The organism is Streptomyces sp. NPDC093586, assembly GCF_044764905.1.
Taxonomy (GTDB): domain Bacteria; phylum Actinomycetota; class Actinomycetes; order Streptomycetales; family Streptomycetaceae; genus Streptomyces.
The window spans coordinates 256,440-314,110 of the sequence record NZ_JBIWJA010000003.1 but is presented as its reverse complement, the minus strand read 5'-3'; the positions used below and the strand labels follow the sequence as shown (position 1 = coordinate 314,110).

Below are 57,671 nucleotides of genomic sequence, written 5' to 3'. Positions count from 1 at the left end.
CATCGGGTGCGGTCCCGTCGGCCTGCCCCTTCGGGCCGGTGGCAGTCGCCGACGCGCGTGATTCGATGCCGTGTCCGCTGGTTAGAAGACTGGGAGTGCTGTCACGGTCCGGACCGAAATGCATCGGGACCGTGCTGTGATCGTGAACACCGTGTTGTGCGGCGCCGTAGTGCTGGATACTGCGGGCAGCCGCCCCCGGTGACCGGTGCCGGACGCGGTGAGCTGGAGGGGACGGTTCGCGTGAGCGAGATACCAGCGAGGGCCACGGAGTCCGAGGGGTCGTCGGACGCTGTCCGGGCCGGCGCCGCGGGCGCGGCCGGGAGCGCGACGGGCGCCGGACCCGGCGGGGGCCCGCCCGGTGACGTGCCGTCCGGTGACGCCGTGTGGCAGAGCAGCCCGCCCGGCTCCATGTACGACTACATCAAGGTCGCGTCCTTCTCCATCGGCCCCGACGGTCTCGTCGACCAGTGGAGCCTGCGCGCCGAGCAACTGCTCGGCATCCCCGCCGAACACGCCGTCGGCACCGACCCCATCGAGACGTTCATCGACCCCGACCTGCGGGAACGGGGCCAGCGCAAGATGGCCGAGATCCTCGACGGACGCGAGTGGACCGGCGTGGTCCCCTTCCGGGCACCGGCCGCCCGCACCGGGGGCGGGGAGCGTGAGCGGCGCGGACCGCGCGGGCTCGCCGAGGTGTACGTCATGCCGACGCGGACGGAGGACGGCGAGAAGGCCGCCGTCTGCATCGTCGTCGACGTCCGCACCCTGCGCAGCATCGAGACGGACCTCGCCGCCTCCCAGGCCATTTTCGGCCAGTCTCCGTTCGGCTTCCTGCTGATCGACCCCGATCTGCGGGTGCGCCGCGCCAACCAGCGGTTCGCCTCCGTCTTCGGCGGCACGCCCGACGCCCACCGGGGCAAGGGCGTCCACGACTACCTGCCGCGCGCCGAGGCCGACCGCGTGTCCGCCACCCTGCGCCGGGTCCTGGAGACCGGCGAGTCCATCACCGACATGCACGTCACGGGCTTCGTGCCCGGCTCCGACGAGCGCCGCCACTGGTCCGTCAACCTCTACCGGGTCCACAGCGGTTCGGGCCGGCCCATCGGCATCGCCTGGCTCGGCACCGACATCACCGCCCGCCGCGCCGCCGCCCGCGAGGCCGCCGCCGCCCGGCGCAACCTCGCCCTCCTCAACGATGCGGGCGCCCGCATCGGCAACTCGCTCGACCTGGAGACCACCGCCCGCGAACTCCTCGACGTCGTCGTCCCCGGCTTCTGCGACCTGGCCACCGTCGACCTCTACCAGGGCCTGCTGGTCGGCGACGAGACCCCGCCCGGCCTCGCCGACGGCAGCGCCGAACTGCGCCGCGTCGCCTTCTCCAGCGCCGTCTCCGAGGCGCCCTTCCACGGCGCCGGGCAGCGGGTCAAGCTCGGTGCCGTCCACCACTACCCGTTCAACTCGCCCTGCGCGGACGCCCTGCGCACGGCCCGTCCGCGCTCCGTGCCCGCCGAGGACGGCGGCCTCGTGCAGTCCACGCTCGCCGTCCCGATGGTCGCCCACGACACGGTCGTGGGACTCGCGCAGTTCGCCCGGACCAAGGGCAGCGAGCCGTTCGGGGACCGCGACCGCGACCTCGCCGTGGAACTGGCGGCGCGGGCCGCCGTCTGCATCGACAACGCCCGCCTCTACCGGCGCGAGCACGAACGCGCGCTGATCCTCCAGCGCTCCCTGCTCCCGCCCGGCGACCCGGAGGCCTCCGGACTCGACATCGCCTGCCGCTACCTGCCCGGCAACGCGGCCACCGGCCGGTCCAGCGAGGTCGGCGGCGACTGGTTCGACGTCATCGAACTCCCCGGTCACCGCACCGCCCTGGTCGTCGGCGACGTCATGGGACGCGGACTGCGCGCCGCCGTCGCGATGGGCGAACTGCGCACCGCCGTACGGACACTGGCGCAGCTCGACCTCGAACCGGCCGAAGTGCTCTCCCACCTGGACGAGATCGCCCGCGGCCTCGGCGCCCCCGGGGGGCCCTCCCAGGCCTTCGGCACCGGGGGAGGCGTCCAGCAGGCGACGCGCGCGGCCCGCCGCCCCCGCGAGAAGGACCTCTCGGAGGTGTACCTGGCGACCTGTGTCTACGCCGTCTACGACTCGGTGACCCGGCGCTGCACCTTCGCCAACGCCGGCCACCTGCCGCCCGTCCTGGTCGAGCCCGGCGAGGCCGCGCTGATGCTGGACGTCCCGCCGGGCCTGCCGCTCGGCGTCGGCGGGGAGCCGTTCGAGGAGGTCGAGGTCGAACTGCCCGAGGGCTCCCTGCTCGCGCTCTACACGGACGGCCTGGTCGAGAGCCGCGACCACCCCCTCGACGAGGGTCTCCAGGCGTTCGTCGGCGCGCTGACCGATCCGACGCGCCCCCTGGAGGACGTCTGCGACCAGGTCCTCCACACCCTCGGCTCCCATCACGGCGAGGACGACATCGCCCTGCTGATGGCCCGCGTCCAGGGCCTGCCCGCCGAGTCCGTCGGCGACTGGACCCTGCCGCGCGAACCACGCAGCGTGGGCCGGGCCCGCGAGTACGCGCGCGCCCAGCTGCTCAGCTGGGACCTGGAACCCCTGGTCGACACCACCGAGCTGCTGGTCAGCGAGCTGGTCACCAACGCGCTCCGGTACGGCGAGGGCGAGATCAGACTCCGCCTCCTGCTCGACCGCACCCTGGTCTGCGAGGTCTGGGACTCCGGCCTGGTCCAGCCCCGTCGACGCCGCGCCCGCGACACCGACGAGGGCGGCCGCGGCCTGCAGCTGGTCGGCCTGCTCAGCGCGGCCTGGGGCTCGCGCCGGACGCCGCGCGGGAAGACGGTGTGGTTCGAACTGCCCCTGCCGGGCGGCGACACCCCGCTGACCGACCCGGCGGAGGCCCTGCTCAGCCTCTTCTGACGCGTCCCGGTGTCGTACGGGTCCGGGTGCGCCGGATGCGGCGTGCCCGGGCGCAGCCGGCCAGCAGCAGCGCCGCCCCGGCCGTGACCAGGGGCGGCACCAGGTCGGTGGAGATCATCGCGCCGCACCCCGGACCGCAACCGGAACACCGGTTCGAGTCGTCCCCGCTGGCAACACGCTCGGAGCGTATGCGCCGGATCGGGTCACCGCGACCGGGGACGGTCACAGGGAGGGGAACACCGTGGAGCACACGGAGCCGAAGACCACCGAACCGGTGGCCGCCGACGGCGACCAGGCCCCGCAGGAGCCACCCGCACCCGACACCGGAAGCGGCACGGGTGACGCGGGTGGGAGGGCGAGAAGAGGAAAACGCCTCCGCCGCGTCCGCCGCACCGCCCTCGTCGTCCTCCTGGTCCTGCTCGTCCCCCTCCTCGCCGCCGAGACGGCCCTGCGCGTCAACTACGCCGGTGACCCCGCCGACGGCACGTACACCCGCGACCGCGACGCGATCTGGCTCGGTCACGCCTGGGTCGACGGCCGCAAGGACGACGCGGACCTCACCGCCCTCGCCCGCGACCTGAGGACGACCGGCATCCGCGACCTGTACGTCCACACCGGCCCGATGGAGCACGACGGCACCCTGCCGGCGTCGCTGTACCCACGGGCGCGCTGGCTGACGGAGGCCGTGCACCGGGAGATGCCCGGCGTCCGCGTCCAGGCCTTCCTCGGCGACGTCCTCGCCACCGAGAGCCCCGACGGCATGCGGCTGGAGGAGGCCGCCACCCGGGCCGCCGTCGTCGACTCGGCCCGCCAGGTCCTGGACGTCGGCTACGACGGCGTCCACCTCGACCTGGAGCCGCTCCACTCCGGCGACCGGAACTACCTCTCCCTCCTGGACGACGTACGCGCCGTCACCCGGGCCCGGGACGCGCAGCTCTCCGTCGCCGCCCACCAGATCGACCCGCTCCCCGGCTTCCACTCCTTCTGGGGCACGGTCGCCGGGCACCCCAAGTGGTGGTCGCAGGAGTTCTTCGGCCAGGTCGCGCGCCGCGTCGACCAGATCGCCGTCATGTCGTACGACACCATGCAGCCGCTGGAGAGCCTGTACGGCGGCTACGTCGCCCAGCAGACCTCCCTCGCCCTGGAGGTCACGCCGCCCACCACCCACCTGCTGATGGGCCTGCCCTTCTACCACGAGAACCGCTTCGGCCACTGGAGTCACGCCGAGACCGTCGCCGCCGCCGTCCGCGGCGTCCGCCTGGGCCTGTCCCGCACGGACGCCGGCCGGGAGCGGTTCGGCGTCGCCGCGTACATCGACTTCGCGGCGACGGAGGAGGACTGGGCGGCGTACCGGGACGGCTGGGTGCGCTGAGCGGACCCGCGGGGCCCGCGAGCGGCGCCTGATCTTCTCCCCGGGCCGCACCAGCGGGTCGTACGCGCGGTCCAGGCCGGTCTCCGCGCCGCGTCCAGCAGGTGCGCGTCCGGTTCGGCGACCCGCATGAGGAAACTCGCCCGAGCCCGTCCACGGGGAGCCGTCGTACGGCGTGTCGGGGAGCGGGACGAGACCGGGCCGCCCGGCCGCACCGGAGGAGGCGGCCGCCGCCCGCGGCGGCGCGACGCTCTCCCGCGGGTGGCCGGCGACGGTGCGGACCCGGTGCGTCTCCGGGCCGTAGCCGCCGAGCCGCTGTGCCAGGCGGTCCGCCGGCCGGGACAGGTCGGCGAGGCGGCGCCGCGGGGACGACCGGTCGTGCACGGGCCCGAGGCGACCCCGCCCCCGCAGGGCCCGGCACGCGGCCGGACCCGGGCGGCGCCGTTCCCGCGCCTGTGGGTGCCGCACGTCGCACCTGCCGCGGGGAGGGCGTGCACCGATCACCCGGGACGTACCGGTGCGCGGGGCGGTGCGCTGAGCGGGGCGGCGCGTTGCGCCGCACGGGTGGCCTTGCGCACCGCCGCCGCCGTGTCTCCCCGCGTCGCCGAACCGTTTCCTCTTCAGTGGCCGCATATCGCACGGATACAAATGATCAACTCCAAATACCGCAAAAGCGATCATCGTGGAACCGATCACCACGGACGTGATCACCACCCCGCGGCCTTCCGGAGGTAGCAGAGATGTCCCACGTCGGCGTCGGACCCCGCGCGGTCACGCGCTCGGTCGCCTTCCTCACCGCGGGTGTGCTCGCGCTCCCCGTGCTGGCCGGCTGCAGTTCCGAGGACCCCGCCGGGAAGCCGCTCGCCGGGCAGGACATCGCCCTCGCGGCCCGCGCCCGGATCGCCGACGGCGGCACCCTGCACTGGGCGGTGGACTCCGTGCCGGAGACCCTGAACACCTTCCAGTCGGACGCCGACGCCACCACGGCCCGCGTCGCGCAGGCCGTGCTGCCCTCGATGTACCGGACGGACGCGACCGGCCGCCCGGTGCGCAACCCCGACTACCTGGAGTCCGCGAAGGTCGTCGGCACCGAGCCCAAGCAGGTCGTCCTGTACAAGCTCAACCAGCAGGCCGTCTGGAGCGACGGCCGGGAGATCGGCGCCGCCGACTTCGCCGCCCAGTGGCGCGCCCTGTCCGGCCGGGACAGCGCCTACTGGACCGCGCGCAACGCCGGCTACGACCGCATCGAGAAGATCGAGCGCGGCGACAACGACCTGGAGGTCAAGGTCACCTTCAGCCGTCCCTACGCCGACTGGAAGTCGCTGTTCACACCGCTGTACCCGAAGGACGTCATGGGCACCCCGGACTCCTTCAACGACGGGGCCCGCCGCAGGCTCAAGGTCACCGCCGGGCCCTTCTCCCTCAAGAAGGTCGACACCAAGGCCGACGAGATCGTCCTCACCCGCAGCCCCCGCTGGTGGGGCGACCAGCCCAAGCTCTCCGAGATCGTGCTGCGCTCCGTACCGCGCGACAAGCGGGTCTCCGCGCTGGCCGCCGGCGAGGTGGACCTGGCCGAGCTCGACCCGGACACCGCCGAGCAGGTCTCGCTGGCCGCGGGCCCCCGGGACGCGGGCACCGGCACCCCGGTCATGGGCGCGAGCGGCAGCCCGGCCCCGGGCGGTACGCCGCAGCCCGGCTCCGACGGCAAGCGGTCCGCCGCGGACGACCTGCGTTCCTGGGCCGTCGCCAACGGCTCCGACGAGGAGGACGCCGACGAGGAGACCCTGGCCCGCGAGAAGCGCCGCGAGGCGGCGGAGAAGGAGCGGCGCCGGCAGCAGGCCCTGCGCGGATTCGAGCTGCGCAAGTCGCTGGAGCCCGCCTACACCCAGCTCGCCCTCAACGGCGCCGACGGCCCCCTCGCCGACGAACGCGTCCGCCGTGCCGTCGCCCGCGCCCTGGACCGCAGGGCACTGGCCAAGGCGGTCCTGGGCCCGCTGGGCCTGCCCGCCGAGCCCGTCGGCAGCCACCTCGCCCTGGCCGGCCAGCCCGTGTACGCCGACAACAGCGGGGCGCTCGGCGACCAGGACGTCAAGGAGGCCCGCGCCCTCCTCGCGGACGCCGGGTGGGTGTCCGGCGGGCCCGTGGACCAGCGGAAGAAGGGGGAGAAGGCGGCCGGCGCCGAGGGCGAGAAGTCCGAGGACGGCCGGAAGGGCGAGAACTCCGAGGACGCCGAGGACGACGGCACCTACATCGTCGGCGAGGACAACAAGAACGAGGAGTCCGACCGGGAGAGCGGCGAGAAGCACCGGAGCGGGAAGAACACCGCCCGGGGCGGCGCCCCCGGCGCCTACGCCCCCAAGGGCACCGCCGCCCCGGCGGGATCGGGCTCGGCGGTGAAGCCGCTGGCCAAGGACGGCAAGGCCCTCACCCTGCGCTTCGTGCTCCCCACCGGCCCCGGCTCCGAGACGCTGCGCACCGTGGCCGACCGCGTCTCCGGCATGCTGAAGAAGATCGGCATCGGCACCGACATCACCAAGGTGTCCGACGAGAGCTACTTCAAGGACCACATCGCCTCCGGCGAGTACGACCTGGCGCTCTACTCCTGGCCGGCCACCGCCTTCCCCGCCACCGACGCCCGCCCCATCTACGCCAAGCCCGTCCCGGCCGCCGACGGCTCCCTGAACGTCGCGCAGAACTACACCCGGGTCGGCACCGACCAGATCGACCAGCTCTTCGACCAGGCCCTGGCCACGCTGGACGAGAAGGAGGCCCGCGACCTGCTGCGCAAGGCCGACTCGCGGATCTGGGCGTCGGCGGGCTCCCTCCCCCTCTACCAGCGCCCGCAGCTGACCGCCGCCCGCAAGAACCTCGCCAACGCGGGCGCCTTCGGCTTCGGGACCCCGGTCTACGAGGACATGGGCTTCCTGAAGAAGGGCGCCGAGGGCGCGCCGCGGTCGGCGGGCCCGACGTCCTGAGAGGGCGCTCCCGGCCCCCGGACACGGCCCGGCAAGCCCCCGCCCTCGCGGCCCCGTACCATTGGGTGAGGCCGTGGCATGCATCGCCCGGCAGGCCCGCGTGACACGGACGTCCGCGAGGGCCGTCCTCACACCCTCCGGGAGTACGCCACACATGGCTGTGTCTGTTACGCGTCACAACATCCGCAACGTCGCCATCGTCGCCCACGTCGACCACGGCAAGACCACCATCGTCGACGGGATGCTCAAGCAGGCCGGTGCCTTCGCCGCGCACCAGCTCGACTCCGTCGACGACCGCATGATGGACTCGAACGACCTGGAGCGTGAGAAGGGCATCACGATCCTGGCCAAGAACACGGCGGTGAAGTACCACCCGAAGGATGGCGGCGACGTCATCACGATCAACATCATCGACACCCCCGGCCACGCCGACTTCGGCGGTGAGGTCGAGCGCGGTCTGTCGATGGTCGACGGCGTCGTCCTGCTCGTGGACGCCTCCGAGGGCCCGCTGCCGCAGACCCGCTTCGTGCTCCGCAAGGCGCTCCAGCAGCGGCTGCCGATCATCCTGTGCATCAACAAGACGGACCGGCCGGACGCCCGGATCGACGAGGTCGTCAACGAGACGTACGACCTCTTCCTCGACCTGGACGCCGACGAGGAGCAGATCGAGTTCCCGATCGTCTACGCCTGCGGCCGTGACGGCGTCGCCTCGCTCACCAAGCCGGAGGACGGCACGGTCCCGTCCGACTCGGACAGCCTGGAGCCGTTCTTCTCGACGATCCTGGAGCACATCCCGGCCCCCACCTACGAGGAGGGCGCCCCGCTCCAGGCCCACGTCACCAACCTGGACGCCGACAACTTCCTCGGCCGTATCGCGCTGCTGCGCGTGCACCAGGGCGAGCTGAAGAAGGGCCAGACCGTCGCCTGGATGAAGCGCGACGGGTCCGTGCAGAACGTGCGGATCTCCGAGCTGATGATGACCGAGGCGCTCACCCGCAAGCCCGCCGAGAAGGCCGGCCCCGGTGACATCTGCGCGGTCGCCGGCATCCCGGACATCATGATCGGCGAGACCCTGGCCGACCCGGAGAACCCGGTCCCGCTGCCGCTGATCACGGTGGACGAGCCCGCGATCTCCATGACCATCGGCACCAACACCTCCCCGCTGGTCGGCCGCGGCGCCACCGGCAAGGGCGCCGACAACAAGGCGGCCGTCAAGGACCGCAAGGTCACCGCCCGCCAGGTCAAGGACCGTCTGGACCGCGAGCTGATCGGCAACGTCTCGCTCCGCGTCCTGGACACCGACCGCCCGGACGCCTGGGAGGTGCAGGGCCGCGGTGAGCTGGCGCTGGCCATCCTGGTCGAGCAGATGCGCCGCGAGGGCTACGAGCTGACCGTCGGCAAGCCGCAGGTCGTCACCAAGGAGGTCGACGGCAAGACGCACGAGCCCGTCGAGCGCATGACGATCGACGTGCCCGAGGAGCACATGGGCGCCGTCACGCAGCTCATGGGCGTGCGCAAGGGCCGGATGGACAACATGTCCAACCACGGCTCGGGCTGGGTCCGCATGGAGTTCGTGGTCCCCTCCCGCGGCCTCATCGGCTTCCGCACGGAGTTCCTGACCCAGACCCGCGGCACCGGCATCGCCCACTCCATCCACGAGGGTCACGAGCCGTGGTTCGGCACCCTGACGACCCGTAACAACGGTTCGCTGGTCGCCGACCGCTCCGGCGCCGTCACCGCGTTCGCGATGACGAACCTGCAGGAGCGCGGCGTCCTCTTCGTGGAGCCCGGCACCGAGGTGTACGAGGGCATGATCGTCGGCGAGAACTCCCGCGCCGACGACATGGACGTGAACATCACCAAGGAGAAGAAGCTCACCAACATGCGGTCGTCCTCGGCCGACTCGTTCGAGGCGATCGTCCCGCCGCGCAAGCTCTCGCTGGAGCAGTCGCTGGAGTTCTGCCGCGACGACGAGTGCGTCGAGGTGACCCCCGAGGCCGTTCGCATCCGCAAGGTGAACCTGGACGCCCGCGAGCGCGCCCGCGCCGCGAGCCGCGCCAAGCACGGCTGATCCACCGGGCGCCGGCGGACAGTCGGCGCACAGCGAGGCCCGGGTGCCCCCGTCACGGGGCACCCGGGCTTTTTTCAACCGCTTTTCCGGGACCGGGACGTCCTCCCGGGACCCTCCGCGAGCCCTCCGGTGCCCGAAACGCGGTGATCGACGCCCGATAGGCAGGTAACACGTCCGTTTCGCGGCCTTCTCGTCCCGAACAGTTTGTCCAGATTTTGGAAGATCGACCTGGCAGCTGTGACTGAATTGAGATTTAAAGACGGTGGTCGGCCCTTCTGGTCATGGCAGATAGTTAGCCGCGTAGCGCTCGGGTCAATGGGTCTCGCGCTGTGGGGACAGCGCTCGACTCACGAGCACCAGGGGGTGTCCGGTCTTCCGTCAGGGGTGTCGGAAGCAGGACGTGTACCCCCTCCCGTCGGTGAACACGTGAAGTCATGAGGAGGAGTCCCATGCGCGGTGTCACACACGCCAGGTGGGTCACACGGTCACAGTTCCTTGCTGCCGTCCGGCCACCGTCCCGCGGCGATCGGCCCTGAGGATCCGGCCGGCCACGGGCGTCCGCCCTCTCGGCTACGCGCGTCCGGCTGCGGGTTTCCCGTCTTCTTCGGGGCTCCCTGACGCATCTTCATGATCCGTACCGCGATCGCGCACACCCTGCGCCGGTCGCCGGTCGGGCACACCCACACCTGTGAAATGGGCGAACTGTGACAAGTCCTATCGGCATCGAGGGCGGCGGGACGTCGGTCGTGGCCGACGGCGCACCGAAGCCGGATGCGAAGCCCGCGGCCGAGAAGCTCGAAGGCCGCTCCCCCGGCCAGTTGATGTGGATCCGCTTCAAGCGTGACCGCACCGGTGTGCTCTCGGCCTGCATCGTCATCTTCTTCTTCGTCATCGGACTGGCCGCACCGCTGATCTCCAAGGCGTACGGCAAGGGCCCGTACACCGTGTACGCCGACGAGCGGCCCGAGCTGTTCGACAGCGCCGGCGTACCGGTCCAGCCCAACGGCGGCATCAGCGGCGAGTTCTGGTTCGGCCTGGAGCCCGGCAACGGCTACGACGTCTTCACCAAGCTGCTCTACGGCATCCGCACCTCGCTGATGATCTCCGTGGCGGTCACCCTGGCCACCGTGCTCACCGGCATCGTCCTCGGCGTGGTGGCCGGCTACCTCGGCAACAAGACGGACTACCTCATCAGCCGCGTCATCGACTTCCTCCTCGCCTTCCCGGCCCAGTTGTTCTTCATCGCGAGCATGCCGGTCGTGGTCTCCCTGTTCGTCGACCCGCGCGACGAGACACCGGTCTACGTCCGGGTGGTGGCGCTGATCGCGGTGCAGTGGTTCCTCGGCTGGATGAGCCTCGCGCGCATCCTGCGCGGCACCACACTGGCCCTGCGGGAACGGGAGTTCATCGAGGCGGCCAAGGTGAGCGGGGCCTCGCCCTGGCGGATCATCCGCAAGGAGATCCTGCCGAACGTGGTCACACCGATCCTGGTGCAGTCGACCTACATGCTCCCCAACTTCGTGACCGCCGAGGCCGGTCTGTCCTTCCTCGGCGTGGGCATCGTCGAACCGACGCCGGACTGGGGACAGATGTTCTCCAAGGCCGCCACCGAACTCGTGATGCAGAACGACATCACGTACATGTTCTTCCCGGGCATCTCGATGATCATCTTCATCGTGGCGTTCAACCTGCTCGGGGACTCGGTCAGGGACGCCTTCGATCCCAAGTCGGCCCGCTGACCAGAAGGTTGTGGGCGTCCTCGCCCGGATACCGGATGGCACTTCTCGTTGCACTGGTGACAGACAGATGGGTGGGAACAGAAACATGAGCAGGGGCGGACGCCACATACACGCCACACTCGCACTGCTAGCGGCCGGGGCCCTCGTGCTCACCGGCTGCAGCGAGGGCGGCAGCAAAGACGGCGGTAAGGACAAGAACCAGGAGAAGAACGCCCAACGGCAGCAGTCCACCATTGAGTTCGGCAAGGCCGCCGACTCCCAGGGCCCCGCGGCCGAGGTGCCCGGCGCCAAGCCCGGCGGCACCATCTCGGTGCTGGCCCGCGACACGTACGCCCACCTCGACCCGGCGCAGATCTACGTGCAGGACGAGATGTCCGTCGCCCAGCTGCTGCACCGGGGACTGACCGGCTACAAGGCGACCAGCGACGACGGCTCCAAGCACCTGCTGGTCGGCGACCTCGCCACCGACTCGGGCACCACGACCGACGGCGGCAAGACCTGGAAGTACACGCTCAAGGACGGCATCAAGTTCGCGGACGGCTCCCCGATCACCGCGAAGGACGTCCGCCACACCTTCGAGCGGATGTTCGCGCCGTTCATCAACCAGGGCCCGAGCTACATCCAGCAGTGGCTGGCCGACGCCTCCGGCGCCGACTACCGCAAGCTGCTCCCGGACGGCCCCTACAAGGGCAAGCACCTCCCCGACACCGTCCTGGAGACGCCGGACGACAAGACGGTCGTCTTCCACTTCAAGAAGGCGCGCCCCGACCTGCCGTACGCGCTGGCCATGGCCGGCTACTCCATGGTGTCCGAGAAGGCCGACACCAAGCAGAAGTACGACAAGGCGCCGATGACCTCCGGCCCGTACAAGATCCAGTCGTTCAAGTCCGGCAAGTCGATGGTGCTGGTCAAGAACACCAACTGGGACCCGAAGACGGACCCGCTGCGCCACCAGTACGTGGACGGCTTCAACATCGCCTTCAACTACCAGTACGAGCAGTCCACCAAGGCGATGCTCGCCGACAACGGCGCCGACCAGACGGCCGTCAGCTTCAGCAACGCCGTCGACGCGGGCAACCTCTCCAAGGTCCTCGGCGACCCGAAGATGAAGGACCGCACGGTCAAGGGCTACCAGCCCTACGTCGGCCAGGTGAACATCAACATGAGCCACGCGCAGATGAAGGACAAGAAGATCCGCGAGGCCATCGCCTACGCCCTTCCGGTCACTCCGTTCGTCCGCGCCTACGGCGGCGCCGAGGCCATGGAGGTCGCCGGCGGTCTGATCAGCCCCACCGTCAGCGGCCACGACCCCGCCTTCGACCCGTTCGGCAAGAAGAAGAAGCCCGCGGGTGACCCGGTCAAGGCCAAGAAGCTGCTGGAGGAGGCCGGCAAGGTCGGCATGAAGCTGACCTTCGGCTACATCAACACCACCGAGGGCCAGCAGTACTCCACCGCCATGGCGGCGGGCCTGGAGAAGGCCGGCTTCAACGTCCAGCGCCAGGAGATCCCGGCCGAGACGTTCTACGACCAGGTCAGCAAGCTCGACAACAACTACGACATCTTCCACACCGCGTGGGGTGCCGACTGGCCGTCCGCCTCGACCGTGCTCCCGCCGCTGTACGACGGCCGGCAGATCGCCGAGGGCGCGCAGAACTACTCGCAGATCAACGACCCCCACGTCAACCAGGAGATCGACCGCATCAACACCATCACCGACCCGGTGAAGGCCGCGGCCGAGTGGGAGAAGCTCGACAAGTACCTCCTGACGGAGGTCGTCAACGTCGTCCCGACCGCGTACTACAAGCAGGTCCAGATCGCCGGCTCCAAGATCGGCGGCCTGGTCTACGACGACGTGATCAGCGGCGTCGACGCGCGCCGTCTGTACGTCAAGTAACCCCCGCCCGCCCGGCCTCCGGGGCGGCCCCGTCACACGGGGCCGCCCCGGATGTCCCCGGCCCGCCGACGCCAGAGAGCTGACCAAGCCATGCTGCGCTTCCTCGTACGCCGGATCATCGGCGCCGTCGTCATCCTCTTCCTGCTGAGCGTCGTCGCCTTCCTGCTGTTCTTCGGCATGCCGCGCGACCCGGCCCTGCTGATGTGCGGCAAGACGTGCAACCCGGCGCAGATCGAGAACATCCACCACGTGCTCGGCCTCGACAAGCCGGTCGCGGAGCAGTTCTGGATCTTCCTCCAGGGGCTCGTGATGGGACGCGACGACTTCGACCAGGGCCCCTGCCCGGCGCCCTGCTTCGGCTACTCGTACCACACCAACGAACAGGTCTGGGGCACGCTCCTGGACCGGCTGCCCACCACCCTCTCGCTCACCCTGGGCGGCGCCGTCTGCTTCCTGCTCATCGGCCTCGGCTCCGGACTGCTCGCCGCCTGGAAGCGCGGCACCCTGGTCGACAAGACCGCCACCGCCGGCGCGATGGTGATCAGCTCGATGCAGATCTACTTCCTCGGCCCGCTGGCCCTGGCGATCCTCGTCTACCAGACCCAGATGTTCGACCGGCCCGCGTACCACCCGGTGACCGACGATCCCGTCGCCTGGTTCTCGGGACTGATCATCCCCTGGGTGATCCTGTCGACGATCTTCGCCGCCCAGTACACGCGTATGGCCCGCTCGGCCATGGTCGAGCAACTGCAGGAGGAACACGTGCGCACCGCCCGCGCCAAGGGCATGTCCCGGCGGTACGTCTTCTTCCGCTACGCCTGGCGCGGCTCGCTGATACCCATCGTCACCATCTTCGGCATCGACCTCGGCTCCCTGCTCGGCGGCGCCATCATCACCGAGTACACCTTCGGACTGCCCGGTCTCGGCCGCGTGGCCGTGGACGCCGTCTCCTTCAACGACCTGCCGCTGCTGCTCGGCGTGATGATGTTCGGCGGCGCCATGATCCTGCTGTTCAACATCCTCGTCGATGCCGCCTACGCCTTCATCGACCCGCGCGTTCGGCTGTCCTAGGAGCACTGTCGTGACCACTTTGACCAAGGAGGCCGGCGCTCCCCGTCCGGCCGGCCCGGGCGCGTTCCTGTCGGTACGGGACCTGCACGTCAGCTTCAGGACGGAGGACGGCGTCGTGCGCGCCGTCGACGGGCTCTCCTTCGACCTGGACAAGGGCCGCACCCTCGGCATCGTCGGCGAGTCGGGCTCCGGCAAGTCCGTCACCAACCTGACGATCCTCGGGCTGCACAACCCCATGTTCACCGAGATCGAGGGCGAGATCCTGCTGGACGGGCAGGAGCTGACGACGGCCCCGGAGAAGGAACTGGAGAAGCTCCGCGGCAACAAGGTCGCGATGATCTTCCAGGACCCGCTGACCGCGCTGTCCCCGTACTACACGGTGGGCCGGCAGATCGCCGAGCCCTTCATGAAGCACACCGGCGCCTCCAAGAAGGATGCCTGGGCGCGGGCGGTGGAGATGCTCGGCAAGGTCGGCATCCCCAACCCCGCGCAGCGTGCCAAGGACTACCCGCACCAGTTCTCCGGCGGCATGCGCCAGCGCGCCATGATCGCCATGGCCCTGGTCTGCGACCCCGACCTGCTGATCGCCGACGAGCCGACCACCGCCCTCGACGTCACCGTCCAGGCGCAGATCCTGGACCTGCTCAAGGACCTCCAGCAGGAGTTCGGCTCCGCGATCGTCTTCATCACCCACGACCTCGGCGTCATCGCCGACATGGCCGACGACATCATGGTGATGTACGCGGGCAGCGCGGTGGAGCGCGGCACCACCGAGGAAGTACTGCGCGCACCCCGGCACCCGTACACCTGGGGCCTGTTGAACTCCATGCCCCGGCTGGACTCCGACCTCAGCGCACCGCTCACGCCGATCCCGGGGACCCCGCCGTCGCTGCTCAACCCGCCCGCGGGCTGCCGCTTCCACCCGCGCTGCACCTTCCAGGACCGGGTCGGCGGCAACCGCTGCGTCACCGAACGCCCGCTGCTCGGCCCGGACCGGGCCTCGGCGTGCCACCTCACGGTGGAGCAGAAGCGGACCATCTTCGCCGAAGAGATCAAGCCCCGGCTGGGCTGAAAGAGGAGACATGAAGGAAGACCTGGTCCTCCCCGCCCCGCGCGGGACCACCGCAGGGCAGGAGAGGGAACCGCTGCTGGACGTCAGCGGTCTGACCAAGCACTTCCCGGTCAAGGGCGGCTTCCCGGTCAAACGGACCATCGGCCAGGTCCAGGCCGTCGACGGCATCGACCTGACCGTCGGGGTGGGGGAGAGCTTCGGCCTGGTGGGGGAGTCGGGCTGCGGCAAGTCGACGACCGGGCGGCTGATCACCCGGCTCATGGAGCCGACCGCCGGGACGATCACCTACCGGGGACAGGACATCACGCACGCCTCGCGCAAGCAGCTGGCGCCGGTCCGGTCCGAGATCCAGATGATCTTCCAGGACCCGTACTCCTCGCTGAACCCGCGCCAGACGGTCGGCAAGATCATCTCCGGTCCGATGGAGATCAACGGGATCGACCCGGCCGGCGGCCGGGAGAAGCGCGTGCGCGAGCTGCTGGAGATCGTGGGTCTCAACCCCGAGCACTACAACCGCTTCCCGCACGAGTTCTCCGGCGGCCAGCGCCAGCGCATCGGCGTCGCCCGCGCCCTGGCCCTCGAACCCAAGCTGATCGTGGCCGACGAGCCGGTCTCCGCGCTGGACGTCTCCATCCAGGCCCAGGTCGTGAACCTGCTGCAGAAGGTGCAGCAGGAACTGGGCATCGCCTTCGTCTTCATCGCCCACGACCTGGCCATCGTCCGGCACTTCTCCCAGCGCGTCGCCGTCATGTACCTCGGCAAGGTGATCGAGGTCGGCGACCGGGACTCCATCTACGCCCACCCCCGCCACCCCTACACCCACGCCCTGCTGTCCGCCGTGCCCGAGGCCACGGTGGAGGACACGCCCCGCGAGCGCATCCGCCTGGCCGGCGACGTGCCCTCGCCCATCAACCCGCCCTCCGGCTGCCGCTTCCGCACCCGCTGCTGGAAGGCGCAGGACAAGTGCGCGAGCGAGGTGCCCCCGCTGGTCCGGATCGACGGCAACCACGACGGGCACCTGACCGCCTGCCACTTCCCGGAGGAGCCGACGATCGCGGCCCGCGGACACGACGTCGTCATGGACCCGGCGCTGGCCGCGCTGGAGAAGTCGGACGAGGACTGAGCCGCCCGACGGCAAGACCGAGGGCCCGCGCCTGGGGAGGCGCGGGCCCTCGGTTTCCCTGGAGCGGACGTTCACGGGCTCGGGTCAATGGGCCTGGAAGGTCCGTTCCGCAGGCGGTGCCGACAGAAAAGGGGTGTTGTCAGGCGGCCGCCTGGGGGCTTTCGACGACACGGGACGAGCGTACGTCATCCGTCTCGGGGTAATGGCAGGCGGTCAGGTGACCAGGCTTGTTGCCCTCCACCTGCACCAGCGGCGGCGCCTCGGAGGCGCACTTCTCCGTCGCCTTCCAGCAGCGGGTGCGGAAGCGGCAGCCGGAGGGCGGGTTGATCGGCGAGGGCACGTCGCCGACGAGCCGGATGCGCTCGCGGGGCGTGTCCTCCACCGTGGCCTCGGGCACGGCGGACAGCAGGGCCCGCGTGTAGGGGTGGCGCGGGTTGCCGTACAGGTCGTCGCGGTCGGCGATCTCCACGATCTTGCCGAGGTACATGACGGCGACGCGCTGGGAGAAGTGCCGGACGATGGCCAGGTCGTGGGCGATGAAGACGAAGGCGATGCCCAGTTCCTGCTGCACCTTCTGCAGCAGGTTCACGACCTGGGCCTGGATGGAGACGTCCAGCGCGGAGACCGGCTCGTCGGCCACGATCAGCTTGGGTTCGAGGGCCAGGGCGCGGGCGACGCCGATGCGCTGGCGCTGGCCGCCGGAGAACTCGTGCGGGAAGCGGTTGTAGTGCTCGGGGTTGAGACCCACGATCTCCAGCAGCTCGCGCACGCGCTTCTCCCGGCCGCCGGCCGGGTCGATCCCGTTGATCTCCATCGGACCGGAGATGATCTTGCCGACCGTCTGGCGCGGGTTGAGGGACGCGTACGGGTCCTGGAAGATCATCTGGATCTCGGACCGGATCGGCGCCAGCTGCTTGCGGTTGGCGTGCGTGATGTCCTGGCCCTTGTAGAGGACCTTCCCGCCCGTGGGCTCCAGCAGCCGGGTGATCAGCCGTCCGGTCGTCGACTTGCCGCACCCGGACTCGCCGACCAGGCCCAGGCTCTCGCCCTCGCCGACCTGGAAGTCGAGGCCGTCGACGGCGTGGACGGCACCGACCGTGCGAGAGATCGGGAAACCGCCCTTGATCGGGAAGTGCTTGGTCAGACCGCTGACGTCCAGGAGCGGTGTCGCGTTGCTCATGATGGTGAAGTCCCGTCTCTTGTACGTCAGTTGTGCCGGTGTCCGGCGTAGTCGGCGAAGAGTTCCTTGCGCTGCGCCGGCGTGAGGTGACAGGCGGAACCCCGGCCGTCCACCACCTCCAGCAGCGGCCGCTCGCCGGCGCACAGCCCGCCCGGCACCTTCTCGACGAAGGAGCACCGCGGGTGGAAACGGCAGCCGGAGGGCGGGTTGAGCAGCGAGGGCGGCGAACCGGGGATCGGCGACAGCGGCACGTCGACCGGGCCGTCCAGGCTCGGCATGGAGTTCATCAGGCCCAGCGTGTACGGGTGCTGCGGGTCGCGCAGCACCTCCTCCTTGGTGCCGCGCTCCACACACCGGCCGCCGTACATCACCAGCACGTCGTCGGCGATGTCGGCGATGACACCGAGGTCGTGGGTGATGAAGATGATCGCCGTGCCGAACTCCTGCTGGAGGTCCTTCAGCAGGTCCATGATCTGCGCCTGGACGGTGACGTCGAGGGCGGTGGTCGGCTCGTCGGCGATCAGCAGCTCCGGGTCGCAGACCAGCGCCATCGCGATCATCGCGCGCTGGCGCATGCCGCCGGAGAACTGGTGCGGATAGTCGTCCACCCGCACGTCCGGCTGCGGGATCCCCACCCGCCGCAGCATTTCCACCGCCCGTTCCCGGGCCTCCTTCTTCGACGCCCCGGTGTGCTTCCGGTACGTCTCCCCGATCTGCCGGCCGACGGTGTGGTACGGCGACAGCGAGGCGAGCGCGTCCTGGAAGATCATGGACATCTTGTTGCCGCGGAGGCGTTCCAGCTCCCGCTCGGTGGCGGTGAGCAGGTCCTTGCCGTCGAGGACGATCCCCCCCTCGATCGTGGTGCTGCGCCGGTCGTGCAGGCCGAGGATCGTCAGGTTGGTGACGGACTTGCCCGAACCCGACTCGCCCACGATGCCGAGCGTCTTGCCCTTGGCGAGGTCGAAGGAGAGCCCGTCGACGGCCTTGACGATGCCGTCCTCGGTGGAGAAGTGGACCTTCAGGTCCCGGACGGAGAGGAAGGGCTGCTGGTCGGTGCTCGTCACGGGGACGCTCCAGATGATGCGGGGGGTAGCCGGGTGGGGCGGTGGGAAGGGCGACTACGGGCGGAGGTCAGGCGAGCCGGATCCGCGGGTCGATGAGGGCGTAGACGGCGTCGACGACGATGTTGAAGAACACGATCGCCCCGGCCGAGAGCACGGTCACGCCGAGCAGCATGGGCAGGTCGCTCTGGTCGACCGACTGCACGGCGAGCCTACCGATGCCCTGCAGCGAGAAGACCGACTCGGTGATGATGGCGCCACCGATCAGGGTGCCGAGGTCGATGCCGAAGATGGTGACGATCGGACCCATCGCCCCGCGCCAGGCGAACCGGAAGAAGACGTTCGGGCCGGACAGACCCTTGGCCCGTGCGGTCCGGACGTAGTCCTCACTGAGCTGCTCCACCAGTTGCGAGCGCGTCATACGGGTGTAGTTGGCGGTGAAGATGACCGAGAGCACCAACCACGGCAGCAGCAGTCCGGAGAACCAGGCGGCCGGGTTCTCGGTGAGCGGCGTGTACGACGGCTGGCTCAGGATGCCGAGCTGCGAGACCAGGAAGAACATCGCGATGTAGCCGACGAAGTAGACCTGCAGCGAGGAAGCGAGCAGCGAGACGGAGCTGGCGAACTTGTCCAGGAACTTGCCCTGCTTGACCGCCGCGAGCATGCCCGCGCCGATGCCGACGAGCAGGAAGACGATGGCCGCGCCGAAGGCGAGCGACAGGGTCAGCGGCAGTCGATCCATGATCGTGCCGAAGACGGGCTCGCGGTTGGCGAAGGAGTAGCCGAGGCAGGGCGCGTCGCAGTAGCCGTAGCCACCGTAGTCCCGGCCGGCGAAGACGCCTACGAGCCAGTGCCAGTACTGCATGATGATCGACTCGTCGATGCCCAGGTTCTTCCGGATCTGCTCCAGGTTCTCCGGGGTGCAGTTCTTGCCGCAGGACATCATGGCAGGGTCACGCGGAATGGCATAGAAGAGCCAGAAGGTCACGGCGCTGATGATCAGGAGGATGACCAGCGCGCCGGTGACTCGGCGGACAAGGAAGCGGAACATGGGGCGTGACTTTCCGGACGGGGCGCCGTCGCCGGGGTGTTGGAGGGGGGTGGGCCACCGGGGCGGCCGTGCAGGACGGCCGCCCCATGGGGTGCGCGCTTACTTCTTGGCGTAGAGCTTGCAGAGCGCGACGCAGGTGTTGCCGGCGTCGTACACGACGTTGCCGACCTTGGATCCGTACATCCAGTTGCGGATGGGGTGGTAGTCGGGCACGAGGGCGGCCAGTTCCATGATCTGCCGGTCGATGGCGGCCCAGGCCTTGTTGGCCTTGTCCGAGTCGGTGATCTTGGAGGCGGCGTCGATCGCCTTGTTCACACTGGGATCGTTGAGCTGGGCGTAGTTGTTGCGGCCGTCGCCGATGTTCTTGCCGCTCCAGCAGGGGTAGAAGACCGAGTAGCCGTTCGGCCAGTCCGGGCTCCAGCCGGCGGCGAACAGGTCGAAGCCGTTGTCGAGCTTGCCGATCTGGGAGTAGAAGGTCGACTTGTCGACCTGCTTGTTGACGACCTTGAAGCCGGCCTCCTCCAGCGCGTTCTTGATCGCGACGGCCTGCTTCACCGAGTTGTCCGACTGCTGGTAGGCGATGACCAGCTTCTGGCCGACCTTGCCGGCCTCCTCCAGCAGCGCCTTGGCCTTGGCCGGGTCACCGCCGGGCTTCTTGTCCGTGCCGTACAGGTCGAACTTCTCGTAACCCGGGGTGACCGGGCTGAAGATCGTGGTGGCGGTCTCGGTGAGGGAGGCGCCGCCGCGGATGGTCTGAAGCTGCTGGTGCGGCCAGGCCCAGTTGATGGCCTGTCGGACCTTGACGTCCTTGATGCGGGTGGTGTTGATCGGCCAGTAGTAGGTGGCCGTGTCGATCGCGGTGAGGACGCGCTTCTTCAGGTCGGCATTCCTGAGCACCTGGGCGACGCGCTCGGGTGCGACCTCGTTGAGGATCGGCACCGCGTACTGGTCGTTGCCCTTGTCCGCGATGTAACGGTCGGTGGACGCCAGCGGCTGGAAGCCGAAGGAGAACTCGAACTTGTCCGGGTAGGCGTTGCGGATCGGGTCCGTCTTCGGGTCCCAGTGCTCATTGCGCACGTACGTCATCGACTTGCCGATGCTGCGGCTCTCGATGCGGTACGGACCGCAGGAGAACGGCTGCTTGTCGTACTTCTCCTTGGTGTCCTTCTCCTTGGACACCAGGGCGTAACCGCGCATCGCGAGGGTGTAGTTGAAGTCACCGCGGGCCTCGTTGAGGCGGAAGGTGACGGTCTTGCCGTTGATCTCGATGGAATCGAGGTGCTTGCCCTCGAAGGGGCCCTTGTACTTCTCGCCGCCCTCGAGCCACTGCTGGACGAAGCGCGGACCCTCGGTGATGAACGAGGCGAAGAGGCGCTCGAAGGTGTGACGGACGTCGTCCATGGTGACGTCCGAACCGTCCTCCCACTTCAGGCCGTCCTTCAGCGTGAAGGACCAGGTCTTGCCGCCGTCCTTGACGGTGCCGGCGTCGGTGGCGAGGTCGCCGACCAGGGTGGCGCCGCCCTTTTCGTCGATCTTGTAGCCGGTCAGGCCGCGCAGGATCGGAACGGTGATGGCGCTCTCGGTGCTCGTGTAGATCTGCGCCGGGTCGAGGTGGTCCATGTCGATCTGATCGATCGAGTAGATCGTCCCGCCCTTGACCGCGTCCTTGACCTCGGGGGCCGGACCGGTGGAGTCGGCCTTGGTGCCGACCGGGATCTCCATGGTCTTGGAACCGGACACCTTGGGGGCGCCGTTCGACGCGGAGCCGCCGCCACCACCGCTGCCGCACGCGGTCAGGACCGAGGACGAGGCCGCGACCACACCGGTGGCGATGAGGAAGTTTCTACGGGAGAAAGACATAGGGCACCTGCCAGAAGAGGGCAAACGGGATGGCCGGCCGGACGGCGTTGAACGAGCCGGGTGGAACGGAAAGCTCAGCGCTTGGACTTCGGGTCGAGTGCGTCACGCACCGAGTCGCCGAGGAGGTTGAAGGCGAGGACGAAGGTCACCATCGACAGGCCCGGGAAGAGCATGAAGGTGATGTCCTCGGTGTAGAACTGGGCGCCACGCTGGATCATGACACCCCAGTCCGGGGTCGGGTCGATGATGCCGACGCCCAGGAAGGCCAGGCCCGCCTCGGCGGTCACGAACGCCGGGAGCATGAGCGTGGACTGGATGATGATCGGCGTCCACAGGTTGGGCAGCAGCTCCTTGAAGACGATCCGCCATGGGGAGGCGCCGGTCACCTTGGCAGCCTCGACGAACTCCCGCTCGCGCAGGCCGAGGACCTGGCCGCGCAGGAGTCGGGCGAGGGAGGCCCAGCCGAAGACCGCGAGGACGAGGATGAGCGAGACCGCCCGCAGCGAGGTCGGGATGTTCTCGTCGTCCGCGACGAAGAGGCCGTAGACGACCGGCATGAAGGCGATGAAGAACAGGGTCGACGGGAACGACAGGAGGATGTCGATGACCCGGCCGACGACGTAGTCCGTCTTGCCGCCGAGGTAGCCCGCCGTGACGCCGATGACGACGCCCACGAAGCAGGTGAGCAGGGTGGCCGCCAGCGCGATGCCCAGCGAGGTGCGGATGCCGTAGATCAGGAAGGTGAAGACGTCCCGGCCGAGCTGGGGCTCGATGCCGAACCAGAACTCCGAGCTCATACCGCCGTTGGGGCCGGCCGGGTACGAGAAGGCGTCGAGCAGCTCCGGGCGCTGACTGGCGTACGTGGTGTACGGGTCCTTGCCGTAGAGCTTGGCGATCAGGGGAGCCGCGAGCGCGATCACGAAGAAGAAGATCACGATGCACGCGGAGACGACGCCCGTCTTGTCACGCTTGAAGCGGGTCCAGGCCAGGCGCCCGGGAGAGCGACTCTCGTTGCCCTGGGAGGTGGCGGGCGCGGGCGACGCGAGGACGCTCTCGTCGGTCACCTCGAGCGGGGCAGCCGCTGATGGAGTTGGGGGGGTCATGGTGCTCCTGGCCCAAGGGAGGGTCTGATGAGCGGACTTTTTCAACGCAATTCGTTCAAGGTCAATAAAAACTAGGGCGCCTTGAGTTTCTCTTTACCTTCTTTACTCTTGCTTGGTGTTTTCGTAGCTACGCGTGTAGCGCGCCGTGATCCTCCTGTGCCTTATATCGGGCTAATCGGGCTATTCGGGCAAGATGTTCGTTATGCGGATGCCAAGGTGTCGAAATCCGTACATCGAAGGTTCGCAATCCAACGGTTCGGCATCGGATGGTGAAGATTCGTTGCATCGATGTCCGAGATCCTCTGCGGCGGGTCGGGGAGGCCCGCTCCGAACGTCCCGCCTGACGCCGAAGGCGAGTGTCGAGTTCCTCCAAAGGGAGATGTGTGAGTGCGATATGCACCTTTTTTTGATGCTGTCCGATAAGGGGGCAGCGGAGGAACCGACCCGCTCCGCGCGGTCCCGGGTCCAGGGATCCGTGAGGCCCGGACCGACCGGGACCGCCGCCGACGCCGTCGTCACCACCACCACCGCCGACGGGCCCACCGAAGCCGGGCCGGAGAAGACCCGCGGCCTGCGGGGCGACGCCCGGCGGGGCCCGCGCGGCAACCGGATCTCCGTGTGTGCCGTTCCCGCTGCTCGTCGTCGTGACGGCCTCACCGGTTCCGGGCGGCGCAGTGCACAGGGGCCCACCCGCCGATCACGCCCGGCATCACGGTGCCGGCGCCCGGCGGGTCCGGTTCCGGCAGGGCCGTCACCGTGCGGACGGTCATGGGCGTCCTCGGCATGCCTCCGGCGGAGACCCCGCGGTACGGGTGATCCTTGTGGGCTCCGTCCAGGGCGACGAGTCCGTTCAGTGGCTGCTCAGCCGCTCGCCGGCCGCTCGCCCGACGCGCCGTACCCGTTCACCGTGGCGCTTCCACCACAGGCGTGCCCACAGACCCTGCAGGCCGACCAGGACGAGGGCGGTGGCGAGCGCGTCCAGCCGGACGTACCAGTCCGAGCCGTTCACCAGGTGGTGGAGGGAGCGGCGCAGCAGCGGCCAGGTGACCTCGGTCAGGATCTGGAGGCCGATGACCAGGCAGGCCCCGCTTCCCACGGTCATCGCGACGGCGTACGCCGTGACGAAGCGCCGTTCGGCCGGCGGCAGCGACCGCAGCGGGTGCGGAGTCCTGCGGCCGCACGCCCGCGCGGCGACGTGGCGCAGCCAGCGGGCCGTGTCGCCGAACAGGTTCCGGCAGCCCGTCAGGTCCTGGACGACGAAGTACAGGTCCGTGCGCATGAACACGAGACACTGGTTCGCCAACGCGAGCAGCAGGGTCGTCACGATGACCGGGAGCAGGACCCAGTCCGCGCCCCAGCCGCGGGCCAGCAGGCAGCCGCCCCAGATCACGCCGTCGAGGACGATGCCCGACAGATAGACCGTGAGCCGTTCCCGCCGGCCCCTGAGCCAGATGCCCGACACCTCCGTCTGCGCCACCAGGAACTGCAGACGGGTACCGAGCCGGACCCGCCCGGGGACACCCGCCGCACGGGCCGTCAGCAGGTGCGCGGCCTCGTGCAGGGCGATGAGGCACCAGACGACCGCGCACTGCACCAGCACCATGAAGGTGCCGTACTCCGTCCACAGGAGATCGTCCCAGGAGGGGAGGATGCCGGGACGCACCGCTGCGGCCGCGAGAGCCGCGACGGGCACCGACAGGGCGGCCCCGTGCAGCACCGGGTTCATGAGCCAGCGCACGTGACGCGTCCGCAGCCGCGGGAACGTGACCTCGGGCGGTGCGGCGGGAAACCGGCGCTCGCCGATGGACGCCACCAGCCCGGCCGACGCGAGCTGCTCCACGAAGGACCGGACGTCCATGTCCCGGCCGGTGGTCGCGCGCAGGCTGCTCCTGGCCTCCTCGACCGTGCTGCCCGCGGCCAGCAGACGCACCGCTGACATACCGGTACCGGGCAGGGCGACGACCTGGTCGGCACCCTGCCGTCTGACGATCCACTCACCCCGGTCCGGACGGATCTCCAGGGCGTGGAAGGAGACCCGGGTCCCCTGCTGCCCCGTCAAGGGTTGCACAACGTGCATTCCGGCCGTGCCGGATGCCGCACATGGACGAGCTGGTCGGGGGCGATCAGGTTGAGACCGCGCACATAGCCAGGAGCCGTTCTGCCCGTGCCGGTGACCAGCGAGACCACCTCGTTGGCGATCAACTGCCCGGAGATCCCCGCAGTGGGGGCCAGCGCTCCCGCGCCTCCCATGTCGGGGTGCCAGCCGGGTTTCAGCTTCGCCTCCTCACCGGCTCCGACGCACTCGAAACAGGGGCCTTCGGGGCCGTAGACGCCGACCGTCACCAGAGGGCCGTTGTAGCCGGCGGTCACCCAGGGAACGCGCAGCGCGGCACACGCCCTGCTGGTCATCTTCGCGATGGCGTCGTTGCGCGGCTCGTCCGCGCACAGGACGAAGACGTCGGACCCGGCGACGAGTTCCCGCAGCGCGTCCTCGGTGTCCACGCGCCGCACGTCGTACGTGAACGTCCCGGAGGAATTGAGCGCGCCGAGCCGTTCGGCGGCGACCTGCGCCTTGGGCCTGCCCAGATCGGCCTCGGTGTACAGCGCCTGCCGGGTCAAGTTGGACAGCTCGACGCGGTCGGGATCCACGAGATGAAGGGTGCCGACCCCGACCGCGGCCAGTGCCCAGGCGGCGTGGCTGCCGGTGCCGCCGACACCCAGAACCGTCACCCGGGAGCGTGTGACGCGCCGCTGGGTCTCCCAGGGGTCGCTGCCCGGGCGTAGATCGATGCGCCGGAAGTAGGCGTGGTTGCGGCTGTACCGCTCGATCTCGTCGTCCGTGAACCCTTCGGGACGACCGGTGTCCGCGTCTTCCACGTAACCGGTGTCGATCAGCTCCTTTACCAACCGATGGGCGCCGTCAGGACCGAGTCGCGGGTGCCGCCCGGCCAACTCCGTCTCGATGTCCTGGAGCGAAGTGGCGCCGTCCATCGACGTCAGGGCGTCCCAGACCCAGCCATGGGGATCGGTGACCTCCGCCGCGATTCCGTAGACCTCGCCGCCGAGGCGGATCGTTCCGTCGTCGAACCGGTGAGGGGTGTGTTCCCGTTTCACTCGTGGACGTCTCACAACTGGCCCTCCCCGACAGCATCTTCGACGAACCGATCCACCGGCGAACCGTCGGCTACCTGGAGATCGCCTTGCTCTGAATGGTCTCGATCTTGTCGAGCAGGCGGATCTCGATGAGTTCGGGCTGCTCCTTCGCTTCCGTCGCGAGGAGCGGGGCCTTCTCGTCGTGCTGCGTGACGTGCGTGTCGTCCTGCATGTTCGCGTCCCTCTCTTCCGGTGTGAACTTCTCTTCCGTGCCGAGTTCCCTCCGCACCACAGGAGGCTCATGGGTGGTCGCGAAACCCTGGATCCCGCGGTCGCCGCCACACCGTACCCAGAGCCCTTTCCACGGGGAAGAGGTCCAACCGGCACGAGCCGGAACTGGACGACGACGGCGTTCGCGTCGCGTACCCGCCCCGGGCCGCCACCGCGGGTGCGTGCCCGGTCGGGCGGCGGACTCCGTGTGCGGTGTCCCGGCGACCGGAGACCGCCGCCGGCCGGTGACGGGCGGTGCGGCGGTGCCGCCGCTCGGCTCCGCGGACCGGGCCGCTGGTCCCGGCCCGACGGCCCCGGCGTCGTCGTGCCCCGTCCGGAGGACCCCCGAACCCATACGGACCGGACGAATGTGCGCCGCGGGACCCGCCCCCCGATGCTTGCCGGGAACGGACCAGCGGACGAGTCGGGCACGAGGAGGCACTCCATGCGCGGAGCCACGCACGCCACATGGGCCGCATGCGCGGCGGTGGCAGTCCTCGCCGTGACGGCCTGCGGCGGCGGGGGCGGTGACGGCGGCTCGGGCGGCGGTGCCGTGCTCAGCTCCTCCTGGGGCGACCCGCAGAACCCGCTGGAACCGGCCAACACCAACGAGGTGCAGGGCGGCAAGGTCCTCGACATGATCTTCCGGGGGCTGAAGAAGTACGACCCCGGGACCGGCGAGGCGAAGGACATGCTCGCCGAGCGGATCGAGACGTCGGACTCGCAGAACTACACCATCACCGTCAAGGACGGCTGGACCTTCAGCAACGGCGAGAAGGTGACCGCCCGGTCCTTCGTGGACGCCTGGAACTACGGCGCGAGCCTGAAGAACAACCAGCGCAACGCGTACTTCTTCGCCTACATCGACGGCTACGACAAGGTGCACCCCGAGGACGGCGGCAAGCAGAGCGCCGACGCGCTCTCCGGACTGAAGGTCACCGGCCCCCGCACCTTCACGGTCAGGCTCAGCCAGAAGTTCTCGACCTTCCCCGACACCCTCGGCTACCCGGCCTTCGCCCCGCTGCCCAGGGCCTTCTTCGACGACCACGCCGCCTGGCTGAAGAAACCGGTCGGCAACGGGCCGTACCGGGTCGACAACTACACCCGCGGCTCCCAGATGTCCCTGCGCACCTGGGACAAGTACCCCGGCCCGGACAAGGCCGTCAACGGCGGCGTCGACCTGAAGGTCTACACCGACAACAACACCGCCTACACCGACCTGTTGGCCGGCAACCTCGACCTCGCCGACGACATCCCCGCCGCCCAGCTCAAGAACGTCGGGAAGGACCTCGGCGACCGGTACATCAACACCCCCGCCGGCATCCTCCAGACCCTCGCCTTCCCGTACTACGACAAGAACTGGAACAAGCCAGGCTCCGAGAAGGTCCGCACGGGCCTGTCCATGGCGATCGACCGCAAGCAGATCACCGACACGATCTTCCGGAAGACCCGCACCCCGGCCACCGACTGGACCTCGCCGGTCCTCGGCGCGGACGGCGGCTACAAGGCCGGTCTGTGCGGGAAGGCCTGCGCGTACGACCCCGGGCAGGCCAAGAAGCTGATCAAGGAGGGCGGCGGCCTGCCCGGCGGCCAGGTCAAGATCACCTACAACGCCGACACCGGCTCCCACGGACAGTGGGTCGACGCCGTCTGCAACTCCATCAACAACGCCCTGGGCAACGACCGCGCCTGCGTCGGCAACCCGGTCGGCACCTTCGCCGACTTCCGCAACCAGATCACCGGCAAGAAGATGAGCGGCCCCTTCCGCGCCGGCTGGCAGATGGACTACCCGCTCATCCAGAACTTCCTCCAGCCGCTCTACTACACCAACGCCTCCTCCAACGACGGCAAGTGGTCGAACGAGGAGTTCGACGGCCTCGTCGACCGGGCGAACGGCGAGTCCGACACCGCCAAGGCCGTCCAGTCCTTCCAGCGGGCCGAGGAGGTCGTGCGGGACAACATGGCCGCCATCCCGCTCTGGTACCAGAACGGCAGCGCCGGCTACTCGCAGCGGCTGTCCGACGTCCGGCTCAACCCCTTCAGCGTCCCCGTCTACAACGAGATCAAGGTCAGCTGAGGAGGCGTCATGGGACGGTACGTCGTCCGGCGGCTGCTCCAGATGATCCCGGTCTTCATCGGGGCCACGCTGCTGATCTTCCTGATGGTCAACGTGATGGGCGACCCCATCGCGGGCCTGTGCGGCGACCGGGAGTGCGACCCGGCGACCGCGGCCCAGCTGAGAAGGGAGTTCGGCCTCGACAAGCCCGTGTGGCGGCAATACCTCACCTACATGGGCAACGTCTTCACCGGTGACTTCGGCACCGCCTTCAACGGTCAGCCGGTCACCGAGCTGATGGGGACGGCGTTCCCGGTCACCATCCGGCTGACCGTCGTGGCGATCGTCTTCGAGATCGTCGTCGGCATCACGCTCGGCGTCGTCACCGGCCTGCGCCGCGGACGCCCCGTCGACACCGGGGTGCTGCTGCTCACCCTCGTCGTCATCTCGGTCCCCACCTTCGTCACCGGCCTGCTGCTCCAGCTCCTGCTCGGCGTGAAATGGGGCTGGATCGACCCGGCGGTCTCCACGGCGGCCCCCTTCGACGAACTGATCCTCCCCGGCCTGGTCCTCGCCTCGGTGTCCCTGGCGTACGTCACCCGGCTCACCCGCACCTCCATCGCCGAGAACCGGCGCTCCGACTACGTCCGCACGGCCATCGCCAAGGGCCTGCCCCGGCGCCGGGTCATCGTCCGGCACCTGCTGCGCAACTCCCTCATCCCGGTCGTCACCTTCATCGGCACCGACATCGGCGCCCTGATGGGCGGCGCCATCGTCACCGAGCGGATCTTCAACATCCACGGTGTCGGCTACCAGCTCTACCAGGGCATCCTGCGCCAGAACACGCAGACCGTCGTCGGCTTCGTCACCGTCCTGGTCCTGGTCTTCCTGGTCGCCAACCTCGTCGTCGACCTCCTGTACGCCGTACTCGACCCGAGGATCCGCTATGTCTGACGACCCCTACGAGCCCGAGCGCGCCATCGCCGCCACCGGCACGGGCGCGACGATGGACCTCGGCACCGGCGAGGCCGTCACCCTGGAGAAGCCCCCGGAGAGCCCCGGCGGCCCCCGCCCCCAGGAGCCGGACCCGTCGGCCGCCGCCGGCACACGGGCCCGCAGCCTGTGGTCCGACGCCTGGCACGACCTGCGCCGCAACCCCGTCTTCATCATCTCCGCCCTGGTCATCCTCTTCCTGATCGTGATCTCCATCCGGCCGTCCCTGATCGCCTCCGGCAACCCCCTCGCGTGCGACCTGGCCAAGGCCCAGGAGGGCTCCCAGCCCGGCCATCCCTTCGGCTTCAACGGCCAGGGCTGCGACGTCTACACCCGCACCGTTTATGGCGCCCGCACATCGGTGGAGGTCGGCGTCCTCGCCACCCTCGGGGTCGCCGTCCTCGGCAGCGTCCTCGGCGGACTCGCCGGGTACTTCGGCGGGGTGGGGGACGCGGTCCTGTCCCGGATCACCGACGTCTTCTTCGCGATCCCCGTCGTCCTCGGCGGCCTGGTGCTGCTCTCCGTCATCACCAGCAACACCGTCTGGCCGGTCATCGGCTTCATCGTGCTGCTCGGCTGGCCGCAGATCTCCCGCATCGCCCGCGGCTCCGTCATCACCGCCAAACAGAACGACTACGTCCAGGCCGCCCGCGCCCTCGGCGCCTCCCACTCCCGCCTCCTGCTGCGGCACATCGCGCCCAACGCCGTCGCCCCCGTCATCGTCGTGGCCACCATCGCGCTCGGCACCTACATCTCCCTGGAGGCGACCCTGTCCTTCCTCGGCGTCGGCCTGAAGCCGCCCAGCGTCTCCTGGGGCATCGACATCTCCGCCGCCGCCCCCTACGTCCGCAACGCCCCGCACGCGCTGCTCTGGCCCTCCGGCGCCCTGGCCGTCACCGTCCTCGCGTTCATCATGCTCGGCGACGCGGTGCGCGACGCCCTCGACCCGAAGCTGAGGTGAGCCGCCGCCATGCTGCTCGAAGTACGCGACCTGCACGTGGAGTTCCACACCCGGGACGGCGTCGCCAAGGCCGTCAACGGCGTCGGCTACGCCGTGGACGCCGGCGAGACCCTGGCCGTCCTCGGCGAGTCCGGCTCCGGCAAGTCCGTCACCGCCCAGGCGGTCATGGGCATCCTCGACGTCCCGCCCGGCCGGATCACCGCGGGTGAGGTCCTCTTCGAGGGCCGGGACCTGCTGAAGCTGAAGGAGCCGGAACGCCGCAGGGTCCGCGGCGCCGAGATGGCGATGATCTTCCAGGACGCGCTGTCGTCGCTGAACCCCGTCCTCACCGTCGGCGACCAGCTCGCGGAGATGTTCACCGTGCACCGGGGCATGTCCCGCAAGGACGCCCGCGCCAAGGCCGTCGAGCTGATGGACCGGGTCCGCATCCCCGCCGCCGGGGAGCGGGTGAGGCAGTACCCGCACCAGTTCTCCGGCGGCATGCGCCAGCGCATCATGATCGCGATGGCGATGGCCCTCGAACCCAAGCTGATCATCGCCGACGAGCCGACCACCGCCCTCGACGTCACCGTCCAGGCCCAGGTCATGGACCTCCTCGCGGAACTCCAGCGCGAGTACCGCATGGGGTTGATCCTCATCACCCACGACCTGGGCGTGGTCGCCGACGTCGCCGACAAGATCGCCGTGATGTACGCGGGCCGGATCGTGGAGACCGCGTCCGTCCACGACGTCTACAAGGCCCCCGCGCACCCGTACACCCGCGGCCTGCTGGAGTCGATCCCGCGCCTGGACCAGAAGGGCCGGGAGCTCTACGCCATCAAGGGCCTGCCGCCCAGCCTCACGCACATCCCGCCCGGCTGCGCCTTCCACCCCCGCTGCCCGATGGCCCAGGACGTCTGCCGCACCGACGTACCGCCGCTGTACGACGTGACGCAGCCGGAGTGGAACGGCGCGGAACGCGGGAGCGCCTGCCACTTCTGGAGGGAGTGCCTGCATGGCTGAGGCCACCGAACCGCTCCTCGAGGTCCGCGGCCTCGTCAAGCACTACCCGCTGACCTCCGGCATCCTCTTCAAGAAGCACGTCGGCGCGGTCAAGGCGGTCGACGGCGTGGACTTCGACCTCGCCCGCGGCGAGACCCTGGGCATCGTCGGCGAGTCCGGCTGCGGCAAGTCCACGGTCGCCAAGATGCTGGTCAACCTGGAGAGGCCGACGGCGGGGGAGATCCGCTACAAGGGCGAGGACATCACCCGCCTCACGGGCAGGGCCCTCAAGGCCGTGCGCCGCAACATCCAAATGGTCTTCCAGGACCCGTACACCTCCCTCAACCCCCGGATGACGGTGGGCGACATCATCGGGGAGGCCTACGACATCCACCCGGAGGTGGCCCCGAAGGGGGACCGGCGCAGGCGGGTCCAGCACCTGCTGGACGTGGTCGGCCTCAACCCGGAGTACATCAACCGCTACCCCCACCAGTTCTCCGGGGGACAGCGCCAGCGCATCGGCATCGCCCGCGGACTCGCCCTGCGCCCGGAGATCATCGTCGCGGACGAACCGGTCTCCGCCCTCGACGTCTCGGTCCAGGCGCAGGTCGTCAACCTGATGGGCCGGCTCCAGGACGAGTTCGACCTCTCGTACGTCTTCATCGCCCACGACCTGTCCATCGTCCGGCACATCTCGGACCGGGTGGGCGTGATGTACCTGGGCCGCATCGTGGAGACCGGCCGCGACGCCGAGATCTACGACCACCCCACGCACCCCTACACCCAGGCACTGCTGTCCGCCGTGCCCGTGCCCGACCCGGAGGCCCGGGAACACCGCGAGCGGATCATCCTGTCCGGTGACGTGCCCTCCCCGACGAACATCCCCTCCGGCTGCCGCTTCCGCACCCGTTGCTGGAAGGCCCGGGAGCGGTGTGCCCTGGAGGTGCCGGCGCTGGCGGTGCCCGCCGGGTTCCGGGACGCCCCGGGCCCCGCCGCGCACGACTCGGCCTGTCACTTCGCCGAGGAGAAGCGAGTGGTGCCGACCGGGGCGGGCGGCGGGGGAGACGGCAGCGGGCCGGGGTGACATGGCGCTCCCCGGCCCGCTCACGGCACCCGCACGGCCGTACGACACTCAGTCTCGCGCGTCCGTATATCGGTGCCGCTTCGGTGAAGTTGCCCGCGTGTTACGGCGGTTTGCCCCCTACGGGTGGCGCTGCGGCAGCGACCTCTTCAGGAAGTCCACCTGGAGCAGCAGCAGGTTCTCGGCGACCGACTCCTGCGGGGTCATGTGCGTGACGCCGGACAGCGGCAGCACCTCGTGCGGGCGTCCGGCCGCCAGCAGGGCCGAGGACAGGCGCAGGGAGTGCGCGACCACCACGTTGTCGTCCGCCAGTCCGTGGATGATCATCATCGGGCGGTGCGGCTCGGCGGCGTCGACCAGGCCCGCGTCGTCGATCACCGAGTTGCGGCGGTAGACCTCCGGCTGCTCGTCCGGGTGACCGACGTAGCGCTCCTGGTAGTGGGTGTCGTACAGCCGCAGGTCCGTCACCGGGGCGCCCACGATCGCCGCGTGGAAGACGTCCGGCCGGCGCAGTGCCGCCAGTGCCGCCAGATAGCCGCCGAAGGACCAGCCGCGGACGGCGACCCGGTCCAGGTCGAGCGGGAAGTCGGCGGCGAGGGCCTGGAGCGCGTCGACCTGGTCCTGGACGACGACCGCGGCCACGTCGTCCTTGATGGCCTTCTCCCAGGCGGGCGAGCGCCCCGGCGTGCCCCGCCCGTCGGCGACGACCACCGCGAAGCCCTGGTCGGCGAACCACTGGGAGGTGAGGTGCGCGTTGTGCGCGGCCACCACGCGCTGGCCGTGCGGACCGCCGTAGGGGTCCAGGAGCACCGGGAGGGGGGTGTCACCGTGGTAGTCCGTCGGCATAAGCACGGCGCACGGGACACGGCGTGCGCCCCCCTGGGTGAGCGTCACGCGCGGGGACAGACCGGGGTGTTCGGCGTACGAGGCGACGGTCGCCACCGCCTTCCCGTCCCGCAGGACCTGAGCCCGGGCCCCCGGCCGGTCGAGCGTCGCGGAGACGAGAACGGTCACGCCCCCGGCGCGCACCGCCGCGTGCACGCCGGGCTCCTGCGAGACGCGCTCCACACCGAGCTCGTTCACCCGGTACACGTGGACCTCGCCGGTCTCCGCGTCCGCCGCGGCCTCGCCCGCCGACGCGGAGACCAGCACGTCGTCCTCCGACACGTCCAGCACCGCCCGCAGGTGCAACTGCGCCCCGGTGAGCGGCCGGTCGCCGACCGCCAGCACCCGCGCCCCGCCCTCGTCTGCGATCCGCACCAGCTGCCCGGACGGGCTCCAGCAGGGCACACCGGGGAAGAGTTCCAGCCAAATCGGATCTTCGTCGGCGTGCACCATCCGGGTCGCCCCGGACGCGGTGTCCACGGCCAGGAACAGCTGGCTGCGCTGGTCGCGCGCCTGTACGAGGAGCAGTGGCGCACCCGCCGCCGACCAGTGCACCCGTGCCAGGTACGGGTACCGCGCCCGGTCCCAGAGGACCTCCGTGCGCTCCCCGTCCAGGCCGACCGCGAACAGTCGTACGTCCGCGTTGGGGGTGCCCGCCGCCGGGTACGGGATGTGTTGTGGATCACGCCCGGGGTGGGCCGGGTCGGAGATCCACCACCGTCTGACCGGCGTGTCGTCCACCCGTGCGACCAGCAGCCGGTCGGATTCCGGGCCCCACCAGAAGCCCCGCGTCCGCCCCATCTCCTCGGCGGCGATGAACTCGGCGAGGCCGTAGGAGACGCCCTCGGCGTCCGGCTCGGCCAGCACCCTGTCCCCGTCCCCCTCGGCGCCCACCACGCGCAGGGCGCCCCGGGCGACGTAGGCGACGTGCCGTCCGTCGGGGGAGGGGCGGGGGTCGACCACCGGGCCGGGAACGGGGAGTTCGCGGGCCGTCCCCGCGCGCAGCTCGGCCGTGAAGAGCCGCCCCGACAGGGCGAAGGAGGCCAGCTCGACGGCCGCGTCGGTGGCGTAGCCGACGATGCCGGCGCCGCCCTCGCGGCTGCGCTCGCGCCGCGCCCTCTCCTCGGCCGACAGGTGCTCCTCCGCGCCGCCCAGGAGGGCGCGCGGGTCGGCGGCGACGCGCTCCCCGCCGTCCGCGACATCGAGGACCCACAGGGAACCGGCCCGGTCCGTACCGGAACCGGAGCGAAGGAAGGCGACCCGTGAACCGTCGGGTGCCACGGTGAACGAACGCGGCGCGCCGAGCGTGAACCGCTGGGTGCGGGCGTGCCGTCTGGGGAAGGAGTCGGACTCGGTCGTCATGCCCTGACCATATTGGCCATGCGCCCCCTTGTGCGGCCGTGCGCCGATCGATGCGCGCGTACGGATAGTTATGATCACTAGCGCATAGTGGGTATCAACTCGGTGCCCGCTGCGTGGATTTATCTGTTCCTGTGGTTCCAAGTGTGACGAAGTGTTCCGATAGTCCGACCGCGTCCGACCTTCCCATGTCCCTGGGTTCTTTGGAGGTGAGCCGCCGTGGCACTCTCGATTTCGGCGGTGGTGCTGCTGGCGATCATCGTCTTCCTGCTGGTCAAGAAGTCAGGACTGAAAGCCGGCCATGCGATCGTCTGCATGCTGCTCGGCTTCTACCTGGCCTCTTCGACCGTCGCGCCCACGATCAGTGAGGTGACGACGAACATCGCGGGGATGATCGGAAGCATCAAGTTCTGACGGCCGGCCGCGCCTTCGAGTGACCGGGGTCACTCGCTTCTCGGTCGGTGTCGTGGTTCCGCGAGCCGCGTCAAGGGCGCTCCCTGCGGTCGCGTCGCCTTCGGCGATGGCCCTGCGGGCCGCCCTTGACCCGGCTCGCTCCACCACGGGTGAGAAGCGAGCGATCCGGAAGGACGGGTGGCCGAACCGGGTTCACGGGCAACCGCCCGACGCGGCCCGGCACCGACGGCACGCGCTCGCACTTCACCGGCACGCCGGGCGGCCTCGGTGGCTACCGGTGGGTGGGTGGGGGTTTCAGCGGCTACCGGTGGGGGCGCGGTGACTCCTGCGGTGCGGTGGCGCGGTGACCTCGATTGTTCCGGTGGCGCGGTGATTCCGGTTGCTCTGGTTGCTCCGTGGCCCCGGCGGCGGCGTACCACCTCGGCCTGATGGCGGACGCACCGCTTGGGCCCGATGGCTGCGCACTGCCTGGGCCCGATGGCCGCACCACACATCCCCTCGGGGATCGAACGGCCGACACCCAGACGACGATTGGAGCGTTTGTCCCGTCCCGGACGCGACGTTCTGCAGGCGGACAGGGCACGGGCGGGCGAGAGATGGGACAAACGCTCCAATCCGCCCTCCTCGCCACTCTCCCCACCCCACCCCGCCCCACTGCTTCGAAGTGAACCACTCACGCACCGCAAGCCGCCGAGCCGACCCGGCGTGCTTGCGAGACGCGGACGCGCCCCGGCGCGCCGGGGTGGTACGCAGCCGACCCGAGGGACGTCACCGGTCGGCCACCGCTTTCCCCGGGCCGCCCGCTCGCTTCTCACCCGTGGTGGAGCGAGCCGGGTCAAGGGTGGCCCGCAGGGCCATCGCCGAAGGCGACGCGACCGCAGGGAGCGCCCTTGACGCGGCTCGCGGAACCACGACACTGACCAAGAAGCGGGCGGCCCCACGGCCACGTGAAAGCAGGGCTCCCCGCGCCGCCCCGGACGTCCCCGCCGTGCCACCCGAAAGGAATCCGCCCACGGCGAGGCGGCCACCGCCACGGAGGCCACCGCCACGGAGGCCACCGCCACGGAGGCCACCGCCGCGGAGTGGACGATTCCCGCGGACGGTCTCCCGCGTTACGGGGACAGGGGCGCCGCCTCATAGGGTGGTCCCATGACGGATCTCCCCGCCCGGCGTCTGCTGCTGGTGCACGCGCACCCGGACGACGAGTCGATCAACAACGGCGCCACCATGGCCAGGTACGCGGCCGAGGGCGCGCACGTGACCCTGGTGACCTGCACCCTCGGCGAGCGGGGCGAGGTCATCCCGCCCGGGCTCGCGCACCTGACCGGAGCCGCCCTGGGCGGGCACCGCAGGGGCGAGCTGGCCGAGGCGATGCGCGCGCTCGGCGTCGACGACGTCCGGCTGCTCGGCGGGCCCGGCCGGTACGCCGACTCCGGGATGATGGGCCTGCCCGACAACGACGACCCCGGCTGCCTCTGGCAGGCGGACCTCGACCAGGCCGCGGCCCTCCTCGTCGAGGTGATCCGCGAGGTACGCCCCCAGGTCCTCGTCACGTACGACCCCGACGGCGGCTACGGCCACCCCGACCACATCCAGGCCCACCGCATCGCCATGCGCGCCGTGGAGCTGGCGGCCGAGGCGGGCTGTCCGGTCGCCAAGGTCTACTGGAACCGCGTGCCGCGCACCGTCGCCGAGGACGCCTTCGCCCGGCTCCGCGAGGACCTGCCCGGCCTGGCGTTCGAGAAGGCGGCCGGTGTCGAGGACGTACCGGGTGTCGTGGACGACGAGCGGATCACCACCGAGATCCGCGCCGAGGGCACCCCGTACGCCGCCGCCAAGGCCGCGGCCATGCGCGCGCACGCCACGCAGATCACCGTGGACGGGCCGTACTTCGTCCTCTCCAACGAACTGGCCCAGCCGATCTTCACCACGGAGTACTACGAACTGGTGCGCGGCGAGCGGGCCGGTGACGGGGGCGGGCGCGAGAGCGACCTGTTCGCCGGTACCGAGGCCGGGGAGACGTCGTGAGCGGGCGCGGCGAGCCGACGGCCTCCGCCCTGGCCCAGCCGCTGCGGCCGCCGTCCCCCGGGCGGGCCGCCCTCTACCTCGGGCTCCTCGTCCTCGGTGCGGTGACCGGCGTGGCGGGAGCACTCGTGCAGTCGGCCTGGTTCCCGGGAGGGCTGCTGCTCGCGCTGGCCGCCGAGGCGGGACTGTGTCTCGGTGCCGGGCGGGCCGTGGGCCGTCGCGGCGGGGCCGTGGCACCCGCCGTCGGCTGGGCGGTCGCCGTGGTGCTGCTCACCGCCAGCCGTCCGGAGGGGGACTTCGTCTTCGCCGCTGGCGCCGGCTCGTACCTCTTCCTGCTCGGCGGCATCGCCGTCGCTGTGATGTGCGCCACCCTTGCCCCGGTGCGGCAACCGGACGGCGACGGCGCCCGACTTGGCAAATGACGTACTGCTTCGCCGTGGCACGGGCGTGCGCGTCCGGTGTGGGTTTCCCCGGCAGTCGTGGGATACGCGTGAGAAGTGGCCAGTATGGTGGTGCGCGCCGCCGAGCCGCCCGCTTACTGGTGTGCCGGGCGGCGGAGCCAACCGGGAGAACCTGCCTTGAGTCGTGAAACTGACAGTCCGTCCTCCGGGCCCAACGGGCGCGGTGGAGCCGCGTACCCGTCGGGCACCCCGCCCTACGGGACCCCCGTGGCTTCCGGCGCCGGTGCGGACGCGGGCCGTTCGGCCTCGCGGCCGGAGGAACGCAAGACCGAGACGACGCTGACGACCCGGATCCGGATCAACATCCCCGGGTCGCGGCCCATTCCGCCGGTCGTCGTGCGCAAGCCCGTCGCGGACGCCGAGAGCGACGCCGCCGACACGGAGGCGACCGAGCACCCCGTGCCGGGCGCCACCGCGCCCACGGGCACCGTCGAGGCTCCCGCCGGGCCCGCGCAGCCGGCCGAGGAGAAGCAGACCAGCGACTGGTTCGCGCCCCGCAAGTCCGCGACGGGCAAGGGCGGTCAGGCCGGCGGCTCCACCAACGGCGCCGGTCTGCCCGGCGGTTCCGGAGCCGGTGCCGCCGGTCCGGGTGCGGGCCCGGGGCCGGTGTCCCCGGGCGCCGGTACGGCCGGCGGCGCGCGACCGGGCGGCGGGAACGGCCGCCCCGGTGGCGTGGTCGGCTCCATGGGCGCGCCGGGCGGTTCCCGACCTGGTTCCACCAACGGCGCCGGCCTGCCCGGCGCGACCGGCGGACCCGTGGCGCCCGGACACGGTGGTGGCACCGGTTCCTTCGACGTGACCGAGGCGCTGGCGGCGGGACCGCTCGCCGGCAACGGGACGCGCCCGGGCGGCAACGGCACCGCCGGGCCGGGCCGTGACGACCTGCCGTTCTCCCCGGAGGGCGGGCGCGGCGAGCGGAGCGTCTTCGACGGACTCGACGGGCAGAACGGGCAGAGCGCCCAGAACGGTCAGGGCATCCAGAACGGTCAGGGTGGCCGGAACCGGCAGAACGGGAAGCCCGCCTTCGGCGGTCCCCAGGCGCCGACGGGCCCGACGACCGGCCCGGTCACCGGGGACGGTCCGCCGGTTCCCCCGCTCGGCGGGCCGGGCGCACCGGTACGGCCCGGCGGCCCCGGCGCGCCCGACGGACAGCGCGGCCCCGCCCCCACCGGCCCGCGCGGCCCCGCCCCCACCGGCCCGCGCGGCTCCGGTGACCCCGGCGGCTCCGCCGTACCGGGTGCCCCGGGCGGACCGGGTGCCCCGGGCGGACCGGGCGGACCGGCCGGGCTCCAGGGCCCCGGCCACGGTCCCGGCACCGCACGCCCCGGTGGCGGGCTGAGCGACGACACCGCGATCCTCACCCCGCAGCGGCCCGCTCCGGAACCGCCGGGCGGCCCCCGCTTCGGCAACCCGGACAACGTCTCCGGGAACACCGTCACCAGCGGCATCCCCGTCGTACCGGGTGACCGCGACACCCCGTTCCCCGGCGGCGCGCCCTCCAGCGGACCGCACACGCCCCCGAAGGCGCCCGAACCGGCCCCCGCGGCCCCGGCGAGCTCCGCCAAGCCGGCCGCCAGGAAGAAGGGCCGGAAGAAGCTCCCGCTGCTCGTCGGCGGCCTGATCGTCGTCGCCGGTGGTGCCTACGGCGCCGGCCTGCTGATGAACCACTCCGACGTGCCCAAGGGCACCACCGTGCTCGGCGTCGACATCGGCGGCGGCACGCGCGACGACGCCGTCGAGAAGCTGGACGCCGCCCTCGGCGCCCGGGTGAACAAGCCGCTGAAGCTCACGGTGGGCGGCGACACGGTCTCCCTGAAGCCGGACCAGGCGGGGCTCCAGTTCGACACCCAGGCCACGGCCAGTGCGGCGGCGACCAGCGACTACAACCCGGTCTCCGTGATCGGCTCGCTCTTCGGCAACCACCGCGTCGTCGACCCGGTGATGCCCGTCGACGAGGAGAAGCTGCACGCCGCCCTCCAGGACGCGGCGGGCGGCGCCGGCTCGATGACCGAGGGCACCATCAAGTTCCAGTCCGGCAAGGCCGTCCCGGTGTACGGCAAGGCAGGCAGGAGCATCGACGTCGCCAGGTCCACCGAGGCGGTGGAGAAGGCCTACCGCACCCAGGTGGAGACCGGTACGTTCACCGCAGTGAACGTACCGACGACCACCCGGCAGCCCACGGTCTCCGACGCCGAGGTCGACCGGATGATGAAGGAGTTCGCCGAGCCGGCGATGTCGGGCCTGGTCACGGTCCGCACCGACGCAGCGCACTCGGTCCCGATGAGTCCCGAGAAGTCGCTGTGGAAGTTCCTCGCCGTCAAGCCGCAGAACGGCAAGCTGGTCGAGTACTACGACCAGGCCGCCCTGAAGGAGCTGTACGGCGACACCTTCGACGGCGTGCTCATCACCCGCGCCACCGGCCAGAAGACCCCGGTCACCGTCCAGGACGTGATCGGCGCCCTGCGCCCGGCGCTGAAGAGCACCACCAACCGCGTCGGGATCATCGACACCGACCCCAGCTGACGCGCGACCGGCACGACGAGGGGGGCACCCGGCGGACACCGGGTGCCCCCCTCGTCATGTGGCGGCAGCCCCGGGGCCCGCGCCCGTATGACATCTGTCATCCGCCACCCGGGACCGCCGACACTGCCGCGCACCCGGCCCCGGCCGCCACGATGGCTGTCATGACGACGACAGAAGTGGTCGGATTCGACCAGGTGACCAAGAGCTACGGGGACGTCCGCGCCGTCGACGGCCTGACGCTCGCCCTGCGCCCCGGCGAGACCGTGGCCCTGCTGGGACCGAACGGGGCGGGCAAGTCGACCACGCTCGACCTGCTGCTCGGCCTCAAGCAGCCCGACACCGGCACCGTCCGGGTCTTCGGCACCGGCCCGCGCGAGGCCATCGTCGCCGGGCGGGTGGGCGCCATGCTGCAGAGCGGCGGGCTGATGAACGAGATCACGGTCGCCGAACTGGTCCGGCTCGGCTGCGCGCTCCACCCCAGGGCCTACCCGGTCGCCGACGTCCTGGCCCGGGCCGGCCTCACGAAGATCGCCGACCGCAAGGTCGACAAGCTCTCCGGCGGCCAGGCCCAGCGCGTCCGCTTCGCCCTCGCCACCGCCGGCGACAGCGACCTGATCGTCCTGGACGAGCCCACCACCGGCATGGACGTCTCCGCCCGCCAGGCCTTCTGGGCCACCATGCGCGAGCAGGCCGACCAGGGCCGCACGGTCCTGTTCGCCACGCACTACCTGGAGGAGGCCGACGCCATCGCCGACCGGGTGCTCGTCCTGCACCGGGGCCGGCTGCTCGCCGACGGCACCGCCGCCGAGATCAAGGCCAGGGCCGGGGCCCGCAGGATCTCCTTCGACCTCGAGGGCGCCGTCGACGAACAGGCGCTGCGCGCACTGCCGTTCCTGACGTCCCTCACCGTGTCCGGCCGGGCCGTCCGCATCCAGTCCTCCGACGCCGACGCCACCGTCCACGCCGTGTACGGGCTCGGCCTCTACCCCCGCAACCTCGAAGTCGCCGGCCTCGGACTCGAGCAGGCCTTCGTCGCCATCACCGCCGCCGAGGAGGCCAAGCAGCCGTGAACAGCCTGATCAAGCTCGAACTCGTCCGCGCCCTGCGCAACCGCAAGTTCCTGTTCTTCTCGGTGGTCTATCCCTCGGCCCTGTTCCTGCTCATCGCGGGCAGTGCCGACGCCACCACCGAGGTCGACGGCACGGGCCTGACCCTGCCGACCTTCTTCATGGTCTCCATGGCCTCCTTCGGCGCCCTGACCGCCGTGCTGATGGGCAACAGCGAGCGCATCGCCAAGGAGCGCGAGAGCGGCTGGGTACGGCAGTTGCGGCTGACCACGCTCCCGGGCCGCGGCTACGTCCTCGCCAAGACCGCGAGCGCCGCCGTCGTCAGCCTGCCCTCCATCGTCATCGTCTTCGTGGTCGCCGCGGCCGTGAAGGACGTACGCCTGGACGCCTGGCAGTGGCTCGCCCTGACCGGTGCCATCTGGGCGGGCAGCCTGGTCTTCGCCGCGCTCGGCGTCGCCATCGGATACCTGGCGACCGGGGACGCGGTCCGCCCGATCACGATGATCGTCTACTTCGGCCTGTCCATGCTCGGCGGCCTGTGGATGCCCACGACCACCTTTCCCGACTGGCTCCGGAACATCGCCGAATGGCTGCCCACACACGCGTACGCTGCCCTGGGGCAGGCGATCGAACAGAGTCACGCCCCGCACGCGAAGGACCTCGCCGTCCTCGTCGTCTCGTTCGTGCTCTTCACGGGCGGCGCGGCGTGGCTGTACCGGAAGGACACGCTGAAGGCGTGAGCGGCGTCGGCATCGGGCAACGCCCGGAGAACCGCAGGCAGAAGGTCATCAAGTCGCTGTGGGCCGGCATCTGGCTGGTCTACCTGAGCGCGCCCGTCGCCGACCTGCTGAACGGCGGCCACGGCACGGGCGCCCGGGTCCTCGGCTGGGCCGGTCTCGTCGGCTTCGTCGTCTGGTACATGCTGCTGCTCTTCCGCACCGGACGCGGCGACCGCATCGACGTGGTCCTCGGCTCCCTCGCCGTCCTCGCGGCCGAGTCCACGCTCCTCGCCCTCACCCTGGGCCGGGAGTGGCTGGTCCTGTTCGTGTACGTCTCCATCGCCTCCGGCGCCGCCCTGCCGCTGCGCCTGGCCCGCTGGACGGTCCCCGGCGCGTCCGCGCTGATGACGGCGCTGGCGTTCATCGTGCCGGACGCCCGGTCCTTCCTCGGCGGGCTGCTCATCCCGGCGCTGCTGGGCGGCTTCGCCATGACCGGCGTGCGCGAGCTGATCCGGACGACGATCGCGCTGCGCGAGGCCCGCGCCACCGTCGCCCACCTCGCCGCCAACGAGGAGCGGCTGCGGCTCGCCCGGGACCTGCACGACCTGCTCGGCCACTCGCTGTCCCTGATCACGCTGAAGAGCGAACTCGCCGGCCGCATGCTCCCCGGCCACCCGGAGAAGGCCGCCCAGCAGATCGCCGACATCGAACAGGTCAGCCGCCAGGCCCTCGTCGACGTCCGCGAGGCCGTCACCGGCTACCGGCGTGCCCGCCTGGCCGCCGAACTCGCCGGCGCGCGGGTGGCGTTGACGGCGGCCGGCGTGGTCCCCGAACTGCCCGCCGAGCCCGACCTCGCCGGTGTCCCCGAGGAGTCCGAGTCGGCCCTCGCCTGGGCACTGCGCGAGGCGGTCACCAACGTCGTACGGCACAGCGGCGCCCGGCGCTGCACGGTGGAACTGCTCAGGCGCCAGACCCTGGACGGGCAGGTGCTCGAACTGTCGGTGGAGGACAACGGCTCCGGCGGCCCCGGGTCCGCGCACGCCCCCGGCAACGGTCTGACCGGACTGGCCGAGCGCCTCGAGAAGGCGGGCGGCGAGCTGGAGGCGGGCCGGACCCGCCACGGCTTCCGGCTGGTCGCCCGTGTCCCGGCCGGCGCCGCGGCGGACGTAGGATCCGGGGCATGAGCCGCACGATCAAGGTCCTGCTGGCGGAGGACCAGGCGATGGTCCGCGAGGCACTGGCCGCCCTGCTCGGCCTGGAGGAGGACATCGAGGTCGTCGCCCAGGTGGCGCGCGGCGACGAGGTACTGGACGCCGCCCGCGCCCACGGCGTGGACGTGGCGCTGATGGACATCGAGATGCCGGGCGCGACCGGCATAGAGGCGGCGGCCCTGCTGCACCGGGAACTGCCGGCGGTGAAGCTGATCGTCCTCACCACCTTCGGCCGGCCCGGCTATCTGCGCAGCGCCATGGAGTCCGGCGCCGACGCCTTCCTCGTCAAGGACGCCCCGGCTTCCCAACTGGCCGAGGCCGTACGGAAGGTCCTGGCGGGCGAGCGGGTCATCGACCCCACCCTGGCGGCAGCCGCCCTCGCCGAGGGCGCCAACCCCCTCACCGACCGCGAACGCGAGGTCCTGCGCGCCGCGTCCGACGGCTCCACCAACGCGGAACTCGCCCGGACCCTCCACCTCTCCCCGGGCACGGTCCGCAACTACCTCTCCACAGCCATCCAGAAACTCGCGGCCCGCAACAGGGCGGAGGCGGTCCGCATAGCCAGAGACAAAGGCTGGCTGTAGCGCCCCGTAGGGGCGCGGGGAACCGCGCGACCAGCCAGATCCTGACGCCAGTCGCCCGACAACCGAGGTGCTGGGGCGCTCGGGCGAAATCTCAGTTCAGCAACGCCCGAGCCGCCCGCGCCTCCCCCCGCACCCGCTCCGCCGCCCCCTCGTCCACCGCCCCGACCACGTCGGCATACGCCTCCAGTTCCACCGCCCCCGTCACGAACTCCCCCCGCTGCACCAGCAACCGCGCCCGCTCGTACCGCAACCGCGCCGCGTGCGACGGCAACAGCAACGCCAGCTCGATCGCCCACAGCCCCACGTCCGACCGCTCCGGCCGGGCCGCCGCCCACGCCCGGACGTTGTTCAGGATCCGCGCCACCACGTCCAACGGCGCCGCGGGCTCCAGCATCGACGGATGCAGCCCCGACCCCGTCGCCCCCGCCACCAGCACCTCCGCGTCGTTCCCGCTGAGCACCCGCCCCCCGTCGAACGGGTCGGCGAGCACCCGATCCCCCTCCGGCCCGAACCCGACCACGAAGTGCCCCGGCAGCGCGACCCCGTACACCGGGGCCCCCGCCCGCCGGGCCACCTCCAGCCACACCACCGACAGCAGGATCGGCAGCCCCCGCCGACGCCGCAGCACCTCGTGCAGCAACGACGACTCCAGGCGCCGGTAGTCCGCCGCGGTCCCGTGGAACCCGTACCGCTCGCCGAGCAGGTCCCGCAGGGCCACCGCCCAGGCATGGGGCGAACCGGGCCGGAACGGCACCTGCCCGGCCAGCCGGTCGAGCTCCATCTGCGCGGCGTCCAGGCCCGCCTCGTCCAGCTCCCCGTCCGCCACGGCGCCCACCAGGAGGCACAGCGTCGACAGATCGGGCCGCTCGGACCGCGCCTCTTCGGCGAACCGGCGCCGCACTTCGGCGGAACGCCCGGGCGGCGGCGGATGGGGGAGGTGACGCATATCAGGCTCGTGCCCTCTCACGGCGAACAGCGAACAGCGAACAGCGAACGACGAACGGCGAACGGTGGGCGACAAGGACGACGGGCGAAAGCCGAGCGGCGCAAGGCGGCCGGCGCTCATCCGCGCCCCACCCCGGCGTCCCCTTCGGGCGCCCGGTAGTGGTGGTACGCGTGGTGCGCCGAGAACCCCGTCCCGGCGTACAGCGCCCGCGCCCCCGCGTTGTCCGTCTCGACCTGCAGACACGCCGCCGAGGCGCCCTCGTCGAGCGCCCGCCGGGCCAGCGCGGCCATGACCTCGGTGGCGAGCCCCCGCCGCCGCTGCCCGGGATCGACCTCGACGGCCGCGAAGGAGGCCCACCGCCCGTCCACGACGCACCGCCCGATCGCGGCCGGCGCCTCCGCACCGGGCACCGTCGCGAACCACACCGAGGGCCCGCTGCTCAAGACCCGCAGAGCCACGTCGCTCACCCCCTTGCGCTGGTACCGCGAGAGCCACGCCTCGTCGGCCTCCCGGGACAGCACCACACCGGCCCCCTCGGCCCGGTCGGCGACCGGCGCCAGCGCGCCGGTCCACACCTCGGCCGTCACCTCCCGCACCCAGCCCCGCCGCTCCAGCTCCGCGCACAGCAGCTCCTGCGTGCCCTCGGCCCCGGTGGCGGTCTGGACGTACGCGGGCAGGCCGCGCGCGCCGTACCAGCGGCGTACGGCGGCCAGCGCGTCGTCGAGCGGCAGCCCCGGGTCGCCGAGCGGCAGCACGGAGTTGGCCCGCCGCGTGAACCCGCCGGCGGCCCGCAGCTCCCACCCGCCGAGCCACTCGCTCTCCACCGGCCGCCAGGCCCGCGCGACGACCCGCGCCAGCTCCTCGTACGACGCGGCGGGACCGCGCCGACGCGCCGGGGCGGACGGGACGACTTTGCCGGCGACGAGCGCGGATTCCGCGATGCGGACCGGCTCGCCGTTCTTCCGTGTGATCAGCAGCACGCCGGCGTCCCAGGATGTGAGAACACCGACCGTGTCGGTGAACTTCCCACCCGCGACATCCGGTTCGACCAAGCACCGCACGGAGACTCGTTTGCCCACGTCAGCAGCGGTGATACGGACCTCGAGACGGCCTGCTGCGGAGATTTCCACGGGTCGGTACACCCCTCCTGTTCGGATCATGCCCAAGAACGGAGATACTAGGGGCGGGCATCGACGACGCCGCGCTCCCGCGCGCCAGGCGGCGGAGCCTGAGGAGGCCCGCCAGCGCCCAATCGAGGAGGAACGACAGCGTGACCTACGTCATCGCGCAGCCTTGTGTCGACGTGAAGGACAAGGCGTGCATCGAGGAGTGCCCGGTCGACTGCATCTACGAGGGCCAGCGGTCCTTGTACATCCACCCGGACGAATGCGTCGACTGTGGTGCCTGTGAGCCGGTCTGCCCGGTCGAGGCGATCTTCTACGAGGACGACACTCCGGAGGAGTGGAAGGACTACTACAAGGCGAACGTCGAGTTCTTCGACGAGCTCGGCTCGCCCGGCGGCGCCAGCAAGCTGGGTCTGATCGAGCGCGACCACCCCTTCGTCGCCGCGCTGCCGCCGCAGAACCAGTAACGGCGGCCCGCACGCGCGCCGCCTCGGTCCCGTACGGCCCGGTCACCCCGACCGGCGCCGCACGGGACCGAGGCGTTTGCCGTACCGGGCGCCCACGACGAAAGTGAGCCAGTAACGTGTCCGCAGTCTCCGACCGCCTTCCGACCTTCCCCTGGGACAAGCTGGAGCCGTACAAGAAGACGGCCGCCGCGCACCCGGACGGCATCGTCGACCTCTCCGTCGGCACCCCGGTCGACCCGGTCCCCGAGCTGATCCAGAAGGCCCTGATCGACGCGGCGGACTCCCCTGGCTACCCGACCGTCTGGGGCACCCCGGCACTGCGCGACGCGATCACCGGCTGGGTCGAGCGCCGCCTCGGCGCCCGTGACGTCACCCACCGCCACGTCCTGCCGATCGTCGGCTCCAAGGAACTCGTCGCCTGGCTCCCGACCCAGCTGGGCCTCGGCCCCGGCGACCGGGTGGCCTTCCCGCGCCTCGCCTACCCGACCTACGAGGTCGGCGCGCGCCTGGCCCGTGCCGGGTACGAGGCGTACGACGATCCGACCGAGCTGGACCCGGCGGGCCTGAAGCTCCTCTGGCTCAACTCGCCGTCCAACCCGACCGGCAAGGTCCTGTCGCAGGCCGAGCTGACCCGGATCGTCGCGTGGGCCCGCGAGCACGGCGTCCTCGTCGTCTCCGACGAGTGCTACCTGGAGCTGGGCTGGGAGGCCGACCCGGTCTCGGTCCTGCACCCGGACGTCAACGGCGGCTCCTACGACGGTCTGGTCGCCGTGCACTCCCTCTCCAAGCGCTCCAACCTCGCGGGCTACCGCGCGGCCTTCCTGGCCGGCGATCCGGCCGTCCTGGGCCCGCTCCTGGAGATCCGCAAGCACGGCGGCATGATGACCTCGGCGCCGACGCAGGCGGCCGTGGTGGCGGCCCTCGGCGACGACGAGCACGTCCGCGTCCAGCGCGAGCGGTACGCGGCCCGCCGCGCGGCCCTGCGCGAGGCGCTCCTCGGCCACGGCTTCCGCATCGAGCACAGCGAGGCCAGCCTCTACCTGTGGGCCACCCGCGACGAGTCCTGCTGGGACACGGTCGCCCACCTGGCCGAACGGGGCATCCTCGTGGCCCCCGGCGACTTCTACGGTCCGGCCGGCGAGAACCACGTCCGCGTCGCCTTCACGGCGACGGACGCCCGCGTGGCGGCGGCCGTGGCCCGCCTGTAACCCCACCGCACCGGCGCGGGCCCAGGCAGAGCGACGGGGCCCGGGAACGAATCCCGGGCCCCGTCGCCGCACAGCCGACGGCAGTCGGCCGTCAGCGGATCGGCAGCCCCCGCACCGGCAGCGTGGCGCTCCCCGGCAGCCCGCCGCCCTTCGTGGCCGACACCGACGTGCCCTCGAGGAGGTTCCCGGTGGCCTTCTTGGCGGCCTTGCCACCGGTGTCACCCCCGGCCTTGGTGACGTTCTGCGCGGCGCCGTCGACGGTCTTGCCGACGTTCGCCCCGTCCAGCGTGCTCAGCCCGCCGAGGTTCGGGGTGGCGGGCAGCCCGGGAGCCGCGCTGGCGGAGCCGGCCGCACCGACCCCGGCAGCCGCTCCCGCAGCGACGAGCAGCGCGGCACGGGCGATCCGGCGGGTCAGGGGGAGGGACATGATGCTCCTTCGACGGAAGTCAACGATGAGGTTCCGACCGGGCCCGGCGGGTGATCGGCGGGCGCGGACGCAGTGACTACCGCTCGAAGGCGGCGAAGGTTGCGGCGTCGCGATGTAAAGAGTTGGCAATGCGTCGCATTATCGGTGCACGGAAAAATGGGCAAAAGGGTTCCGTCCGGAAAGCCCGCCGATCCCTTGCAACCCTTTGCTTTCCCGGGTTCCGGCGAATCCGGGGAGGGGGCGCGGAAACCCGCGCGCCCCGTCAGCCTTCCGCCGGTACGGCTACCTCCCGCGGGTGACGCCTCGTACTACCGCGCGGACGTGATCCGCACCGGACCCGTGCTCCGTTCCGCACCGTGGGCGCCGCCCGCGCCCGTCGGGGACCACGTGCTGTCGGTGTGCCCGGCGGTCCACTGCCGGCCGGCGTAGCTGACCCGTTCGATGCGCAGCGCGGACGCGTTGGCCACGGCCCAGTGCGCCAGCTGCCAGCCGCGCCGCTCGGCGTCCCGGTCCGTGCCCGGGCCGTGGCCGCCCACGGGGAGCGTCACGGTCCGTCCGTCGGAGCCGACGCGGGCGCTCGGGGACGGGGCCGCACCGGGCCCCTTCGAGGCGCCCACCTCCGCGCCGGCCGGCTGGAGCGCGTCACGTCCGAAGTCCCGCACGAGCGCCGCACGGACCGCGTCCGGCCCCTGGGCCCGGTGCGCGCCTGGACGCCCTTCGCAGGTCAGCGTCGCCGCGGACCGCCCGGTCAGGGCCGCCGCCAGCAGCGCGGCGTCCGGCTCGTGCCTGGCGTACGCCTCGGGGAAGGCGCTGCGCTGCACGCGCTGCGCGGCGACCGTCAGGGGCAGTCGCGTGTAGTCGGGCACCTTGACCAGATGGTCGTAGAACATGCCCGCCGAGTACGCCGGGTCCATGATCTCCCGCGCGTCGCCCCAGCCCTGCGAGGGCCGCTGCTGGAACAGGCCCAGCGAGTCGCGGTCGCCGTGGTCGAGGTTGCGCAGCGCGGACTCCTGGAGCGCGGTCGCCAGGGCGATCGTCACCGCCCGTTCGGGCAGGTTCCGCGAGGTGCCCACCGCGGTGATCGTCGCCGCGTTCACCGCCTGTTCCGGCGTGAACTCGTAGGCCGTGCGGCCGTCCTCGCGCGAGACGACCTTGCAGCCCGGGGCGCCGGCGCCGCCGGTGACGTACTGGACCGTGAGGTAACCGGCGACCGCGAGCAGGACGACGAGGGCGGCCCCGGCGCGGAGGAGGCGGCCGCGGCGTTTGCGGGTGGAGGACGGTTCGAGCACGCGTACAAGGTACTGGAGGGTAGGACTCCGGGCAGGCCGGGAGCGGATGAGGTGCCGACCCGCCGCCCACGACCCGGCGGGTAGGGTCGACGGCATGGCCGATACCCCGCTTGACCTCACGCTGGACGCCGCGGAGCTCACCGCGCGGCTCGTCGACCTCCCCTCCGAGAGCGGCTCCGAGAAGCCCTTGGCGGACGCGATCGAGAGCGCGCTGCGCGCCCTGCCGCACCTGACGGTCGACCGGTACGGCAACAACGTCGTGGCCCGTACGGACCTGGGCCGGACGGAGCGCGTGATCCTGGCCGGCCACATCGACACCGTGCCGATCGCCGGCAACGTCCCCTCCCGGCTGGACGAGGACGGCGTCCTGTGGGGCTGCGGCACCTGCGACATGAAGGCGGGCGTCGCCGTGCAGCTGCGCATCGCGGCCACGGTCCCGGCCCCCAACCGCGACCTCACCTTCGTCTTCTACGACAACGAGGAGGTCGCCGCCGAGCTGAACGGCCTGAAGCACGTGGCCGAGGCCCACCCCGAGTGGCTGGAGGGCGACTTCGCGGTCCTCCTCGAACCGTCGGACGGCCAGGTGGAGGGCGGCTGCCAGGGCACGCTGCGGGTGCTGCTGAAGACGACGGGGGAGCGCGCGCACTCCGCGCGGAGCTGGATGGGCTCCAACGCGATCCACGCGGCCGCCCCGATCCTCGCCCGCCTGGCCGCGTACGAGCCGCGCCACCCGGTGATCGACGGCCTGGAGTACCGCGAGGGCCTGAACGCGGTCGGCATCACGGGCGGCGTCGCGGGCAACGTCATCCCCGACGAGTGCGTGGTCACCGTCAACTTCCGCTACGCCCCGGACCGCAGCCCCGAGGAGGCCCTCGCCCACGTCCGCGAGGTCTTCGCGGACTGCGGGGTGGCGGAGTTCGTGGTCGACGACCACAGCGGCGCGGCCCTGCCGGGCCTGTCCCACCCCGCCGCGGCGGCCTTCATCGAGGCGGTCGGCGGCACCCCGCAGCCCAAGTACGGCTGGACGGACGTGTCGCGCTTCTCCGCGCTCGGCGTCCCCGCGGTCAACTACGGCCCGGGCAACCCGCACTTGGCGCACAAGCGGGACGAACGGGTCGAGACGGCGAAGATCCTCGCGGGGGAGGAGCGGCTGCGGTCCTGGCTGACGGCATGATCCGATCCGGGTTTACGCCGCTGCGTGCCGGACATGCTGAGGTCCCCCGTACGTAACCCGCGTCGATCTACGCTGAGGCGGAACCACCTGCAAACGGAGGGAGCGCACATGCCTACAGGCAACCCGGAGGGCAAGAAGCAGCCGCCGGAGGAGCAGCGCCTGGGCCCGGTCCTCCGGCGGCGGGACCAGGTCCAGGGGAGCACCACGGACCAGCGCCTGCTGGACGAGCGTGCCCCCTCGGACTGGGTCCACACCGACCCCTGGCGCGTCCTGCGGATCCAGTCGGAGTTCATCGAGGGCTTCGGCACGCTCGCCGAACTCCCGCCCGCGATCAGCGTCTTCGGATCGGCCCGCACACCGGTCGACTCGCCGGAGTACGACGCCGGCGTCAGGCTGGGCCGCGGCCTGGTGGAGGCGGGCTTCGCGGTCATCACCGGCGGTGGGCCGGGGGCGATGGAGGCGGCCAACAAGGGCGCGCTGGAGGCGAAGGGCATCTCGGTCGGCCTCGGCATCGAACTGCCCTTCGAGCAGGGCCTCAACCCCTACGTCGACATCGGGCTGAACTTCCGTTACTTCTTCGTCCGCAAGATGATGTTCGTGAAGTACGCCCAGGGCTTCGTGGTCCTGCCCGGCGGCCTCGGCACCCTCGACGAACTCTTCGAGGCGCTCACCCTGGTGCAGACCCAGAAGGTCACCCGTTTCCCCATCGTCCTGTTCGGCTCCGAGTACTGGGGCGGCCTGGTCGACTGGCTCCGCGACACCCTGGTCGCCCAGGGCAAGGCCGCGGAGAAGGACCTGCTCCTGTTCCACGTCACGGACGACGTGGACGAGGCGGTCGCCCTGGTCTCCAAGGAGGCGGGCCGCTGACGACACCCCGCCCGCACCACGGCAGGGCTTGAGCGGACCCGGCAGGGGCGCGGGCACGCGGGTCCGGCAGGGCGTTGGGGAGTCCGGCCCGGCAGGGACACAGGGGACGTGGTCCCCGACAGGGCCCAAGGGCGGAGCCCCTACTGGGGTCGAAGGGGCGAAGCCCCTGGGGACGGGAACGGGCAAGGGCGGCGGGGGCGAAACACCCCACGCCCGCCCCACAGGCCGCCCCGAGCCGACTACGCCCCCCGAGCCCCCTGCGCGTCGCCTACGCCAACCCCCGCCGAGCCACCGCAGGTGCCCGGTGCCCGGCGATCGTCGCCACCATGTCCAGCACCTGACGCGTCTCCGCCACCTCGTGCACCCGGTACACCCGCGCCCCCAGCCACGCCGACACCGCCGTCGTCGCCAGCGTGCCCAGCAGCCGCTCCTTCACCGGCCGGTCCAGCGTCTCGCCCACGAAGTCCTTGTTGGACAGGGACACCAGCACCGGCCACCCCGTCTCCACCATCTCCCCGAGCCGCCGCGTCGCCTCCAGGCTGTGCCGCGTGTTCTTCCCGAAGTCGTGCCCCGGATCGATCAGCACCGACTCCCGCGGCACCCCCAGCGCCACCGCCCGCTCGGCCAGCCCCAGCGTCACGTCGAGGATGTCGGCCATGACGTCGTCGTACGTCACCCGGTGCGGCCGCGTCCGCGGCTCGGCGCCACCGGCGTGCGTGCACACCAGCCCCACCCCGTACCGCCCCGCGACCTCCGCGAGCTTCGGGTCGACACCGCCCCACGCGTCGTTCAGCAGGTCCGCCCCCGCCTCGCACACGGCCTCGCCGACCTCGTGCCGCCAGGTGTCCACGCTGATCACGACGTCCGGGAAGCGCCGCCGCACCTCCGCGACGAACCCCACGGTCCGCCGCGCCTCCTCCTCGGCCGACACCTCGTCGCCGGGCCCGGCCTTCACCCCGCCGATGTCGATGATCGCGGCCCCGTCGGCCACGGCCTGCTCCACGCGTGCGAGCGCCGGCTCGTCGCGGAAGGTGGCGCCCTGGTCGTAGAAGGAGTCCGGGGTCCGGTTCACGATCGCCATGATCACCGGCTCGTGCGCCGCGAATTCACGCCTGCCCAGCCTGAGCATCCCCTGTGACATCTCCTCGTCCATACCGTTCCTCACGTCCCGCTCCGGCTCCGACGTCCCGCTCTTCGGCGTTCGTCCACGTCCTTGGACCGCCTGCGATCCCGACTGTCAGACTCGCATGGCACGATCGGACCCGACACAACCGACTCCGATCCAACCAGCCGACGCGATCCGACCGGCCAACCGTGCGATCGCAGCGCTCGTTCCGACCATGGGGGCCCCAGCGATGGTCATGTTCCTCTTCCTCGTCGTCGCGCTCGCCGTCGTGGTCGCCGCGGTGACGCTCGCCGTGGTCAGCGGCGACGACAGCGGTCCGTTGCCCGAGGCCGGCCCCGATCAGCTGCGGGACCCCCTGCCCCCGGACCGCCCGGTGGGCCGCGCGGACGTGGAGCGGCTCCGCTTCCCGCTCGTCCTGCGCGGCTACCGCATGGCGGACGTCGACGACGCCCTCGGCCGCCTCGGTGCCGAGCTCTCCGAGCGCGACGCCCGCATCGCCGACCTGGAGTCCGCGCTCGCGGGCGCCCGCGCCGCCGCCCGTCACGTCTCCATGGAGAAGCCGGCCCAGGAGGAGCAGCAGTGAGCGCCGGCGAGGCCGTCACCGGCCCGGACGGCGCGCCGCGCTGTCCCTGGGCCCTGTCCGCCGCGGACTACGTGACGTACCACGACGAGGAGTGGGGCCGCCCGGTCCACGGCGACGACGCCCTGTTCGAGAGGCTCAGCCTGGAGGCATTCCAGTCCGGCCTGTCCTGGATCACGATCCTGCGCCGCCGCCCCGGCTTCCGCGCCGCCTTCGCCGGCTTCCGGATCGCCGAGGTGGCGGCCTTCACCGACGAGGACCGCGAGCGGCTGCTCGCCGACCCGGGCATCATCCGCAACCGAGCCAAGGTCGACGCGACCCTCGCCAACGCGCGCGTGCTGGTCGGGTGGACCCCCGGCGAGCTCGACGAGCTGATCTGGTCCCACGCCCCCGACCCGGACGGCCGCCCGGTGCCGAAGACCCTCGCCGACGTCCCGGCCGTCACCCCGGAGTCGACGGCCCTGTCGAAGGCCCTGAAGAAGCGTGGCCTGCGCTTCGTGGGCCCCACGACGGCGTACGCGCTGATGCAGGCGTGCGGACTGGTCGACGACCACCTGGCGGACTGTGCGGCCCGCCGGACGTGAGCGGCGCGGGCGGGACGGCCGCTGCCACCCGCCCGCGCCGGGCTCAGCGCCCCAGGTACTTCGGCTTCTCCTTGTCGACGAACGCCCGCACCGCGATCCCGTGGTCCTGCGACGCCCCCGCCCGCGCCTGCAGCTCGTCCTCCTTCTCCAGCGTCTCGGCGAGCGAGTGCGTCAGCCCGTACGCCATCGACTCCTTCAGCGCCGCGTACGCCACCGTCGGTCCCTCGGCCAGCGCCCGCGCCGTCCGCTCGGCCTCGGCGCGCAGGTCGGCGGCCGGCACGACCCGGTTCGCGATGCCGAGGTCGTACGCCTCCCGGGCGTCGATGCTCCGCGGGAACAGCAGCAGATCCGCGGCGCGCCCGGGGCCGACGACGCGCGGCAGCGTCCAGGAGACGCCCGAGTCGGCGCTCAGCGCGACGCCCGCGAACGACGTGTTGAACGCCGCCGTCTCCGCGACGATCCGGTGGTCGGCGGCGAGCGCGAAACCGAGACCGGCCCCGGCCGCGACCCCGTTCACGGCGGCGACCACCGGCTTGGGCGCCTCGGCCAGCGCCCGCACGATCGGGTTGTAGTGCTCGCGGACCGTGCTCATGGTCCGGCTCTCGCCCGTCTCCCGGTCGGAGGCCAGCAGCCCGATGTGCTCCTTGAGGTCCTGGCCGACGCAGAACGCGCGCTCCCCGGCCGCCGTCAGCAGCACCGCCCGTACGGCGTCGTCCGCCGCGGCGGCCCGCACCGCGTCCCGGAGCGCGACCTTCGCCTCGATGTTCAGCGCGTTCATCGCCTCGGGGCGGTTCAGCGTGATCGTCGCTAGCCCGTCGCTCACCTCGTAGAGCACGGTGTCGGCCATGGAAATCCCCTCCGCGTCGCGGCTTGTGTCTGCAGGACAGCATGACGGAGATCACCGCCGGCGGACCGTCGCGGGGATGTGACCTGCGTCAAAGAATTCCGGTCCGTATCCATTCGGCGGAAGTGGGTGGGGGCGCGAAGTATCGCAGTCACATCGCCGAATTGAGTGGTTTTGCTCGCGCGCGTTGCCCAAGCGATGCAGACCGATGTTGGTCATCGGGTCCTGGGATGCGGGATAATGGCTGGGAAGCAATGTGTTCGATGCCGGTGTCGCGCGTCCCGTGCCGGACTGCGTGTGCCCTCACGGGCCGTCGGCGGTGACGGTGAGCTGGTATCAGGAAGGGGAACGAGCATGGCGGCCATGAAGCCGCGGACGGGCGATGGCCCGCTCGAGGTGACCAAGGAGGGGCGGGGCATCGTCATGCGCGTTCCGCTCGAAGGCGGCGGTCGACTCGTCGTCGAGCTGACCCCCGACGAGGCCGACGCGCTCGGCGACGCCCTCAAGAAGGTCGTCGGCTGACGCGCAAGCGACCATACCCGTTCAGTCGCCCCGGTGCCGTACCTGGTGCCGGGGCGATTGTTTTCCCGGTTTTCCTCCGGATTTCCGGGTTTCCCGGGCATTTCCGGTACGTTTTCGACGCGCCGGTCACCTCTTACCGGGGCCGGCCACGTCTTACCGGGGCCGGCCCCGGCTCGCGCGCTCCGGCTGCCGCGGGGCTGCTCCGGCCACCGCTCGCCGGCTCCGGCTATCGCTTCACCGCGCACAGCAGCCCGTCGCCCACCGGCAGCAATGACGGCACCAGTTCCTGGCTCTCCCGCACCGCGCGCAGCACCTCCCGCAGGCGCAGCACCTCGGTGGGCTGCGGCCCCGAGTCGATCGTCCTGCCGGTCCCGAAGACGCCCTCGAAGGCGACGAGGCCCCCCGGACGCAGCAAGCGCAACGATTCGGCGAGGTAGTCCAGGTACTCCAGCCGGTCGCCGTCGCAGAAGACGAGGTCGTAGCCGGCGTCCGCCAGCCGGGGCAGGACGTCCAGGGCACGGCCCGGGATGAAGCGGGCCCTGTTGCTGGCGAAGCCCGCGGCCCGGAAGGCCTGCCGGGCGAACTGCTGGTGCTCCGGCTCCGGGTCCACGGTGGTCAGGACCCCGTCCGGCCGCATGCCCTGCAGCAGATGGATCCCCGACACGCCGCAGCCGGTGCCGATCTCCGCGACCGCCTTGGCGTCCACGGCGGCGGCGAGCAACCCGAGCGCCGAGCCCGTACCGGGCGTCACCGAGCGCAGGCCCGCCTCGCTGGCCCGGTCGCGCGCCCAGCGCAGCGCGTCGTCCTCGGCGACATAGGCGTCGGCGAACGCCCAGCTCGTCTGCCGGTTGCCGGTAATGACCCTCTCCTGTCCCCGTCGTTGCCTCGGCGTGACTGTATCCGTTGCCGTCGGGAACCCGCAGATGGGACCGGTCGTTCGAAGGGGTACGGGAAGACACGACGGAGCGACCGGGACGGCGACGTGGGGCAGCGGACGAGCAGGGGCACCGAGCAAGTGCTGACGCAGCCGTACGAGCGGTACGAGCTCAGATCAAATTCTCGTAAAACCGCTTATCCGGAGCTAACGGGCGAGGTGGCTATGGTAGGGGCTCCACTGGACACCACCAGAGCCGACAGGGGAGGTGCGGCCGTACCTGTGGATCGGGGAGGAGTGCTGCGGCGCTTTCTCGGATCGGCGGGCAGGCCGAAATCCGTGAACGACACCGCTGCTGACCACAGCCACGCCACTGGTCCTGCCTCAGGACACGCCCAGACCGCGACCTTCACCAGCGACGCGGACGGGCAGGCGTGGACTCCGCCCACCTGGGAGGAGATCGTCAGCACGCACAGCGGCCGGGTGTACCGCCTCGCCTACCGCCTCACCGGCAACCAGCACGACGCCGAGGACCTCACCCAGGAGGTCTTCGTCCGCGTCTTCCGGTCCCTGTCGACCTACACCCCGGGCACCTTCGAGGGCTGGCTGCACCGCATCACGACCAATCTGTTCCTGGACATGGTGCGCCGCAAGCAGCGCATCCGCTTCGACGCGCTCGGCGACGACGCGGCCGAGCGGCTGCCCAGCAAGGACCCCAGCCCGCAGCAGGTCTTCCACGACGCCCACTTCGACGCGGACGTCCAGCAGGCGCTGGACACCCTCGCCCCCGAGTTCCGCGCCGCCGTCGTCCTGTGCGACATCGAGGGACTGTCGTACGAGGAGATCGCCGCGACCCTCGGCGTCAAGCTCGGCACCGTCCGCTCCCGCATCCACCGTGGCCGCTCCCAGTTGCGCAAGGCCCTCGCGCACCGTTCCCCCCAGGCCCGTGCCGAGCGCCGCTCCTTCGTGGCCCGTGTTCCCGCACTGGGAGGAGGGGGCACGAGCGCGTGAGTGGGTCACGGCCGAAACCGGAGGGACACCTCGCGGAGCAGCACCTGGGAGACCGACTCTCCGCCCTCGTGGACGGAGAACTCGGTCATGACGCGCGTGAGCGCGTGCTGGCGCACGTGGCGACCTGCCCGAAGTGCAAGGCGGAGGTCGACGCGCAGCGCCGTCTGAAGAACGTCTTCGCCGAGGCCGCCCCGCCGACCCCGTCCGAGAGCTTCCTGGCCCGCCTCCAGGGGCTTCCGGGAGGCGGCGACGCGGACGGCCGCGGCTCGCCGCTGAGCGGCGGCGACTTCTCCGACGGGATGCCCGGCGTGCCCGGGAAGTTCGAGTTCGGTTACGTCCCCGCCCGCCCGCACTCCTCCCTGCTGCCCTCCTCGCCGGCGGGCCGGGGTTTCCGGATCCACGACGTCAGCCGGCACGAGTCGGAGCGGTCGGCGTCGCGCGGGATGCGGTTCGCGTTCGTCGCCGCGGGAGCGGTGTCGCTGGCCGCGATCGCGCTGGGCGGCGTCACCCTCGGCACCCCCGACGTGACGACGGAGGCCCGGGGTTCCGGCACCGGCAGCAATGTGACGCCGCTGGGCACCCAGGGCACGGGAACGGCCAAGAGCCCCGAGAACCAGCGCCGCCGCTCGGCCGGCCCGCTGCTCGGACAGGTCCAGGGCCAGCGGGTGCTCGGCGAGACCTCCGTGGCCCCGACCGAGGTGTCCGCGCCGCTGGTGCCCGGCCTGCCGGCCCCCACGGTCGCCGACCTGCGGCAGCAGGCCGTACGGGCGCTGACCACGCCGGTCACGGCCGGCGCGGTCGCCGTGTCCCCGCTGATACGGCCGCTGGAGACGGTTCCGCCGTTCACGCTGGCCGCCTGGCCGTCGCCGCCCGTGGCCGAGCCGCCCGGTCTTCTCACCGCCCCTGTCCCCGACCCGCCCTCCTCCCCCGGGGCCTCGGCGTCTCCCGCCGCGTCCCACCGTCCGGCTCCCTGACGGGGATCTGCGGGCCGGTACGCGGACCTGATTGAATCCGGGAAGGCGCCAGAGCCCTTGGAGCCGACGATCCGCGGCCAGGTGTGGGGGAGAACATGAACGAGGGGAAGCCCACGAAGGCGAAATGGTGGAGCCGTCCGCGCCCGTCCGGGGACGGCTCCGAAGGAGACTTCGAACTGGCACGTCCCCACGGCACCGGCGCCGCCGAGCGCGACGGGGACGACGTCCCGCCGGAGCGCCCCGGGACACCCCGGACGACCGGCGAGCGGGACCACGACGGCGACTACGAGCTGGCCGGCCCCGCGGCCCGGCCCGCCGGCCCGCCGACGGCCGCCGACACCGCCCCGAGCGCCCCGGCCACCGTCCCGGAACCACGCGCCACCACCGACGCCCCGGCCGCTCCCCACGCCGACGCTGCCGCCACCAGCACCGGCACCGCCTGCGCGGCCGCCCCGGACGCCCTCGGCACCG

48 protein-coding genes and 1 pseudogene are annotated in these 57,671 nt (G+C 71.4%); 32 read left to right on the top strand and 17 right to left on the bottom strand.

Going from position 1 to position 57,671, the window contains the following annotated elements:
• Nucleotides 1-240 precede the first annotated feature (240 nt).
• Nucleotides 241-2,931, top strand: coding sequence for a SpoIIE family protein phosphatase (locus ACIRFH_RS05400; protein WP_403517217.1), 2,691 nt, complete (start codon nucleotides 241-243; stop codon nucleotides 2,929-2,931).
• On the opposite strand, the gene ACIRFH_RS05395 is transcribed toward ACIRFH_RS05400, so the two are convergent.
• A complete protein-coding gene (locus ACIRFH_RS05395; protein WP_403517216.1) occupies nucleotides 2,918-3,049 on the bottom strand; it encodes a hypothetical protein in 132 nt (43 codons plus the stop codon). The two genes, ACIRFH_RS05400 and ACIRFH_RS05395, sit on opposite strands and share 14 nt — an antisense overlap.
• A 123-nt stretch (nucleotides 3,050-3,172) precedes the next feature.
• On the opposite strand from ACIRFH_RS05395, the gene ACIRFH_RS05390 reads away from it, so the two are divergent.
• The 8 genes from ACIRFH_RS05390 (at nucleotide 3,173) to ACIRFH_RS05355 (ending at nucleotide 16,245) form a co-directional block, all read left to right on the top strand.
• On the top strand, nucleotides 3,173-4,303 hold the full coding sequence (locus tag ACIRFH_RS05390) for a glycosyl hydrolase family 18 protein (protein WP_403517215.1): 1,131 nt from the start codon (nucleotides 3,173-3,175) through the stop codon (nucleotides 4,301-4,303).
• Between the two features lie 737 nt (nucleotides 4,304-5,040).
• Complete coding sequence (locus tag ACIRFH_RS05385; RefSeq protein ID WP_403517214.1) at nucleotides 5,041-7,275, top strand: ABC transporter family substrate-binding protein; 2,235 nt, start codon at nucleotides 5,041-5,043, stop codon at nucleotides 7,273-7,275.
• A gap of 154 nt (nucleotides 7,276-7,429) precedes the next feature.
• On the top strand, nucleotides 7,430-9,346 hold the full coding sequence (typA, locus tag ACIRFH_RS05380; protein WP_403517213.1) for a translational GTPase TypA: 1,917 nt from the start codon (nucleotides 7,430-7,432) through the stop codon (nucleotides 9,344-9,346).
• Between the two features lie 704 nt (nucleotides 9,347-10,050).
• On the top strand, nucleotides 10,051-11,085 hold the full coding sequence (locus ACIRFH_RS05375) for an ABC transporter permease (RefSeq protein ID WP_403517212.1): 1,035 nt from the start codon (nucleotides 10,051-10,053) through the stop codon (nucleotides 11,083-11,085).
• Nucleotides 11,086-11,170: 85 nt separating this feature from the next.
• Complete coding sequence (locus ACIRFH_RS05370) at nucleotides 11,171-12,979, top strand: ABC transporter substrate-binding protein (protein ID WP_403517211.1); 1,809 nt, start codon at nucleotides 11,171-11,173, stop codon at nucleotides 12,977-12,979.
• A 90-nt stretch (nucleotides 12,980-13,069) separates the two neighbouring features.
• On the top strand, nucleotides 13,070-14,050 hold the full coding sequence (locus tag ACIRFH_RS05365) for an ABC transporter permease (protein ID WP_403517210.1): 981 nt from the start codon (nucleotides 13,070-13,072) through the stop codon (nucleotides 14,048-14,050).
• A gap of 10 nt (nucleotides 14,051-14,060) precedes the next feature.
• Nucleotides 14,061-15,122, top strand: coding sequence for an ABC transporter ATP-binding protein (locus ACIRFH_RS05360; RefSeq protein WP_403517209.1), 1,062 nt, complete (start codon nucleotides 14,061-14,063; stop codon nucleotides 15,120-15,122).
• Between the two features lie 10 nt (nucleotides 15,123-15,132).
• Entirely contained in the window at nucleotides 15,133-16,245 is a 1,113-nt protein-coding gene (locus ACIRFH_RS05355; protein ID WP_403517208.1) for an ABC transporter ATP-binding protein, read from the top strand.
• Between the two features lie 139 nt (nucleotides 16,246-16,384).
• Here the strand turns inward: ACIRFH_RS05355 and ACIRFH_RS05350 are convergent, their stop codons facing one another.
• From ACIRFH_RS05350 to ACIRFH_RS05315, 8 genes are all read right to left on the bottom strand, one after another.
• The gene (locus tag ACIRFH_RS05350) at nucleotides 16,385-17,425 is read right to left on the bottom strand and encodes an ABC transporter ATP-binding protein (RefSeq protein ID WP_403517207.1); all 1,041 of its coding nucleotides are present in this window, start codon (nucleotides 17,423-17,425) and stop codon (nucleotides 16,385-16,387) included.
• A gap of 26 nt (nucleotides 17,426-17,451) precedes the next feature.
• Nucleotides 17,452-18,489: an ABC transporter ATP-binding protein gene (locus tag ACIRFH_RS05345; RefSeq protein WP_403517206.1), complete on the bottom strand. Its 1,038-nt coding sequence runs from the start codon at nucleotides 18,487-18,489 to the stop codon at nucleotides 17,452-17,454.
• 67 nt (nucleotides 18,490-18,556) lie between these two features.
• A complete protein-coding gene (locus ACIRFH_RS05340; RefSeq protein WP_403517205.1) occupies nucleotides 18,557-19,537 on the bottom strand; it encodes an ABC transporter permease in 981 nt (326 codons plus the stop codon).
• A 99-nt stretch (nucleotides 19,538-19,636) separates the two neighbouring features.
• Nucleotides 19,637-21,397, bottom strand: coding sequence for an ABC transporter substrate-binding protein (locus tag ACIRFH_RS05335; protein WP_403517204.1), 1,761 nt, complete (start codon nucleotides 21,395-21,397; stop codon nucleotides 19,637-19,639).
• A gap of 74 nt (nucleotides 21,398-21,471) precedes the next feature.
• Nucleotides 21,472-22,500: an ABC transporter permease gene (locus ACIRFH_RS05330; RefSeq protein ID WP_403517203.1), complete on the bottom strand. Its 1,029-nt coding sequence runs from the start codon at nucleotides 22,498-22,500 to the stop codon at nucleotides 21,472-21,474.
• Between the two features lie 850 nt (nucleotides 22,501-23,350).
• Entirely contained in the window at nucleotides 23,351-24,568 is a 1,218-nt protein-coding gene (locus ACIRFH_RS05325) for a hypothetical protein (RefSeq protein ID WP_403517202.1), read from the bottom strand.
• The gene (locus tag ACIRFH_RS05320) at nucleotides 24,556-25,629 is read right to left on the bottom strand and encodes a HesA/MoeB/ThiF family protein (RefSeq protein ID WP_403517201.1); all 1,074 of its coding nucleotides are present in this window, start codon (nucleotides 25,627-25,629) and stop codon (nucleotides 24,556-24,558) included. The genes ACIRFH_RS05325 and ACIRFH_RS05320 overlap by 13 nt, the downstream gene beginning before the upstream one ends.
• Nucleotides 25,630-25,684: 55 nt before the next feature.
• Nucleotides 25,685-25,825, bottom strand: a complete 141-nt coding sequence (locus tag ACIRFH_RS05315; RefSeq protein WP_403517200.1) for a hypothetical protein — start codon at nucleotides 25,823-25,825, stop codon at nucleotides 25,685-25,687.
• Between the two features lie 483 nt (nucleotides 25,826-26,308).
• Between ACIRFH_RS05315 and ACIRFH_RS05310 the strand changes: the two genes are divergently transcribed.
• From ACIRFH_RS05310 to ACIRFH_RS05290, 5 genes are read left to right on the top strand one after another with little or no spacing between them, the layout of a single operon-like run.
• Entirely contained in the window at nucleotides 26,309-27,940 is a 1,632-nt protein-coding gene (locus ACIRFH_RS05310) for an ABC transporter substrate-binding protein (RefSeq protein WP_403517199.1), read from the top strand.
• Between the two features lie 9 nt (nucleotides 27,941-27,949).
• The gene (locus ACIRFH_RS05305) at nucleotides 27,950-28,873 is read left to right on the top strand and encodes an ABC transporter permease (RefSeq protein WP_403517198.1); all 924 of its coding nucleotides are present in this window, start codon (nucleotides 27,950-27,952) and stop codon (nucleotides 28,871-28,873) included.
• The gene (locus ACIRFH_RS05300) at nucleotides 28,866-29,873 is read left to right on the top strand and encodes an ABC transporter permease (protein WP_403517197.1); all 1,008 of its coding nucleotides are present in this window, start codon (nucleotides 28,866-28,868) and stop codon (nucleotides 29,871-29,873) included. Before ACIRFH_RS05305 ends, ACIRFH_RS05300 begins: the two co-directional genes overlap by 8 nt.
• Before the next feature lie 9 nt (nucleotides 29,874-29,882).
• The gene (locus tag ACIRFH_RS05295; RefSeq protein WP_403517196.1) at nucleotides 29,883-30,875 is read left to right on the top strand and encodes an ABC transporter ATP-binding protein; all 993 of its coding nucleotides are present in this window, start codon (nucleotides 29,883-29,885) and stop codon (nucleotides 30,873-30,875) included.
• Nucleotides 30,868-31,938 (top strand): ABC transporter ATP-binding protein, encoded by a 1,071-nt coding sequence (locus tag ACIRFH_RS05290; protein WP_403517195.1) that lies wholly within the window; start codon nucleotides 30,868-30,870, stop codon nucleotides 31,936-31,938. Before ACIRFH_RS05295 ends, ACIRFH_RS05290 begins: the two co-directional genes overlap by 8 nt.
• A 117-nt stretch (nucleotides 31,939-32,055) precedes the next feature.
• Here the strand turns inward: ACIRFH_RS05290 and ACIRFH_RS05285 are convergent, their stop codons facing one another.
• Entirely contained in the window at nucleotides 32,056-34,182 is a 2,127-nt protein-coding gene (locus tag ACIRFH_RS05285; RefSeq protein WP_403517194.1) for a prolyl oligopeptidase family serine peptidase, read from the bottom strand.
• A gap of 216 nt (nucleotides 34,183-34,398) precedes the next feature.
• Between ACIRFH_RS05285 and ACIRFH_RS05280 the strand changes: the two genes are divergently transcribed.
• The 8 genes from ACIRFH_RS05280 to ACIRFH_RS05245 all read left to right on the top strand — a co-directional run bounded on the left by ACIRFH_RS05280 (nucleotide 34,399) and on the right by ACIRFH_RS05245 (nucleotide 43,183).
• Nucleotides 34,399-34,593 carry a hypothetical protein gene (locus tag ACIRFH_RS05280; protein WP_403517193.1) on the top strand — a complete coding sequence of 65 codons (195 nt, stop codon included), beginning with the start codon at nucleotides 34,399-34,401 and terminating at the stop codon, nucleotides 34,591-34,593.
• Nucleotides 34,594-35,742: 1,149 nt separating this feature from the next.
• Entirely contained in the window at nucleotides 35,743-36,621 is an 879-nt protein-coding gene (gene mshB / locus ACIRFH_RS05275; RefSeq protein ID WP_403517192.1) for an N-acetyl-1-D-myo-inositol-2-amino-2-deoxy-alpha-D-glucopyranoside deacetylase, read from the top strand.
• The gene (locus ACIRFH_RS05270) at nucleotides 36,618-37,040 is read left to right on the top strand and encodes a DUF6113 family protein (protein ID WP_403517191.1); all 423 of its coding nucleotides are present in this window, start codon (nucleotides 36,618-36,620) and stop codon (nucleotides 37,038-37,040) included. Before mshB ends, ACIRFH_RS05270 begins: the two co-directional genes overlap by 4 nt.
• Before the next feature lie 156 nt (nucleotides 37,041-37,196).
• Nucleotides 37,197-39,602 (top strand): hypothetical protein, encoded by a 2,406-nt coding sequence (locus ACIRFH_RS05265; protein WP_403517190.1) that lies wholly within the window; start codon nucleotides 37,197-37,199, stop codon nucleotides 39,600-39,602.
• Between the two features lie 161 nt (nucleotides 39,603-39,763).
• Nucleotides 39,764-40,672: an ABC transporter ATP-binding protein gene (locus tag ACIRFH_RS05260; protein ID WP_403517189.1), complete on the top strand. Its 909-nt coding sequence runs from the start codon at nucleotides 39,764-39,766 to the stop codon at nucleotides 40,670-40,672.
• Entirely contained in the window at nucleotides 40,669-41,409 is a 741-nt protein-coding gene (locus ACIRFH_RS05255) for an ABC transporter permease (RefSeq protein ID WP_403517188.1), read from the top strand. Before ACIRFH_RS05260 ends, ACIRFH_RS05255 begins: the two co-directional genes overlap by 4 nt.
• Entirely contained in the window at nucleotides 41,406-42,572 is a 1,167-nt protein-coding gene (locus ACIRFH_RS05250; protein ID WP_403517187.1) for a sensor histidine kinase, read from the top strand. Before ACIRFH_RS05255 ends, ACIRFH_RS05250 begins: the two co-directional genes overlap by 4 nt.
• The gene (locus tag ACIRFH_RS05245) at nucleotides 42,569-43,183 is read left to right on the top strand and encodes a response regulator transcription factor (RefSeq protein ID WP_403517186.1); all 615 of its coding nucleotides are present in this window, start codon (nucleotides 42,569-42,571) and stop codon (nucleotides 43,181-43,183) included. Before ACIRFH_RS05250 ends, ACIRFH_RS05245 begins: the two co-directional genes overlap by 4 nt.
• Nucleotides 43,184-43,274: 91 nt before the next feature.
• On the opposite strand, the gene ACIRFH_RS05240 is transcribed toward ACIRFH_RS05245, so the two are convergent.
• Together ACIRFH_RS05240 and ACIRFH_RS05235 are read right to left on the bottom strand one after the other, a co-directional pair.
• Nucleotides 43,275-44,129, bottom strand: a complete 855-nt coding sequence (locus ACIRFH_RS05240) for a tetratricopeptide repeat protein (protein WP_403517185.1) — start codon at nucleotides 44,127-44,129, stop codon at nucleotides 43,275-43,277.
• Nucleotides 44,130-44,245: 116 nt separating this feature from the next.
• Complete coding sequence (locus ACIRFH_RS05235; protein ID WP_403517184.1) at nucleotides 44,246-45,259, bottom strand: GNAT family N-acetyltransferase; 1,014 nt, start codon at nucleotides 45,257-45,259, stop codon at nucleotides 44,246-44,248.
• A 140-nt stretch (nucleotides 45,260-45,399) separates the two neighbouring features.
• Here ACIRFH_RS05235 and fdxA point away from each other — a divergent pair, with 140 nt between their 5' ends.
• Both fdxA and ACIRFH_RS05225 read left to right on the top strand, forming a co-directional pair.
• The gene (fdxA, locus tag ACIRFH_RS05230) at nucleotides 45,400-45,720 is read left to right on the top strand and encodes a ferredoxin (protein WP_003973842.1); all 321 of its coding nucleotides are present in this window, start codon (nucleotides 45,400-45,402) and stop codon (nucleotides 45,718-45,720) included.
• A 116-nt stretch (nucleotides 45,721-45,836) separates the two neighbouring features.
• Nucleotides 45,837-46,928 carry a bifunctional succinyldiaminopimelate transaminase/glutamate-prephenate aminotransferase gene (locus ACIRFH_RS05225; protein ID WP_403517183.1) on the top strand — a complete coding sequence of 364 codons (1,092 nt, stop codon included), beginning with the start codon at nucleotides 45,837-45,839 and terminating at the stop codon, nucleotides 46,926-46,928.
• 91 nt (nucleotides 46,929-47,019) lie between these two features.
• On the opposite strand, the gene ACIRFH_RS05220 is transcribed toward ACIRFH_RS05225, so the two are convergent.
• The gene (locus ACIRFH_RS05220) at nucleotides 47,020-47,355 is read right to left on the bottom strand and encodes an ATP-binding protein (protein ID WP_403517182.1); all 336 of its coding nucleotides are present in this window, start codon (nucleotides 47,353-47,355) and stop codon (nucleotides 47,020-47,022) included.
• A 308-nt stretch (nucleotides 47,356-47,663) separates the two neighbouring features.
• Nucleotides 47,664-48,644, bottom strand: coding sequence for a heavy metal transporter (locus ACIRFH_RS05215; RefSeq protein WP_403517181.1), 981 nt, complete (start codon nucleotides 48,642-48,644; stop codon nucleotides 47,664-47,666).
• A gap of 94 nt (nucleotides 48,645-48,738) precedes the next feature.
• Between ACIRFH_RS05215 and dapE the strand changes: the two genes are divergently transcribed.
• The gene (dapE, locus tag ACIRFH_RS05210; protein WP_403517180.1) at nucleotides 48,739-49,818 is read left to right on the top strand and encodes a succinyl-diaminopimelate desuccinylase; all 1,080 of its coding nucleotides are present in this window, start codon (nucleotides 48,739-48,741) and stop codon (nucleotides 49,816-49,818) included.
• Between the two features lie 108 nt (nucleotides 49,819-49,926).
• Nucleotides 49,927-50,685 (top strand): TIGR00730 family Rossman fold protein, encoded by a 759-nt coding sequence (locus ACIRFH_RS05205; protein ID WP_403517179.1) that lies wholly within the window; start codon nucleotides 49,927-49,929, stop codon nucleotides 50,683-50,685.
• A 268-nt stretch (nucleotides 50,686-50,953) separates the two neighbouring features.
• Here the strand turns inward: ACIRFH_RS05205 and folP are convergent, their stop codons facing one another.
• Nucleotides 50,954-51,814: a dihydropteroate synthase gene (gene folP, locus ACIRFH_RS05200; protein WP_403517297.1), complete on the bottom strand. Its 861-nt coding sequence runs from the start codon at nucleotides 51,812-51,814 to the stop codon at nucleotides 50,954-50,956.
• Between the two features lie 226 nt (nucleotides 51,815-52,040).
• On the opposite strand from folP, the gene ACIRFH_RS05195 reads away from it, so the two are divergent.
• Both ACIRFH_RS05195 and ACIRFH_RS05190 read left to right on the top strand, forming a co-directional pair.
• Nucleotides 52,041-52,394 (top strand): DivIVA domain-containing protein, encoded by a 354-nt coding sequence (locus ACIRFH_RS05195; RefSeq protein WP_403517296.1) that lies wholly within the window; start codon nucleotides 52,041-52,043, stop codon nucleotides 52,392-52,394.
• Nucleotides 52,391-52,975, top strand: coding sequence for a DNA-3-methyladenine glycosylase I (locus ACIRFH_RS05190; RefSeq protein ID WP_403517178.1), 585 nt, complete (start codon nucleotides 52,391-52,393; stop codon nucleotides 52,973-52,975). Before ACIRFH_RS05195 ends, ACIRFH_RS05190 begins: the two co-directional genes overlap by 4 nt.
• A 43-nt stretch (nucleotides 52,976-53,018) precedes the next feature.
• On the opposite strand, the gene ACIRFH_RS05185 is transcribed toward ACIRFH_RS05190, so the two are convergent.
• Nucleotides 53,019-53,822, bottom strand: a complete 804-nt coding sequence (locus tag ACIRFH_RS05185) for an enoyl-CoA hydratase/isomerase family protein (protein ID WP_403517177.1) — start codon at nucleotides 53,820-53,822, stop codon at nucleotides 53,019-53,021.
• A gap of 351 nt (nucleotides 53,823-54,173) precedes the next feature.
• Here ACIRFH_RS05185 and ACIRFH_RS05180 point away from each other — a divergent pair, with 351 nt between their 5' ends.
• On the top strand, nucleotides 54,174-54,341 hold the full coding sequence (locus ACIRFH_RS05180) for a DUF3117 domain-containing protein (RefSeq protein ID WP_003966491.1): 168 nt from the start codon (nucleotides 54,174-54,176) through the stop codon (nucleotides 54,339-54,341).
• 226 nt (nucleotides 54,342-54,567) lie between these two features.
• On the opposite strand, the gene ACIRFH_RS05175 is transcribed toward ACIRFH_RS05180, so the two are convergent.
• Nucleotides 54,568-55,266: an O-methyltransferase gene (locus ACIRFH_RS05175; RefSeq protein ID WP_403517295.1), complete on the bottom strand. Its 699-nt coding sequence runs from the start codon at nucleotides 55,264-55,266 to the stop codon at nucleotides 54,568-54,570.
• Nucleotides 55,267-55,554: 288 nt separating this feature from the next.
• On the opposite strand from ACIRFH_RS05175, the gene sigE reads away from it, so the two are divergent.
• The 3 genes and pseudogenes from sigE to ACIRFH_RS05160 all read left to right on the top strand — a co-directional run.
• The gene (gene sigE / locus ACIRFH_RS05170) at nucleotides 55,555-56,226 is read left to right on the top strand and encodes an RNA polymerase sigma factor SigE (protein ID WP_403517176.1); all 672 of its coding nucleotides are present in this window, start codon (nucleotides 55,555-55,557) and stop codon (nucleotides 56,224-56,226) included.
• Nucleotides 56,223-57,200, top strand: coding sequence for a zf-HC2 domain-containing protein (locus tag ACIRFH_RS05165; protein WP_403517175.1), 978 nt, complete (start codon nucleotides 56,223-56,225; stop codon nucleotides 57,198-57,200). The genes sigE and ACIRFH_RS05165 overlap by 4 nt, the downstream gene beginning before the upstream one ends.
• Nucleotides 57,201-57,295: 95 nt before the next feature.
• Nucleotides 57,296-57,671, top strand: a pseudogene (locus tag ACIRFH_RS05160) (protease); the annotation flags it as partial.

What these genes read in the sequence shown, in the direction of transcription:
- ACIRFH_RS05330 (WP_403517203.1), bottom strand. Translation starts at nt 22,500, where the DNA reads ATGACCCCCCCAACTCCATCAGCGGCTGCCCCGCTCGAGGTGACCGAC.
- ACIRFH_RS05180 (WP_003966491.1), top strand. Translation starts at nt 54,174, where the DNA reads ATGGCGGCCATGAAGCCGCGGACGGGCGATGGCCCGCTCGAGGTGACC.
- ACIRFH_RS05370 (WP_403517211.1), top strand. Translation starts at nt 11,171, where the DNA reads ATGAGCAGGGGCGGACGCCACATACACGCCACACTCGCACTGCTAGCG.
- ACIRFH_RS05305 (WP_403517198.1), top strand. Translation starts at nt 27,950, where the DNA reads ATGGGACGGTACGTCGTCCGGCGGCTGCTCCAGATGATCCCGGTCTTC.
- mshB (WP_403517192.1), top strand. Translation starts at nt 35,743, where the DNA reads ATGACGGATCTCCCCGCCCGGCGTCTGCTGCTGGTGCACGCGCACCCG.
- ACIRFH_RS05240 (WP_403517185.1), bottom strand. Translation starts at nt 44,129, where the DNA reads ATGCGTCACCTCCCCCATCCGCCGCCGCCCGGGCGTTCCGCCGAAGTG.
- ACIRFH_RS05220 (WP_403517182.1), bottom strand. Translation starts at nt 47,355, where the DNA reads ATGTCCCTCCCCCTGACCCGCCGGATCGCCCGTGCCGCGCTGCTCGTC.
- ACIRFH_RS05300 (WP_403517197.1), top strand. Translation starts at nt 28,866, where the DNA reads ATGTCTGACGACCCCTACGAGCCCGAGCGCGCCATCGCCGCCACCGGC.
- ACIRFH_RS05195 (WP_403517296.1), top strand. Translation starts at nt 52,041, where the DNA reads ATGGTCATGTTCCTCTTCCTCGTCGTCGCGCTCGCCGTCGTGGTCGCC.
- ACIRFH_RS05310 (WP_403517199.1), top strand. Translation starts at nt 26,309, where the DNA reads ATGCGCGGAGCCACGCACGCCACATGGGCCGCATGCGCGGCGGTGGCA.
- ACIRFH_RS05285 (WP_403517194.1), bottom strand. Translation starts at nt 34,182, where the DNA reads ATGACGACCGAGTCCGACTCCTTCCCCAGACGGCACGCCCGCACCCAG.
- typA (WP_403517213.1), top strand. Translation starts at nt 7,430, where the DNA reads ATGGCTGTGTCTGTTACGCGTCACAACATCCGCAACGTCGCCATCGTC.
- ACIRFH_RS05335 (WP_403517204.1), bottom strand. Translation starts at nt 21,397, where the DNA reads ATGTCTTTCTCCCGTAGAAACTTCCTCATCGCCACCGGTGTGGTCGCG.
- ACIRFH_RS05350 (WP_403517207.1), bottom strand. Translation starts at nt 17,425, where the DNA reads ATGAGCAACGCGACACCGCTCCTGGACGTCAGCGGTCTGACCAAGCAC.
- dapE (WP_403517180.1), top strand. Translation starts at nt 48,739, where the DNA reads ATGGCCGATACCCCGCTTGACCTCACGCTGGACGCCGCGGAGCTCACC.
- ACIRFH_RS05205 (WP_403517179.1), top strand. Translation starts at nt 49,927, where the DNA reads ATGCCTACAGGCAACCCGGAGGGCAAGAAGCAGCCGCCGGAGGAGCAG.
- ACIRFH_RS05395 (WP_403517216.1), bottom strand. Translation starts at nt 3,049, where the DNA reads ATGATCTCCACCGACCTGGTGCCGCCCCTGGTCACGGCCGGGGCGGCG.
- ACIRFH_RS05290 (WP_403517195.1), top strand. Translation starts at nt 30,868, where the DNA reads ATGGCTGAGGCCACCGAACCGCTCCTCGAGGTCCGCGGCCTCGTCAAG.
- ACIRFH_RS05315 (WP_403517200.1), bottom strand. Translation starts at nt 25,825, where the DNA reads ATGCAGGACGACACGCACGTCACGCAGCACGACGAGAAGGCCCCGCTC.
- ACIRFH_RS05260 (WP_403517189.1), top strand. Translation starts at nt 39,764, where the DNA reads ATGACGACGACAGAAGTGGTCGGATTCGACCAGGTGACCAAGAGCTAC.
- ACIRFH_RS05340 (WP_403517205.1), bottom strand. Translation starts at nt 19,537, where the DNA reads ATGTTCCGCTTCCTTGTCCGCCGAGTCACCGGCGCGCTGGTCATCCTC.
- ACIRFH_RS05385 (WP_403517214.1), top strand. Translation starts at nt 5,041, where the DNA reads ATGTCCCACGTCGGCGTCGGACCCCGCGCGGTCACGCGCTCGGTCGCC.
- ACIRFH_RS05295 (WP_403517196.1), top strand. Translation starts at nt 29,883, where the DNA reads ATGCTGCTCGAAGTACGCGACCTGCACGTGGAGTTCCACACCCGGGAC.
- ACIRFH_RS05365 (WP_403517210.1), top strand. Translation starts at nt 13,070, where the DNA reads ATGCTGCGCTTCCTCGTACGCCGGATCATCGGCGCCGTCGTCATCCTC.
- ACIRFH_RS05355 (WP_403517208.1), top strand. Translation starts at nt 15,133, where the DNA reads ATGAAGGAAGACCTGGTCCTCCCCGCCCCGCGCGGGACCACCGCAGGG.
- ACIRFH_RS05185 (WP_403517177.1), bottom strand. Translation starts at nt 53,822, where the DNA reads ATGGCCGACACCGTGCTCTACGAGGTGAGCGACGGGCTAGCGACGATC.
- folP (WP_403517297.1), bottom strand. Translation starts at nt 51,814, where the DNA reads ATGCTCAGGCTGGGCAGGCGTGAATTCGCGGCGCACGAGCCGGTGATC.
- ACIRFH_RS05245 (WP_403517186.1), top strand. Translation starts at nt 42,569, where the DNA reads ATGAGCCGCACGATCAAGGTCCTGCTGGCGGAGGACCAGGCGATGGTC.